General features: G+C 54.8%; 53 protein-coding genes, 5 tRNA genes and 2 rRNA genes (2 of these 60 running past the window's edge). 1 reads left to right on the forward strand and 59 read right to left on the reverse strand.

The genetic code is table 11. The features are described 5' to 3' along the window. From PCPL58_RS24770 to PCPL58_RS24800, 7 genes are all read right to left on the reverse strand, one after another. Positions 1–568, reverse strand: the 5' portion of a protein-coding gene (locus PCPL58_RS24770) for an IS5 family transposase (protein WP_065348561.1). The gene continues 410 nt to the left of window position 1, outside the view; 568 of the gene's 978 nt are visible here — the first part of the coding sequence; its start codon is at positions 566–568; its stop codon lies off the left edge, out of view. Positions 569–692: 124 nt separating this feature from the next. Further along, a complete protein-coding gene (locus PCPL58_RS24775) occupies positions 693–1,106 on the reverse strand; it encodes a hypothetical protein (protein WP_065350690.1) in 414 nt (137 codons plus the stop codon). Between the two features lie 3 nt (positions 1,107–1,109). Next, on the reverse strand, positions 1,110–3,122 hold the full coding sequence (locus tag PCPL58_RS24780) for an integrase (RefSeq protein WP_065350691.1): 2,013 nt from the start codon (positions 3,120–3,122) through the stop codon (positions 1,110–1,112). Continuing rightward, the gene (locus PCPL58_RS24785; RefSeq protein WP_065350692.1) at positions 3,115–4,635 is read right to left on the reverse strand and encodes a site-specific integrase; all 1,521 of its coding nucleotides are present in this window, start codon (positions 4,633–4,635) and stop codon (positions 3,115–3,117) included. Before PCPL58_RS24785 ends, PCPL58_RS24780 begins: the two co-directional genes overlap by 8 nt. Next, a complete protein-coding gene (locus PCPL58_RS24790) occupies positions 4,622–5,842 on the reverse strand; it encodes a tyrosine-type recombinase/integrase (RefSeq protein WP_065350693.1) in 1,221 nt (406 codons plus the stop codon). The genes PCPL58_RS24785 and PCPL58_RS24790 overlap by 14 nt, the downstream gene beginning before the upstream one ends. A gap of 143 nt (positions 5,843–5,985) precedes the next feature. Further along, a complete protein-coding gene (locus tag PCPL58_RS24795) occupies positions 5,986–6,549 on the reverse strand; it encodes a single-stranded DNA-binding protein (RefSeq protein ID WP_002555458.1) in 564 nt (187 codons plus the stop codon). Positions 6,550–6,558: 9 nt separating this feature from the next. Further along, positions 6,559–7,953 (reverse strand): MFS transporter, encoded by a 1,395-nt coding sequence (locus PCPL58_RS24800; RefSeq protein WP_065350694.1) that lies wholly within the window; start codon positions 7,951–7,953, stop codon positions 6,559–6,561. Between the two features lie 129 nt (positions 7,954–8,082). Between PCPL58_RS24800 and uvrA the strand changes: the two genes are divergently transcribed. Next, entirely contained in the window at positions 8,083–10,917 is a 2,835-nt protein-coding gene (uvrA, locus tag PCPL58_RS24805; protein ID WP_024663199.1) for an excinuclease ABC subunit UvrA, read from the forward strand. A 95-nt stretch (positions 10,918–11,012) separates the two neighbouring features. On the opposite strand, the gene bfr is transcribed toward uvrA, so the two are convergent. The 52 genes from bfr to PCPL58_RS25060 all read right to left on the reverse strand — a co-directional run. Further along, positions 11,013–11,477, reverse strand: a complete 465-nt coding sequence (bfr, locus tag PCPL58_RS24810) for a bacterioferritin (RefSeq protein WP_003317095.1) — start codon at positions 11,475–11,477, stop codon at positions 11,013–11,015. Between the two features lie 154 nt (positions 11,478–11,631). After that, positions 11,632–13,077, reverse strand: coding sequence for a catalase (locus PCPL58_RS24815; RefSeq protein ID WP_065350695.1), 1,446 nt, complete (start codon positions 13,075–13,077; stop codon positions 11,632–11,634). 167 nt (positions 13,078–13,244) lie between these two features. Further along, on the reverse strand, positions 13,245–13,631 hold the full coding sequence (gene rplQ / locus PCPL58_RS24820; protein WP_002555463.1) for a 50S ribosomal protein L17: 387 nt from the start codon (positions 13,629–13,631) through the stop codon (positions 13,245–13,247). Between the two features lie 41 nt (positions 13,632–13,672). Further along, positions 13,673–14,674 carry a DNA-directed RNA polymerase subunit alpha gene (locus PCPL58_RS24825; protein ID WP_002555464.1) on the reverse strand — a complete coding sequence of 334 codons (1,002 nt, stop codon included), beginning with the start codon at positions 14,672–14,674 and terminating at the stop codon, positions 13,673–13,675. 22 nt (positions 14,675–14,696) lie between these two features. Further along, positions 14,697–15,317, reverse strand: a complete 621-nt coding sequence (gene rpsD, locus PCPL58_RS24830) for a 30S ribosomal protein S4 (protein ID WP_002555465.1) — start codon at positions 15,315–15,317, stop codon at positions 14,697–14,699. Positions 15,318–15,335: 18 nt separating this feature from the next. After that, entirely contained in the window at positions 15,336–15,725 is a 390-nt protein-coding gene (rpsK, locus tag PCPL58_RS24835; protein ID WP_002555466.1) for a 30S ribosomal protein S11, read from the reverse strand. Between the two features lie 30 nt (positions 15,726–15,755). Next, on the reverse strand, positions 15,756–16,112 hold the full coding sequence (rpsM, locus tag PCPL58_RS24840; RefSeq protein ID WP_002555467.1) for a 30S ribosomal protein S13: 357 nt from the start codon (positions 16,110–16,112) through the stop codon (positions 15,756–15,758). 130 nt (positions 16,113–16,242) lie between these two features. Beyond that, a complete protein-coding gene (gene rpmJ, locus PCPL58_RS30215) occupies positions 16,243–16,359 on the reverse strand; it encodes a 50S ribosomal protein L36 (protein WP_002555468.1) in 117 nt (38 codons plus the stop codon). A gap of 28 nt (positions 16,360–16,387) precedes the next feature. Then, positions 16,388–17,722 carry a preprotein translocase subunit SecY gene (secY, locus tag PCPL58_RS24845; RefSeq protein WP_002555469.1) on the reverse strand — a complete coding sequence of 445 codons (1,335 nt, stop codon included), beginning with the start codon at positions 17,720–17,722 and terminating at the stop codon, positions 16,388–16,390. After that, positions 17,723–18,157 (reverse strand): 50S ribosomal protein L15, encoded by a 435-nt coding sequence (rplO, locus tag PCPL58_RS24850; protein ID WP_002555470.1) that lies wholly within the window; start codon positions 18,155–18,157, stop codon positions 17,723–17,725. 3 nt (positions 18,158–18,160) lie between these two features. After that, the gene (gene rpmD / locus PCPL58_RS24855) at positions 18,161–18,337 is read right to left on the reverse strand and encodes a 50S ribosomal protein L30 (protein WP_002555471.1); all 177 of its coding nucleotides are present in this window, start codon (positions 18,335–18,337) and stop codon (positions 18,161–18,163) included. A 2-nt stretch (positions 18,338–18,339) separates the two neighbouring features. Next, positions 18,340–18,840, reverse strand: a complete 501-nt coding sequence (rpsE, locus tag PCPL58_RS24860; protein WP_003317099.1) for a 30S ribosomal protein S5 — start codon at positions 18,838–18,840, stop codon at positions 18,340–18,342. A gap of 3 nt (positions 18,841–18,843) precedes the next feature. Then, positions 18,844–19,194: a 50S ribosomal protein L18 gene (gene rplR, locus PCPL58_RS24865; RefSeq protein WP_002555473.1), complete on the reverse strand. Its 351-nt coding sequence runs from the start codon at positions 19,192–19,194 to the stop codon at positions 18,844–18,846. A gap of 10 nt (positions 19,195–19,204) precedes the next feature. Next, the gene (gene rplF / locus PCPL58_RS24870) at positions 19,205–19,738 is read right to left on the reverse strand and encodes a 50S ribosomal protein L6 (RefSeq protein ID WP_003369019.1); all 534 of its coding nucleotides are present in this window, start codon (positions 19,736–19,738) and stop codon (positions 19,205–19,207) included. A gap of 12 nt (positions 19,739–19,750) precedes the next feature. Further along, positions 19,751–20,143, reverse strand: coding sequence for a 30S ribosomal protein S8 (gene rpsH / locus PCPL58_RS24875; protein ID WP_002555475.1), 393 nt, complete (start codon positions 20,141–20,143; stop codon positions 19,751–19,753). A gap of 214 nt (positions 20,144–20,357) precedes the next feature. Beyond that, positions 20,358–20,663 (reverse strand): 30S ribosomal protein S14, encoded by a 306-nt coding sequence (gene rpsN, locus PCPL58_RS24880; protein WP_002555476.1) that lies wholly within the window; start codon positions 20,661–20,663, stop codon positions 20,358–20,360. Between the two features lie 13 nt (positions 20,664–20,676). Continuing rightward, positions 20,677–21,216: a 50S ribosomal protein L5 gene (rplE, locus tag PCPL58_RS24885; protein ID WP_002555477.1), complete on the reverse strand. Its 540-nt coding sequence runs from the start codon at positions 21,214–21,216 to the stop codon at positions 20,677–20,679. A 20-nt stretch (positions 21,217–21,236) separates the two neighbouring features. Continuing rightward, positions 21,237–21,551 carry a 50S ribosomal protein L24 gene (gene rplX, locus PCPL58_RS24890; protein ID WP_003317102.1) on the reverse strand — a complete coding sequence of 105 codons (315 nt, stop codon included), beginning with the start codon at positions 21,549–21,551 and terminating at the stop codon, positions 21,237–21,239. A gap of 11 nt (positions 21,552–21,562) precedes the next feature. Then, the gene (rplN, locus tag PCPL58_RS24895) at positions 21,563–21,931 is read right to left on the reverse strand and encodes a 50S ribosomal protein L14 (RefSeq protein WP_002555479.1); all 369 of its coding nucleotides are present in this window, start codon (positions 21,929–21,931) and stop codon (positions 21,563–21,565) included. Positions 21,932–21,954: 23 nt separating this feature from the next. After that, positions 21,955–22,221 carry a 30S ribosomal protein S17 gene (rpsQ, locus tag PCPL58_RS24900; RefSeq protein WP_002555480.1) on the reverse strand — a complete coding sequence of 89 codons (267 nt, stop codon included), beginning with the start codon at positions 22,219–22,221 and terminating at the stop codon, positions 21,955–21,957. Positions 22,222–22,223: 2 nt separating this feature from the next. Next, positions 22,224–22,415 (reverse strand): 50S ribosomal protein L29, encoded by a 192-nt coding sequence (rpmC, locus tag PCPL58_RS24905; RefSeq protein ID WP_002555481.1) that lies wholly within the window; start codon positions 22,413–22,415, stop codon positions 22,224–22,226. Beyond that, positions 22,415–22,828 (reverse strand): 50S ribosomal protein L16, encoded by a 414-nt coding sequence (rplP, locus tag PCPL58_RS24910; RefSeq protein WP_002555482.1) that lies wholly within the window; start codon positions 22,826–22,828, stop codon positions 22,415–22,417. Before rplP ends, rpmC begins: the two co-directional genes overlap by 1 nt. A gap of 12 nt (positions 22,829–22,840) precedes the next feature. Continuing rightward, positions 22,841–23,527: a 30S ribosomal protein S3 gene (gene rpsC / locus PCPL58_RS24915; RefSeq protein WP_003176422.1), complete on the reverse strand. Its 687-nt coding sequence runs from the start codon at positions 23,525–23,527 to the stop codon at positions 22,841–22,843. A 13-nt stretch (positions 23,528–23,540) separates the two neighbouring features. After that, positions 23,541–23,873 carry a 50S ribosomal protein L22 gene (rplV, locus tag PCPL58_RS24920; RefSeq protein ID WP_002555485.1) on the reverse strand — a complete coding sequence of 111 codons (333 nt, stop codon included), beginning with the start codon at positions 23,871–23,873 and terminating at the stop codon, positions 23,541–23,543. 13 nt (positions 23,874–23,886) lie between these two features. Beyond that, positions 23,887–24,162 (reverse strand): 30S ribosomal protein S19, encoded by a 276-nt coding sequence (gene rpsS / locus PCPL58_RS24925; protein ID WP_002555486.1) that lies wholly within the window; start codon positions 24,160–24,162, stop codon positions 23,887–23,889. Between the two features lie 16 nt (positions 24,163–24,178). Then, entirely contained in the window at positions 24,179–25,003 is an 825-nt protein-coding gene (gene rplB / locus PCPL58_RS24930; RefSeq protein ID WP_003317104.1) for a 50S ribosomal protein L2, read from the reverse strand. A 14-nt stretch (positions 25,004–25,017) separates the two neighbouring features. Then, on the reverse strand, positions 25,018–25,317 hold the full coding sequence (gene rplW / locus PCPL58_RS24935; RefSeq protein WP_065350696.1) for a 50S ribosomal protein L23: 300 nt from the start codon (positions 25,315–25,317) through the stop codon (positions 25,018–25,020). After that, complete coding sequence (gene rplD, locus PCPL58_RS24940; protein WP_002555489.1) at positions 25,314–25,916, reverse strand: 50S ribosomal protein L4; 603 nt, start codon at positions 25,914–25,916, stop codon at positions 25,314–25,316. The genes rplW and rplD overlap by 4 nt, the downstream gene beginning before the upstream one ends. A 12-nt stretch (positions 25,917–25,928) precedes the next feature. After that, positions 25,929–26,564 (reverse strand): 50S ribosomal protein L3, encoded by a 636-nt coding sequence (rplC, locus tag PCPL58_RS24945; protein ID WP_002555490.1) that lies wholly within the window; start codon positions 26,562–26,564, stop codon positions 25,929–25,931. An 81-nt stretch (positions 26,565–26,645) separates the two neighbouring features. After that, positions 26,646–26,957 (reverse strand): 30S ribosomal protein S10, encoded by a 312-nt coding sequence (rpsJ, locus tag PCPL58_RS24950; protein WP_002555491.1) that lies wholly within the window; start codon positions 26,955–26,957, stop codon positions 26,646–26,648. 141 nt (positions 26,958–27,098) lie between these two features. Beyond that, a complete protein-coding gene (gene tuf, locus PCPL58_RS24955; RefSeq protein ID WP_003369027.1) occupies positions 27,099–28,292 on the reverse strand; it encodes an elongation factor Tu in 1,194 nt (397 codons plus the stop codon). A gap of 31 nt (positions 28,293–28,323) precedes the next feature. Next, a complete protein-coding gene (fusA, locus tag PCPL58_RS24960) occupies positions 28,324–30,429 on the reverse strand; it encodes an elongation factor G (RefSeq protein WP_003369029.1) in 2,106 nt (701 codons plus the stop codon). Positions 30,430–30,459: 30 nt separating this feature from the next. Then, positions 30,460–30,930, reverse strand: coding sequence for a 30S ribosomal protein S7 (gene rpsG / locus PCPL58_RS24965; RefSeq protein ID WP_002555493.1), 471 nt, complete (start codon positions 30,928–30,930; stop codon positions 30,460–30,462). Positions 30,931–31,052: 122 nt separating this feature from the next. Continuing rightward, on the reverse strand, positions 31,053–31,424 hold the full coding sequence (gene rpsL, locus PCPL58_RS24970; protein ID WP_002555494.1) for a 30S ribosomal protein S12: 372 nt from the start codon (positions 31,422–31,424) through the stop codon (positions 31,053–31,055). A 199-nt stretch (positions 31,425–31,623) separates the two neighbouring features. After that, on the reverse strand, positions 31,624–35,823 hold the full coding sequence (rpoC, locus tag PCPL58_RS24975) for a DNA-directed RNA polymerase subunit beta' (RefSeq protein WP_003431814.1): 4,200 nt from the start codon (positions 35,821–35,823) through the stop codon (positions 31,624–31,626). Positions 35,824–35,887: 64 nt separating this feature from the next. After that, positions 35,888–39,961 carry a DNA-directed RNA polymerase subunit beta gene (rpoB, locus tag PCPL58_RS24980; RefSeq protein WP_065350697.1) on the reverse strand — a complete coding sequence of 1,358 codons (4,074 nt, stop codon included), beginning with the start codon at positions 39,959–39,961 and terminating at the stop codon, positions 35,888–35,890. A gap of 221 nt (positions 39,962–40,182) precedes the next feature. After that, a complete protein-coding gene (gene rplL, locus PCPL58_RS24985; RefSeq protein WP_003317111.1) occupies positions 40,183–40,548 on the reverse strand; it encodes a 50S ribosomal protein L7/L12 in 366 nt (121 codons plus the stop codon). Positions 40,549–40,627: 79 nt separating this feature from the next. Continuing rightward, positions 40,628–41,128 carry a 50S ribosomal protein L10 gene (rplJ, locus tag PCPL58_RS24990; protein WP_003431816.1) on the reverse strand — a complete coding sequence of 167 codons (501 nt, stop codon included), beginning with the start codon at positions 41,126–41,128 and terminating at the stop codon, positions 40,628–40,630. 201 nt (positions 41,129–41,329) lie between these two features. Beyond that, complete coding sequence (gene rplA / locus PCPL58_RS24995; protein WP_002555499.1) at positions 41,330–42,025, reverse strand: 50S ribosomal protein L1; 696 nt, start codon at positions 42,023–42,025, stop codon at positions 41,330–41,332. Next, positions 42,025–42,456: a 50S ribosomal protein L11 gene (rplK, locus tag PCPL58_RS25000; protein WP_002555500.1), complete on the reverse strand. Its 432-nt coding sequence runs from the start codon at positions 42,454–42,456 to the stop codon at positions 42,025–42,027. The genes rplA and rplK overlap by 1 nt, the downstream gene beginning before the upstream one ends. Positions 42,457–42,574: 118 nt before the next feature. Further along, positions 42,575–43,108 (reverse strand): transcription termination/antitermination protein NusG, encoded by a 534-nt coding sequence (gene nusG / locus PCPL58_RS25005; RefSeq protein WP_002555501.1) that lies wholly within the window; start codon positions 43,106–43,108, stop codon positions 42,575–42,577. Positions 43,109–43,117: 9 nt separating this feature from the next. After that, a complete protein-coding gene (gene secE / locus PCPL58_RS25010; protein ID WP_002555502.1) occupies positions 43,118–43,486 on the reverse strand; it encodes a preprotein translocase subunit SecE in 369 nt (122 codons plus the stop codon). 46 nt (positions 43,487–43,532) lie between these two features. Then, a tRNA-Trp gene (locus PCPL58_RS25015) sits at positions 43,533–43,608 on the reverse strand. A gap of 165 nt (positions 43,609–43,773) precedes the next feature. Then, positions 43,774–43,849 (reverse strand) — tRNA-Thr (locus tag PCPL58_RS25020). A 26-nt stretch (positions 43,850–43,875) separates the two neighbouring features. Beyond that, positions 43,876–43,949, reverse strand: a tRNA-Gly gene (locus tag PCPL58_RS25025). Positions 43,950–43,973: 24 nt separating this feature from the next. Beyond that, positions 43,974–44,058 (reverse strand) — tRNA-Tyr (locus PCPL58_RS25030). 142 nt (positions 44,059–44,200) lie between these two features. Then, entirely contained in the window at positions 44,201–44,629 is a 429-nt protein-coding gene (locus PCPL58_RS25035) for a hypothetical protein (RefSeq protein ID WP_065350698.1), read from the reverse strand. A 7-nt stretch (positions 44,630–44,636) separates the two neighbouring features. After that, complete coding sequence (locus PCPL58_RS25040; RefSeq protein ID WP_065350699.1) at positions 44,637–45,386, reverse strand: pantothenate kinase; 750 nt, start codon at positions 45,384–45,386, stop codon at positions 44,637–44,639. Continuing rightward, positions 45,376–46,335 (reverse strand): bifunctional biotin--[acetyl-CoA-carboxylase] ligase/biotin operon repressor BirA, encoded by a 960-nt coding sequence (gene birA / locus PCPL58_RS25045; protein WP_065350700.1) that lies wholly within the window; start codon positions 46,333–46,335, stop codon positions 45,376–45,378. Before birA ends, PCPL58_RS25040 begins: the two co-directional genes overlap by 11 nt. Before the next feature lie 147 nt (positions 46,336–46,482). Beyond that, positions 46,483–46,598 (reverse strand): 5S ribosomal RNA (rrf, locus tag PCPL58_RS25050). Positions 46,599–46,752: 154 nt separating this feature from the next. Next, positions 46,753–49,644: ribosomal RNA gene (locus PCPL58_RS25055) — 23S ribosomal RNA — on the reverse strand. A 241-nt stretch (positions 49,645–49,885) separates the two neighbouring features. Further along, positions 49,886–49,953, reverse strand: a tRNA-Ala gene (locus PCPL58_RS25060) (it continues 8 nt past the right edge of the window).

Genomic DNA, 49,953 nt, shown 5'->3' on the forward strand with positions numbered 1-49,953 from the left:
TATGCACCAAACCGGATTCGGCATCGACACCGATGTGCGCTTTCATCCCGAAGAAATATTGATTTCCTTTCTTCGTCTGGTGCATTTCAGGGTCACGTTTTCCGTCCTCGTTCTTGGTCGAACTCGCCGCATGGATGATCGTTGCATCGACCACGGTGCCCTGGCGCAGCAACAAACCACGGTCGCCCAAATAGCCATTGATGACCTGCAAAATCCCACCGGCCAGCTCATGTTTCTCCAGCAGTCGGCGGAAATTGAGGATCGTGGTTTCGTCCGGAATCCGATCCAGGTGCAGTCCTGCAAACTGTCGCAGAATTGTGGTTTCGTAGAGCGATTCTTCCATGGCCGGATCGCTGTAGCCGAACCAGTTTTGCATCAGATGAACCCGCAACATCGCCATCAACGGATAGGCAGGGCGACCACCTTCGCCCTTTGGATAGTGTGGCTCGATCAGTTTGACCAAGCCATTCCAGGGCACGACCTGATCCATCTCGATCAGGAAGCGTTCACGGCGGGTTTGTTTGCGTTTGCCAGCGTATTCGGCGTCAGCGAAGGACATCTGCTTCATCGGGACTCAACCGTTCAGTGCTTGGGACTGGCGTATTTCACCAGATTTGGAAGTCTTTTTCAGAGTTTCCCTAGCTACGCCGCAATGAGTCATTCGTTTAAAGGGCCTCAAAGCAATATTACACTCAGGGCCCAACCTCCGACGAGCCACGATCCACAATCGGAAGCGGCGCATCCAGCTTCTCCGCAGAAACGTTAAATTTATAAGCGTTGTACTGCCAGCGAACAAACCGTTCCATCAGGCAAGCATTTTCACGTTCAAGTCGATGGTTTTCTGCCTCCAGCCGCCGAATCCGCTGCTCGGCAATACTCAAACTCGCCGGGCGTTTCGTGGAAACGAAACCTGACTTCATCCTAGCCTTATGGTGAGTGAACGCACTCTTGATCTTCTCGTGCGAGTTCAGGGTTTGCCGAGTCGGCCGCGTCCCTATCAACGGTTCAATAGCATCGCAGAGCGCCTCCCAGGCAAGCTTTCCCTCCCAGCCGTCAATCAGGCTGACAATTAGATCTAGGTCTTTTTGACTCAAATGCTTTGCCATGGCTTACATCCCCATCAACGCACGGAGTTCGTCCATATCCGGCTCTTCTTTGAGAGCAGGCAGGCTTGGCGCAGTTGATCGGGCGGCAATAGCACGCTTCAGCGGGCTAAACTCCTGGTTATTGCTCAACCGGATGATGGTGCCATCGGGAGTGTCCTTCGACTCTAAAATCTCGATCAGTTGATCAGCCCGTTCCAAGGTTTTGATCTGATGCTGACTCCAGCGGTCGGCACCGTAGATACCGTCTTCATTCGCCGCCCGAGCCTTGCCAAGCTGAAGGCAGATACTGTCACGATGACTTTTGAGTCTTTCGAGTTTGTTGGCATCACCCTTGACGCAGACTTGCTCAGTGCAATTCAGGCAGTCACGGTGCTTCTGGCACGGAAGCATTGAATAGTCATGTACGCAGAAGCCGAAAATTGTGACGTGGGCAATTCCCTCCCCTGTGGCGTCAAGGTCAGCCAACGTTACTGGCGTGTTCTCTCTGATCTTGGTCAAAGCGACACCAATCCCCGCTTCCCTGGCCATCTCGACGTGCTCATCGGCTGTCATGTGGTTGTAGGTAGCGTTCTGGTGGATGTTGGCTCGCCCTGACCATTTGGCGATGTCCAACTGGCCTAGGCTGCCGCGCTGAGCCAGCGTATTCAGGTAGTGGCGAACTTGGTGAGATCCTATAGAAATAGGAGTTCCATCAGGGTTTTTGTAGCCATTCCTCTCCCAAATGCTGCGTTCCTGACCATCGATATAGTTGATGTCCGTTGTGAACGTACTCTTCCCCGGAGACCAGACAATGATCGGTCGTGCTGGATAGTCCATCCTCAGTTCGTTTTGTCTGAAACAGCAGAGCGCCTCGGAATACTTGATGTGCCGCTCTTTGTTGAGCCACGGCCACCCCTTCGGCAGCTTGCTGTGCACGAAACCGTTCAGAAACCGCAATGTGACGTAGCCGTTCTCTGCATAAAAGGCCGGAAATGGTTTGTAGGATTTCATTCCCGCTTTCAGCCTAACGGTAGCTACCGCCGCTACGTCACTCGGATCTAACCCCAGAGCAAGGCATGCTTGGGTGTCACTTAGAGGGTGATCTTCACCGAAGTTAGGACAGTTTTCATGGCGATAGAACTTGTCCGGATGGCTTTCAAGCCACTTCGCGAGCATGCGCCCAGGCTCGGACATTTCTGTGAGACGGCGAACCGCTTCCTCAGCCGTTTGCACCAGAACAGTAGGAAGCCATTTAATATCAGATTCATATCCCTTCCCAGCGTAAAACCTGAGCCCGAGACGCTCTACGCCTTTGCTGTCGGTCTCCCGGTGCAGGCAGTTAAGGGGAAGGTCTTGTACTTCGCTGATGCGAGATGGAGCGCACATGCATAGTGCAAAGATTGATGTAGTGAAGCGATCTCGCGCGCCCTGAAGGTCATTGCTGAACATCTCCGCCATTGCCTCAAGCGTTCGCTCTGGAGGCATTTTGTCCTCGCGCCGTTGCTTGCCGACGGAATCAGTACGATGAATCTCCTTAGGTTTTTTTACCGGGCTCTTCCAAGAAATTGGTGCTGGGATGATTCGGCTTTCATTGAGGAATTCAACGAGTTTCGCCAAGCTGATGCCCGCTTGATATGAACTCGCGCCGTAAGTAAACGCTACCTTGGCGGCTTCATCCAAGACACTGATATCGGTCTGCGTGATGTCAGCACAGCCTTTGATTTCAAGCAAAGCAGCTTCAACGCAGCGAATGGCCTTGAATTCATTCTTCAGCTTGCTAGGGTTATGGCCTTGCTGATAACGCACGTATGCCTTCGCGAATGGAATGATGCCTGCGTCCAGAAGCTGCGCTTCGCTATAGCCACGAGACGGAGCACCCTTTTTTGTGAAGTTGCCTACACCTGGCCACGTATCGCTGTACCAATCCAGATCGGCACCAAACACTGTAAGCCTGTCTCGGCACATGACGATGAACTCATCAAGGTTCTGCCGGCTGGCAGCTTGGGCCTTCGGAACAAACTGAAAGATGTTAGACATTGGCGAGATCGCTCTTCATGGCATTGCAACGAGTTACTACATCACTAACTGCAAGAATGAGTCGGTCATTGACGGATGCGATCTTCAGGTCGCCTGTGCCTTCATAAACGCTGTCACGCTCAAGAATTAGCTGATCTAAGACAGCCTCATGAGGTCCATCCAGCCAAGGCTGAAAATGCGAACAGGTATAACAGGCGACCGGGGCCAGAGCGCCACAAAATCCATAGCTCCCGCAGCTACCTACGTTGCCACCTGCACTGCAAATCCTGCTTGAACGATCCCCACCACGGCGAGCCTTGGTTTCATCAACAACAAGTACGCCTTGGAACGCTTGCGCAAGTGGAGCCAATTGCAGCGCCACAGCTTTATCAATGCGTTCAACGATCTCGGGAATGTTCCTCACATAGACGCCAGCATTTTGGATGTCGGAGTGATCAAGCGCTTGCGCGATGATGTATTCCCCCCTGCCTTCCCTCGCAAGGTTGGTCCCGAGGGTGTAGCGGAAGCGGTATGGGTTGATGTTGGTGTAAGCGCCAGTTCTGTGACTGGTAACGGCGATCACTTCTTTAACGCTCGACATCGAGTAACCGATCTCACTCACCCGGGCATGCAAAAAATCTCCTGCCAGTTGCGCCTCAAGGTCTTTATTCACGTCGTAGTGTTTGATTGCCGGAAACAGTGGCAACTCGGGCACAAGATTCTGCTGGTTAGACCAACTGCACAGATCAGAAAAAGTTGATTTGACATAGCCTGCCTGCTCATGAAGAAGCGTCCACAAGTCTTCAACAACCTCAAACTTAGAAAACGACTGGCGCCACCCCTCGTGCTTTTGCTTGCCACGCGGAAAATTGATGAAATAACGCTGCCCGACAGACATAAGGTCTTTAATCTTCAAAGCTGCGATTTGAGCTGGGCGTCTGCCAGTCATGGCTAAAATCATCGCGAAGCAAGTTGCTCGCAAATCGAGTTTTCCAATTGCATAACAATCAAGCACGCCTGAGACGATAGCCTCCATCTCAATGTCTGTAAGCGGCCCATTTTCTGGACACATCGACTGTACCGCGTAGCCTTTTTCGCCCCCTTTGATCCTCCAGCCCTCCATCATTTTCAAGGTGTCGGCGGAGGCTCCAGGATATCCAAGACTTACCCATGTGCGAATGAATGCACGCATAGGGCTCAGCTCCCACTCAGTATCAGCTATTTGTGAGCGATAGGAGATCATCGATTCTGGACTGAATAGTGGGAGACTATGAGTCGCCTCAAAATAAGATTTGAATCGGTGGTAAAGTAACATCGTGTACTGCGCTGAGCAGGTCTCTCCATAGATGGCCAAAACCTGCTTAAATGTGCGTTTTAAATCATCATTCAGCCATGCAGGAAGAGTACCCAAGTGGATTCTAATATCTTTACTCAGCCTCCACTTACTCGAGTAAACCTCCACCTCATAGCCATCTTTTGATAAAAACGAAGTGCGCTCATACCGGGCTAGGACTGCACTATTATTCACTATCACCAGATGACCTCCTCAAGTGCTTTATTTGCAATCCCATCACAGCCTTTCCAGCTGCTTCCTTGATATGGCGCTTGTTGTAAATTGACGCAGTGCCAGACGTTTCACTCCACCCCATCAAGTAAGAGCGGAGCTTTTGTTCTCGCTCAGTGGTTATGCTGTCTTTATCGCAGCTCGTCGAAAAAATATAGTTCCAATGGTGCCGAAGGGCATGGGTATGCAGACCAGAAAACTCATCGGCTAAAGTCGACAGAGATGCAATAAATTTTCCGAAGCCAGAATTAGAAAGTGGCCAGCCCACAGTTCTTCCTGAGCGATGAATCACAAAAAGATATCCATGCTTACGAGCACCCGGAATCTTGTTGCGGAATTTGGCGATGTATTCATGGACTCGCTGCATCAGCTCAGGGATTAGAGGAAATGTACGCTCCCGCGTTTTAGCGACCGGCTGATATGTTCTCGGATCTCCAACAGAGTCTGCACGTCGCACAATTTTGACCGTATTTTTAGCAAAATCGAAGTCTTCCGTTTTGAGGTTCAGCAATTCTCCACGCCGCATTCCGGTGAGACGAAGAATTGTGAACATCAATGCGTTCCGAAATTGAAGGCCCACCTCGGTAACCGGGTTGGATGCGCTACCTGGCTTGAGAACTTCTTCAACCGTATCCAAAACGGAGTCATCCAGATGGAAATCAGATCTGTCCTCGTCAGTTTTATCGCTAATCTTTGGTCGATTAGCTTTGATCTGAGCCACCATGACATCAATTTCCTGCGCGCTGGTCTCTGTTACTGGGTGCAATCTGCTCGCAAGAAATCCCACGTACCCAGCGATAACGGTTATTCGGTTGTACTGATTGTCCTTGGCGACCCTTCTATGACGGCCTTTGAGGGCCACGACCTGCTTGTCCTCTGAACACATATCTTCCAGAGGCTTTTGCATGAAGTCCCGCAAAGAATGGATCTCATGGCGACAAAGCAGCTCGCAACGCTTAAAACGCGACTCTAGATCAAGGTCGTAGTAATTCTGCCAAGCGCACATGGCCTTGAGCGCCGATAGCGCGTTATTGATCGTGTTAATGGAAAGCGAGCGCCCACGCATCTCAGCGGTCACGTACAGCGCGGGGTAGTAAAGCGGCATGCCGGCGTTATCGACGAGGATTGAAAACCTTTCTCCTGACTTCCCCTGAAACCGTCTGATTGCTAACTGCATACGCACCTCGAATTACTTACGTAAATTCAAGGTATGAACCTAGTGAAAACAGGTCAACTTATTTTTTACAACGCGAAAACGAGAAAGCCCCCGCAATGCGGGGGCTTCCTGAAGAAACTTTACAAAGAAGTCTCTACGGTTCCTCAGAACGGAATATCATCATCGAAGCTGTCGAAGTCAGCAGCTGGCTGCGGCGCTTGTTGTTGCGGCGCTGGGCGCGAGTCGCGTTGTGGCGGCTGCTGGTTGTAGTTCTGCTGAGGTGCGGACTGCTGCGGCGCCGATTGTTGTGGGCGCGACTGCTGTGGACGCGGTGCGGACTGGTTGTAGTTGCCGCCGCCCTGACCTTGTTGGGAGTCGCCCTGAGGACGGCCGCCCAGCAGTTGCATGGTGCCCTGCATGTCGACGACGATTTCAGTGGTGTAGCGCTTGATGCCGTCTTTTTCCCACTCGCGGGTCTGCAGCTTGCCTTCGATGTACACCTGCGAACCCTTGCGCAGGTATTCGCCAGCGATTTCGGCGACTTTGCCGAACATCGATACACGGTGCCATTCGGTCTTTTCGACTTTCTGACCGGACTGCTTGTCAGTCCACTGTTCGCTGGTTGCCAGACTCAGGTTGGTCACGGCGTTACCGTTAGGCAAGTAGCGAACTTCGGGATCCTGGCCGCATGTACCGACCAATATGACTTTGTTAACCCCACGGGCCATAACGTTCTCCTAGGCTTCGCACGCTTCTGACGCTGGATTGACCAGCTTTTCGAGAGAGGCACGATCCAATAATTTTGTGTCGAGTTTTATGTAGATGGCTGCCTCTTCCGCAACCACCACTGCATCTGTCACGCCTGCTACGGACATCAAACGCTCTGCCAGGCCTGCTTCACGCTGCGCCTGCGGCGACAACGGCAGACGTAGGCTGGTCACGTAAGGCGGTTCTCGCATGGTCACTGCGAAGGCGAGCCAGACGGCGGCCATGGCTGCACCACCCAGGAACACCACATCGAGACCACCGTGCTGGAACAACCAGCCGCCCAGTATCCCACCTGCGGCCGATCCAAGAAACTGGCTGGTGGAATAAACTCCCATTGCCGTGCCTTTTCCGCCGGCCGGTGAAACCTTGCTGATCAACGACGGCAATGACGCTTCCAGCAGGTTGAACGCAGTGAAGAATACCACTGTCCCGATGACCAGTGCCCGCAACGTGTCCCCGTAGGCCCAGAAGAATAGCTCAGCCAGCATCAAAACTGTGACGGCGCCCAGCAGAACGCGCTTCATTTGACGTTTCTTCTCGCCATAGATGATGAACGGGATCATCGCGAAGAAGGAAACCAGCAAGGCGGTCAGGTACACCCACCAGTGTTGTTCCTTGGGCAAACCGGCTTTTTCGACCAGCGCCAGCGGCAAGGCCACGAAGCTGGACATGAGCATCGCATGCAACACGAAGATACCCAAATCCAGGCGCAGCAGGTCCGGATGACGCAACGTCGCCCCCAGTGCCTGTTTGGCGACGCCGGATTCGCGGTGCATTAACGCCCCGCTGGCCTTGGGCACCACGTAGGCGACGATGAGAACACCTATCAAGGCCATGCCGCCAGTGGCCAGGAACAACCCGGAAAGACCGAACATGCCGGTGATGACCGGGCCGACGACCATGGCGATGGCGAACGACAGGCCGATGGTCATGCCGATCATGGCCATGGCCTTGGTGCGGTGCTGTTCGCGGGTCAGGTCGGAGAGCAGCGCCATGACCGCCGCGGAAATAGCGCCCGCCCCCTGCAGGATACGTCCGGCAATGATTCCCCAGATCGAATCCGCGTTCGCCGCCACCACGCTGCCGATCGCAAAGATGATCAGGCCGAAATAAATCACCGGTCGCCGTCCGATACGGTCGGAAATGACCCCGAACGGTATCTGCAACACAGCCTGGGTCAGACCGTAGGCGCCAATTGCCAGACCGATCAGTGCAGGGCTCGCGCCTGCCAGGTCCATGCCGTAGGTTGCCAGAACCGGCAAAACCATGAACATGCCAAGCATGCGGAACGCGAACACCAGGGCCAGACCGCCTGCTGCGCGGGTCTCGCCGCTACTCATACGCTCGCTGTGGGTATCGTGCATGGAATAACCTCGTGTGAACCGGCGGCGATTCTACCAGTCCCATCGTTGTACAGCACATACGCGACGCTTTGCCGCGTAATGGCTCGGAGCCTTATACTCCGTCGTTTATGCCCGCCAAGCGAGGCCGCAGTGGACAAGATCCTGATACGTGGGGCACGAACCCACAACCTGAAAAATATTGACCTGACACTTCCCCGCGACAAACTGATCGTTATCACCGGGCTCTCCGGCTCAGGCAAGTCTTCGCTGGCTTTCGATACGCTGTACGCCGAAGGGCAACGCCGCTATGTCGAATCGCTGTCGGCCTATGCCCGCCAGTTTCTGTCGATGATGGAAAAACCGGACGTCGACACGATCGAAGGTCTGTCGCCGGCGATTTCCATCGAGCAGAAGTCTACATCGCACAACCCGCGCTCGACCGTGGGTACGATCACCGAAATCTACGACTACCTGCGTCTTTTGTATGCGCGCGTCGGCCAGCCTCGCTGCCCCGACCACGATATCCCGCTCGAAGCCCAGACGGTCAGCCAGATGGTCGACCTGGTGCTGACCCAGCCGGAAGGCAGCAAATTGATGCTGCTTGCGCCGGTTATCCGCGAGCGCAAGGGTGAGCATCTTTCGGTTTTTGAAGAGCTGCGCGCGCAGGGCTTTGTCCGGGCGCGAGTCAACGGCAAGCTGTGCGAGCTGGATGAGCTGCCGAAGCTGGACAAGCAGAAGAAGCACTCGATCGACGTGGTCGTTGACCGTTTCAAGGTCCGCGCCGACCTGCAGCAGCGTCTGGCCGAGTCCTTTGAAACAGCCCTGAAGCTGGCCGACGGTATCGCCCTGGTTGCGCCAATGGACGACGAGCCGGGCGAGGAAGTGATCTTCTCCGCCCGCTTCGCCTGCCCTATCTGTGGCCATGCGATCAGCGAACTGGAACCGAAGCTGTTCTCTTTCAACAACCCGGCTGGCGCCTGCCCGACCTGTGACGGCCTGGGCGTGAAGCAGTTCTTCGATATCAAGCGGCTGGTGAATGCCGAACTGACACTTGCCGAAGGCGCGATACGAGGCTGGGACAGGCGTAACGTCTATTACTTCCAGATGCTCGGCTCGCTCTCCAAACACTATGGCTTCAGCCTGGAAATGCCCTTCAAGCAGATCCCGGCCGACATGCAGAAGATTCTGCTCAACGGCAGCGGCTCGCAGAGTGTCGATTTCCGCTACCTGAATGACCGTGGCGATATCGTCAAGCGTGCGCACCCGTTCGAAGGCATCGTGCCGAATCTGGAACGTCGCTATCGGGAAACCGAATCGGCCACAGTCCGCGAAGAGCTCGCCAAGTTCTTGGGCACGCAGCCCTGCCCTGACTGCCGAGGCACTCGTCTGCGTCGTGAAGCGCGCCACGTGTGGGTGGGTGAAAAGACTCTGCCTGCAGTCACCAATCTGCCGATTGGCGACGCGACGCATTACTTCGAAACCCTCAAGCTGACCGGACGGCGTGGCGAGATCGCCGACAAGATTCTCAAGGAAATTCGTGAGCGTCTACAGTTTCTGGTCAACGTGGGCCTGGACTATCTGACCCTGGATCGTAGCGCGGACACCCTGTCCGGCGGCGAAGCACAGCGTATTCGTCTGGCCAGCCAGATCGGCGCGGGCCTGGTCGGGGTGATGTACATCCTCGATGAGCCGTCCATCGGTCTGCACCAGCGCGACAACGATCGTTTGCTGGGCACGCTCAAGCATCTGCGCGACATCGGTAATACGGTGATTGTGGTCGAGCACGATGAAGATGCGATTCGCCTGGCCGACTACGTGGTCGACATCGGCCCGGGGGCCGGCGTGCATGGTGGTCATATCGTTGCCGAAGGTACGCCGGACGAAGTGATGTCGCATCCCGACTCGCTGACCGGCAAATACCTGTCGGGCCGCGTGAAGATTGCCGTTCCTGCCAAGCGCACCCCGCGTAACAAAAAGCTCTCGCTAACCCTCAAGGGCGCGCGTGGCAACAACCTGCAAAACGTCAATCTCGAAATCCCTATCGGTTTGTTGACCTGCGTGACGGGGGTTTCCGGATCGGGCAAGTCGACGCTGATCAACAACACGCTATTCCCGCTTAGTGCTACAGCACTGAACGGCGCCACCACGCTGGAAGCGGCTACGCACGACAGCATCAATGGTCTGCAGCATCTGGACAAGGTGGTGGACATCGACCAGAGCCCTATCGGTCGTACGCCGCGTTCCAACCCGGCGACCTACACCGGGTTGTTCACGCCGATTCGCGAACTGTTCGCCGGGGTTCCGGAATCACGCTCGCGGGGCTACGGTCCGGGGCGGTTCTCGTTCAACGTCAAGGGCGGCCGCTGCGAGGCGTGCCAGGGCGACGGACTGATCAAGGTCGAGATGCACTTTTTGCCGGACATCTACGTGCCCTGCGATGTGTGCAAGAGCAAGCGTTACAACCGTGAAACGCTTGAGATCAAGTACAAGGGCAAGAACGTCCACGAAGTGCTGGAGATGACCATTGAGGAAGCGCGTGAGTTCTTCGATGCCGTTCCGGCACTGGCGCGCAAGCTGCAAACCCTGATGGATGTCGGACTTTCCTATATCAAGCTGGGGCAATCGGCGACGACCTTGTCAGGCGGTGAGGCGCAACGGGTCAAGCTGTCACGTGAGCTGTCCAAGCGCGACACCGGCAAGACGCTGTACATCCTCGACGAGCCGACCACAGGCCTGCACTTCGCGGATATTCAGCAGTTGCTGGATGTATTGCATCGCCTACGCGACCACGGCAATACCGTGGTGGTGATCGAACATAACCTGGACGTGATCAAGACGGCCGACTGGCTGGTGGATCTGGGTCCGGAAGGCGGTTCGAGAGGTGGGCAGATCATTGCAACGGGCACACCTGAACAGGTCGCCGAGATGGAACAGTCCTACACTGGTCACTACCTGAAACCTCTGTTGACCAGAGACAAGGCCTGACGCTAGTGATGAAAAACGGGGTCGGCGTCAGTCGAACCCGGATACAAAAAAGCTCCTGTCACGCAAGTGCAGGAGCTTTTTCATGAGCGGCTGAATCAGAACTGCGATTGCAGGTAGTTCTGCAGGCCGATGGACTTGATCAGCCCCATCTGCTGTTCGAGCCAGTAGGTATGGTCTTCTTCCGTATCAGCCAACTGTACGCGCAGGATTTCGCGGGTCACGTAGTCGCTGTGCAGCTCACAGAGCTCGATACCCTTGCACAGGGCAGCACGTACCTTGTATTCGAGACGCAGATCGCTGGCGAGCATCTCAGGCACTGTGGTGCCGACGTCGAGGTCGTCAGGGCGCATGCGCGGCGTGCCTTCGAGCATGAGGATACGACGCATCAGCGCATCAGCGTGTTGCGCCTCTTCTTCCATCTCATGATTGATACGCTCGTAGAGCTTCGAAAAGCCCCAGTCTTCGTACATGCGTGAGTGAACGAAATATTGGTCACGAGCTGCCAGTTCGCCCGTGAGCAACGTGTTGAGATAATCGATTACTTCCGGGTGGCCTTGCATCGCACCAGACTCCTGCTTCAAAGGCGCTAGTTTGAACCAAGCGTCGCGCGAGGTCACTTAGAAAAACGCAATAAACCGACGAAAAGTGGCGAAATTACGCCGTTAAGAAGCGAAAAACCGCCCAAATGAGGGCGGTTCTGTTTCTCACTTCGACTCAGCCCAGTTTTATGCCCAATGCGTTTGCGATGCCTTCTCCGTAAGCAGGGTCGGCTTTGTGGAAATGCTGCAACTGACGCTGAACCACGTCACTGGAAACGCCTGCCATTGCCCCGGCAATGTTGCCGATCAACAGCGCTTTCTGATCAGCGCTCATCAGATTGAACAACTTACCTGCCTGACTGTAGTAATCACCGTCTACCCGATGATCATGACGATCTGCGGCACCGCTCAGAGACAGCGCAGGCTCTGCGTAGCGCGGATCTTCTTTCGGTGCATCCGAATAGCTGTTCGGTTCATAGTTTGGCGCCGCACCACCATTGGTGCCGAAGGCCATCGCCCCGTCACGTTGATAGCTGTGTACAGGACTCTTGGGGGCATTGATCGGCAACTGCTGGTGATTGGTACCCACGCGGTAGCGATGCGCATCGGCGTAGGCAAATACGCGCCCTTGCAGCATACGGTCTGGCGAAAGGCCAACGCCTGGCACCATGTTGCTCGGGCCGAACGCGGCCTGCTCGACTTCGGCAAAATAGTTGAGAGGGTTACGGTTCAACTCCAGTTCGCCGACCTCGATCAGCGGGTACTCTTTCTGCGACCAGGTCTTGGTCACGTCGAACGGGTTCTCATGATGATTCGCAGCCTGAGCCTCGGTCATCAACTGAATGCACACCTGCCACTTGGGGAAGTCGCCCTTCTCGATGGCAGTGAACAGATCGCGCTGAGCGTAATCGGGATCAGTACCGGCAATCCGCGCAGCGTCTGCGGGTGCCAAGTTCTTGATCCCTTGGCGGGTCTTGTAATGCCACTTCACCCAATGGCGCTCGCCTACAGCATTGATGAGGCTATAGGTGTGGCTGCCGAAGCCGTGCATGTGACGGTAGCCGTCCGGAATGCCACGATCAGAGAACAGAATGGTGACCTGGTGCAGCGCCTCAGGCGAGTGCGACCAGAAATCCCACATCATCTGAGGACTTTTCAGATTGGTCTGCGGCAGGCGCTTCTGAGTGTGAATGAAGTCAGGGAATTTCAGAGGGTCACGGATAAAGAACACCGGCGTGTTGTTGCCCACGATGTCCCAGTTACCTTCCTCGGTGTAAAACTTGATCGCAAAGCCGCGCGGGTCACGCTCGGTGTCAGCCGAACCACGCTCTCCGCCTACGGTGGAGAAGCGCAGGAAAATCGGTGTCTGCTTGCCCACCGTGTCGAACAGCCTGGCGCTGGTGTACTGGCTGATGTCGCGGGTCACGGTAAACGTGCCATGAGCACCCGATCCCTTGGCATGCACGCGACGCTCCGGGATGTTCTCACGGTTGAAGTGGGCAAGCTTTTCGATCAGATGGAAATCATCAAGCAGTAGAGGACCACGTGGGCCTGCCGAACGGGAGTTCTGATTGTCTGCGACTGGGGCACCGCTGGCGGTCGTAAGGGTCTTCTGGCTCATCTACATCTTCCTCTGGTGTGTATAGCCGGCTGATCGGCTTGGGAGGAAGTATTGCCGAAAGCTATTGAAGCGTCGAATTCATTAAATCATGACTATCGATAGCAATTCTTAATTCCGGAAAACAAAAAACCGGGCACTAGGCCCGGTTTCATGTTCAAACTGATGTCTTATTCAGCAGCTTCTACAGAGCCACCGACAGGACGATCAACCAGCTCGACGTACGCCATTGGCGCGTTGTCGCCAGCGCGGAAACCGCACTTGAGGATGCGCAGGTAGCCGCCCTGACGGGTTGCATAGCGCTTGCCCAGATCGTTGAACAGTTTGCCGACGATTTCTTTCGAACGAGTACGGTCGAAAGCCAGACGACGGTTGGCAACGCTGTCTTCCTTGGCCAGGGTGATCAGCGGCTCGGCAACGCGGCGCAGTTCCTTGGCTTTCGGCAGGGTAGTTTTGATCAGCTCGTGCTCGAACAGCGACACCGCCATGTTTTGGAACATGGCTTTGCGGTGAGAGCTGGTACGGCTCAGGTGACGTCCACTTTTACGATGACGCATGGTTCATTCCTTACCAAACTCGCGTTCGGTGATTACGACGATCAGGCCGTAGCCTTGTCGTCCTTCTTAAGACTTGCCGGCGGCCAGTTGTCGAGGCGCATGCCGAGGGAGAGACCACGAGAAGCCAGAACGTCCTTGATCTCGGTCAAGGATTTCTTGCCCAGGTTCGGAGTCTTCAACAGCTCTACTTCGGTGCGCTGAATCAGATCACCGATGTAGTAGATGTTCTCCGCCTTAAGGCAGTTGGCCGAACGCACGGTCAGTTCCAAATCGTCAACCGGACGAAGCAGGATCGGATCGATCTCGTCTTCCTGTTCGATTACCACTGGTTCGCTGTCGCCTTTGAGGTCCACGAACGCAGCCAACTGCTGTTGCAGGATGGTTGCAGCGCGACGGATAGCCTCTTCAGGGTCCAGAGTACCGTTGGTTTCCAGATCAATAACCAGCTTGTCCAGGTTAGTACGCTGCTCGACACGGGCGTTTTCCACCACGTATGCGATACGGCGAACCGGGCTGAACGAAGAGTCAAGCTGCAAGCGACCAATGCTGCGGCTTTCGTCTTCATCGCTTTGACGCGAGTCTGCCGGCTCATAACCACGACCACGAGCTACGGTGAGCTTCATGTTCAAGACGCCGTTAGACGCCAGGTTAGCGATTACGTGATCGGGGTTAACGATCTCGACATCATGATCCAGCTGAATATCGGCAGCGGTAACCACCCCCGAACCCTTCTTCGACAAGGTCAGCGTAACTTCGTCTCGACCGTGCAGCTTGATAGCCAGACCTTTAAGGTTCAACAGTATTTCAATGACGTCTTCCTGTACACCTTCGATGGCGCTGTACTCATGGAGTACACCGTCAATCTCGGCCTCGACTACTGCACAGCCGGGCATGGAGGACAACAAAATGCGGCGAAGCGCGTTGCCCAGGGTATGGCCGAAACCACGCTCGAGAGGCTCGAGAGTGATTTTGGCGCGGGTTGGACTGACAACCTGCACATCAATGTGGCGGGGTGTCAGGAACTCATTTACCGAAATCTGCATGGATGCACCTATTTTCTAGCCCTTACTTGGAGTAGAGCTCGACAATCAGGCTTTCGTTGATGTCGGCGGATAGATCACTGCGAGCTGGAACGTTCTTGAAAACGCCCGATTTCTTCTCAGTGTCTACTTCTACCCATTCTACGCGGCCACGTTGGGCACACAGATCGAGAGCCTGGACAATACGCAGCTGATTCTTAGCTTTTTCGCGGATAGCAACAACGTCGCCAGCACGAACCTGATAAGAAGGAACGTTAACGGTTTTGCCGTTTACGCTGACCGACTTGTGCGAAACCAATTGACGGGATTCGGCACGCGTCGAGCCGAAGCCCATGCGGTATACAACGTTGTCCAGACGGCATTCGAGCAGTTGCAGCAGGTTCTCGCCTGTTGCACCTTTCTTGCCGGCGGCTTCTTTGTAGTAGCCGCTGAACTGACGCTCGAGAACGCCGTAGATACGACGGACTTTTTGCTTTTCACGCAGCTGAGTACCGTAATCGGACTGGCGACCACGACGCTGGCCGTGGATACCTGGAGCTGCTTCGATGTTGCACTTGGATTCGATAGCGCGAACGCCGCTCTTCAGAAAGAGATCGGTGCCTTCACGACGAGCAAGTTTGCATTTTGGACCAATGTAACGAGCCATTTCTTACAGTCTCCTGGATTACACGCGGCGCTTCTTCGGCGGACGGCACCCGTTGTGCGGGATTGGCGTCACGTCGGTGATGCTGGCGATCTTATAGCCACAGCCGTTCAATGCACGGACAGCGGATTCACGACCTGGGCCTGGACCCTTGACATTGACGTCGAGGTTCTTCAGACCGTACTCCAGCGCAGCTTGACCAGCACGTTCAGCAGCTACTTGAGCAGCGAACGGGGTGGACTTGCGCGAACCACGGAAACCCGAACCGCCGGAGGTAGCCCACGAAAGAGCGTTACCTTGACGATCGGTAATGGTGACGATTGTGTTGTTAAACGACGCGTGGATGTGGGCGATGCCATCAACCACTGTCTTTTTAACTTTTTTACGAGGACGAGCAGCAGGTTTTGCCATGACTAAATTCCTGTCGTTGCGCTGGTGCGATTACTTGCGGATCGGCTTACGCGGACCTTTGCGAGTACGCGCGTTGGTCTTGGTACGCTGACCGCGCACTGGAAGACCACGACGATGACGCAGACCGCGGTAGCAGCCCAGGTCCATCAAGCGCTTGATTTTCATGTTGATTTCGCGACGCAGGTCACCTTCAGTGGTGAACTTCGCCACTTCGCCACGCAGCTGTTCAATCTGCTCGTCGCTCAGATCTTTGATTTTCACCGCCGGATTTACGCCGGTGGTTGCACAAATTTTCTGTGCGGTGGTGCGACCAACACCATAGATGTAGGTCAACGAGATAACAGTATGCTTGTTATCTGGAATGTTAACGCCTGCAATACGGGCCATTCAGTGGGACTCCAATTGACAGCTACCTACGCCCCGGAAGCCAAGAAATAGGGCGCGAGATAATATCGCTGTAGTAACAAATAATCAACCCAGCAGCGCACTAGCTGCTGGGCTTAAGCACAAATCACAATCAGCCTTGGCGCTGCTTATGACGTGGTTCCGCGCTGCAAATTACTCGAACCACACCTTCGCGGCGGATAATCTTGCAGTTACGGCACAGCTTTTTCACCGATGCACGAACTTTCATCACCAACTCCTCGAACCTTAGGGGTGCTTCAGCGCAGCATACCGCCGCTGCCACCGTAGCCCTTCAGGTTGGCTTTCTTCATCAGGGATTCATACTGGTGCGAAACGAGGTGAGATTGCACTTGCGACATAAAGTCCATCACAACCACGACCACGATCAGCAACGAGGTCCCGCCAAGGTAGAACGGTACGTTTGCCGCGACCACCAGGAACTGGGGAAGCAGACACACGGCCGTCATATATAGAGCACCGAACATGGTCAAGCGAGTCAAAACGCCATCAATATAGCGTGCCGACTGCTCACCTGGACGAATACCCGGAATAAAGGCACCGGACTTCTTCAGGTTTTCCGCTACGTCTTTCGGATTGAACATCAACGCCGTATAGAAGAAGCAGAAGAAAATAATCCCTGCACTAAACAGCAGAATATTCAACGGCTGACCAGGAGCGATCGACTGCGAGATGTCCTGCAACCAGCCCAGACCTTCAGACTGACCGAACCAGGACCCCAACGAAGCCGGGAACAGCAAAATGCTGCTCGCGAAAATGGCCGGTATCACACCAGCCATGTTCACTTTCAGCGGCAAGTGGCTGGTCTGCGCAGCGAAGACCTTGCGGCCCTGCTGACGCTTGGCGTAGTGAACAGCGATACGACGCTGACCACGCTCAATGAACACCACAAAACCGATGATCGCTACCGCCAGCAAACCGATTGCAACCAGAGCGAAGATATTGATATCACCCTGACGTGCAGACTCGAAAGACTGCCCTATTGCTCTCGGAAGACCGGCGACGATACCTGCGAAAATCAACATCGAGATACCGTTGCCGACACCGCGCTCGGTGATCTGCTCGCCCAGCCACATCATGAACATCGCACCTGCCACGAAGGTAGTTACGGCCACAAAGTGGAAACCCAGGTCCCCAGAAAACGCGACGCCCTGACTCGCCAGACCAACGGACATGCCGATAGCTTGGACCAGAGCCAGGACAACGGTGCCATAGCGGGTGTACTGGCTTATCTTGCGACGGCCAGCTTCACCTTCCTTCTTCAACTGCTCCAGCTGCGGGCTGACGGCGGTCATCAGCTGCATGATGATCGATGCCGAAATGTACGGCATGATCCCCAGTGCAAAGATGCTCATCCGTTCCAACGCGCCGCCGGAAAACATGTTGAACAAGCTAAGAATGGTCCCCTCATTCTGTCGAAACAGTTCTGCGAGTCGGTCCGGGTTGATACCTGGAACCGGGATGTGTGCGCCTATTCGGTAGACGATAATCGCCAGGAACAGAAAACGCAGACGAGCCCAGAGTTCAGACATACCGCCTTTGCCGAGCGCTGAGAGAGCACCTTGCTTAGCCATTTATTCCTCGAACTTGCCGCCAGCTGCTTCGATAGCCGCACGCGCACCTTTGGTGGCGGCGATACCCTTGATAGTGACAGCGCGAGTAACTTCGCCCGACAGCATGATTTTCACACGCTGAACGTTCTGGTTAATCACGTTGGCATCTTTCAGGGACTGCACAGTTACGATGTCGCCTTCCACTTTAGCCAGCTCGGACAGACGCACTTCTGCGCGGTCCATGGCCTTCAGGGAAACGAAACCGAATTTTGGCAGGCGACGATGCAGCGGCTGTTGGCCGCCCTCAAAGCCCGGAGCAATAGTGCCACCGGAGCGGGAGCTTTGACCTTTGTGGCCACGGCCACCGGTCTTGCCCAAACCACTACCGATACCACGGCCCGGACGATGCTTTTCGCGACGGGAACCCGGCGCTGGACTCAGATCATTGAGTTTCATCGATTAACCCTCGACTCGCAGCATGTAGTAAGCCTTGTTGATCATCCCGCGATTTTCGGGAGTATCCAGGACTTCTACAGTGTGACCGATGCGACGCAGACCCAAACCCTTAATGCACAATCTGTGATTAGGGATGCGGCCGGTCATGCTTTTGATCAGCGTTACTTTAACGGTAGCCATGATCAGATGATCTCCTCAACACGCTTGCCACGCTTGGCAGCGATCGACTCAGGAGACTGCATGCCCTTCAAACCCTTGAACGTAGCGTGAACCACGTTTACCGGGTTAGTCGAACCGTAGCACTTGGCCAATACGTTCTGGACACCAGCAACTTCCAACACTGCGCGCATTGCGCCGCCAGCGATGATACCGGTACCTTCAGAAGCAGGCTGCATGTACACCTTGGAGGCGCCATGAGCAGACTTCATCGCGTACTGCAGGGTAGTGCCGTTCAGATCAACCTGAATCATGTTGCGACGAGCAGCTTCCATCGCTTTCTGGATTGCAGCAGGCACTTCACGTGACTTGCCACGGCCGAAGCCAACGCGCCCTTTACCATCACCCACTACGGTCAACGCAGTGAAAGTGAAGATACGGCCGCCTTTTACGGTTTTGGCCACGCGGTTAACTTGAACCAGCTTCTCGATGTAGCCTTCGTCGCGTTTTTGGTCGTGATTTGACATAACTTAGAACTCCAGCCCGCCTTCACGAGCAGCATCAGCCAGCGCTTTGACACGGCCGTGGTACTTGAAGCCAGAACGGTCGAAAGCGACTTGCGATACACCCGCGGCTTTCGCGCGCTCGGCGACCAGCTTGCCAACCTTAGTGGCCGCGTCGATGTTGCCAGTGGCGCCATCACGCAGTTCTTTGTCCAAAGTCGAGGCGCTTGCCAGGACTTTGCTGCCGTCGGCCGAGATGACCTGGGCATAAATGTGCTGCGAAGAGCGGTGCACGCAGAGACGCACGACTTCCAGCTCGTGCATTTTCAGGCGTGCTTTGCGAGCGCGACGCAGTCGGGTAACTTTTTTGACGGTCATTTGCTATGCCCTACTTCTTCTTGGCTTCTTTACGGCGGACGACTTCGTCCGCGTAACGCACACCTTTGCCTTTGTAAGGCTCAGGACGGCGGAAGTCGCGGATCTCAGCGGCCACTTGACCAACCAACTGCTTATCGATACCACGAATCAGGATATCGGTCTGGCTGGGGGTCTCAGCGGTGATGCCATTCGGCAATTCATAGTCCACCGGGTGCGAAAAGCCAAGTGCAAGGTTCAGGACCGTGCCTTTTGCTTGCGCCTTGTAACCAACACCGACCAGCTGGAGCTTACGCTCGAAGCCTTGGCTTACGCCCTGGACCATGTTGTTAACCAGTGCACGAGTGGTGCCTGCCATTGCGCGGGTTTGTTGATCGCCATTGCGAGCAGCGAAACGCAGCTCACCAGCTTCTTCAACAATCTCAACGGACGAATGGATGTTCAGTTCCAGAGTGCCCTTGGCACCCTTCACCGAAAGCTGCTGGCCGACGAGTTTGACTTCGACGCCGGATGGCAACTTAACGGGGTTCTTAGCTACGCGTGACATGCTTATCCCCCCTTAGAACACAGTGCAAAGCACTTCGCCACCGACACCGGCAGCGCGCGCAGCACGATCCGTCATCACACCTTTACTGGTGGAGACGATAGACACACCAAGACCGCCACGAACTTTCGGCAGATCATCGGAGGACTTGTACTGACGCAAGCCTGGGCGGCTGACGCGCTTAACCTCTTCAATGACCGGACGGCCTTCGAAGTACTTAAGCTCGATGGACAGCGAGGATTTAACTTCGCTGCTGATCTGATAACCCGCAATGTAGCCTTCGTCCTTCAGAACTTTTGCTACAGCAACCTTCAACGTGGAAGATGGCATGCTTACGACGGGCTTTTCAGCCATCTGGGCATTACGGATACGAGTTAGCATGTCCGCTAACGGGTCCTGCATACTCATGGGCTAGACGCTCCTAAAACAAAATAATTAGCCTTGCGGCTACAGCTTGATCGCCGAGAACTTCCGGGCAAGTAAAAACACGGGCTCAGGCGAGCCGGCAATTCTAGTCCTACGCCGGAAATGAATCAAGCCCCAATAGGGGCTTGATTCAAATTCAGGCTTCATGCCGACCGGTGACTTGCGCAACCGGCTGGCACGAAGCGAGAGGTGCGCCTTACCAGCTGGCTTTGACCAGACCTGGTACGTCGCCACGCATGGCTGCTTCACGCAGTTTGTTACGGCCGAGGCCGAACTTGCGGTAAACGCCGTGTGGACGACCAGTGATGCGGCAACGGTTACGCATGCGCGCAGCGCTTGCGTCACGGGGTTGCTTCTGCAGGGCTACGGTAGCTTCCCAACGCGCTTCTGGACTTGCGTTCAGATCAACGATGATTGCTTTCAGCTCTGCACGCTTCTTGGCGTACTTGGCAACGGTGAGCTGACGCTTCAGCTCACGGTTTTTCATGCTCTTCTTGGCCATTTTCCTACTCCAATCAGTTGCGGAACGGGAATTTGAAAGCACGCAGCAATGCGCGACCTTCATCATCGTTCTTGGCAGTGGTGGTCAGGGTAATGTCCAGACCGCGGAGAGCATCGATCTTGTCGTAGTCGATTTCCGGGAAGATGATCTGCTCTTTTACGCCCATGCTGTAGTTACCACGACCATCGAAGGACTTGGCATTCAGGCCGCGGAAGTCGCGAACCCGAGGCAGGGAGATCGACAGCAGACGATCCAGGAATTCGTACATACGATCGCGGCGCAGAGTCACTTTGACACCGATCGGCCAACCTTCACGGACTTTAAAGCCAGCGATGGATTTCCGAGCGTAAGTCACAACGACTTTTTGACCGGTGATCTTTTCCAGGTCAGCAACAGCGTGCTCGATGACTTTTTTGTCGCCGATCGCTTCGCCCAGACCCATGTTCAGGGTGATTTTGGTAACGCGCGGAACTTCCATCACGTTCGAAAGCTTAAGTTCTTCCTTAAGTTTCGGAGCGATTTCCTTCCGGTAAATCTCTTTTAGTCGTGCCATGGTCTTCTACCTAGCAGTGTTCAAGCATCAACCGCTTTTTGGGTCGACTTGAAGACACGAATTTTCTTGCCGTCTTCAACTTTGAAACCAACGCGGTCAGCCTTGTTGGTTGCGCCGTTGAAAATGGCGACGTTGGAAGCGTGCATTGGCGCTTCTTTCTCGACGATACCGCCCTGTACGCCCGACATCGGGTTTGGCTTGGTATGACGCTTCACCAGGTTGATCCCACCAACGACCAAACGGTCGTCAGCGAGAACCTTGAGCACCTTACCGCGCTTACCTTTGTCTTTGCCGGCGATCACGATGATCTCGTCGTCACGACGAATCTTTTGCATGTCGGATCTCCTTAGAGCACTTCTGGGGCGAGCGAGACGATCTTCATGAACTTCTCAGTACGAAGTTCACGGGTCACTGGCCCAAAGATACGGGTACCGATCGGCTCTTGCTTGTTGTTCAACAGAACAGCAGCGTTGCCATCGAAGCGGATGATGGAGCCGTCTGCACGACGAACACCGTGGCGAGTGCGGACTACAACTGCAGTCATCACTTGGCCTTTTTTCACCTTGCCGCGAGGAATTGCTTCCTTGACGGTTACTTTGATGATGTCACCGATACCAGCGTAACGACGATGGGAGCCACCCAGCACCTTGATGCACATAACGCGGCGTGCGCCGCTGTTATCGGCCACATCGAGCATGGATTGAGTCTGAATCATATAATTTCTCCGACCCCTAGCCCTTAGACTTCCACAGCGCGTTCGAGGATATCAACCAATGCCCAAGACTTGGTCTTGGCTACCGGACGAGTTTCACGAATAGTGACCTTGTCGCCGATATGGCATTGATTGGTTTCGTCGTGCGCGTGCAGCTTAGTCGAACGCTTAACGTATTTACCGTAGATCGGGTGCTTTACGCGACGCTCGATCAGAACGGTGATGGTCTTGTCCATCTTGTCGCTGACAACACGGCCAGTCAGCGTACGGACAGTTTTTTCGGCTTCAGCCATGATTACTTACCTGCCTGCTGGTTGAGCACAGTTTTCACGCGAGCGATGTCACGCTTAACTTGCGAGAGCAGATGAGACTGCCCCAACTGGCCAGTTGCTTTCTGCATACGCAGATTGAACTGGTCGCGCAGCAGGCCGAGCAGTTGCTCGTTCAGCTGCTGTGCTGATTTTTCACGAAGTTCATTCGCTTTCATCACATCACCGTCCGCTTAACAAAGGAGGTGGCGAGCGGCAGCTTTGCAGCAGCCAGGGCGAAAGCCTCACGCGCCAGCTCTTCAGTAACACCCTCGATTTCATACAGGACTTTGCCTGGCTGAATCTGGGCAACCCAGTACTCCACGTTACCCTTACCTTTACCCATCCGAACTTCGAGTGGCTTTTTGGTTACAGGCTTGTCCGGGAACACACGGATCCAGATCTTGCCGCCACGTTTAACGTGACGGGTCAGAGCACGACGCGCTGACTCGATCTGACGAGCGGTGAGACGACCACGAGCAACAGACTTCAGCGCGAACTCGCCGAAGCTGACTTTGCTACCGCGCAGTGCCAGACCACGGTTGTGGCCGGTCATCTGCTTGCGGAACTTCGTACGCTTTGGTTGCAACATTTGGCGTACCCCTTACTTAGCAGCTTTTTTACGAGGCGCTGGTGCTTGTGGTTTCAGTTCTTCTTGGCGACCACCAATTACTTCGCCTTTGAAGATCCAAACCTTTACACCGATCACACCGTAAGTGGTGTGAGCTTCGTAGTTGGCATAGTCGATGTCGGCACGCAGGGTGTGCAGTGGCACACGACCTTCGCGATACCATTCAGTACGTGCGATTTCAGCACCGCCGAGACGACCGCTCACTTGGATTTTGATGCCTTTGGCACCAATGCGCATGGCGTTCTGAACAGCGCGCTTCATAGCGCGACGGAACATTACGCGACGCTCCAGCTGCTGAGCTACGCTCTGCGCAACCAGCATACCGTCGAGCTCCGGCTTACGGATCTCTTCGATATTGATGTGCACAGGCACACCCATTTGCTTGGTCAGGTCCTGACGCAGTTTCTCAACATCTTCACCTTTCTTCCCGATAACGATACCTGGACGAGCGGTGTGGATGGTGATACGTGCTGTCTGAGCCGGACGATGGATATCGATACGGCTGACGGACGCGCTTTTTAATTTGTCTTGGAGGTACTCACGCACTTTCAGATCAGCGAACAAATAGTCCGCATAAGTCCGACCGTCTGCGTACCAGACGGAGGTGTGCTCCTTGACGATTCCCAGGCGAATGCCAATGGGATGTACTTTCTGACCCATCTCTTCGACTCCGTTACTTGTCAGCAACCTTGACAGTGATATGGCAAGACCGCTTGACGATGCGATCAGCACGGCCTTTAGCACGTGGCATGATGCGCTTCAGCGAACGCCCTTCGTTGACGAAAACGGTGGAGACCTTGAGGTCATCAACGTCTGCGCCTTCGTTATGCTCGGCGTTGGCTACAGCCGACTCCAGCACTTTCTTCAGGATCTCGGCGGCTTTCTTACTGCTGAAAGCCAACAGGTTGAGCGCTTCGCCCACCTTCTTCCCGCGGATCTGGTCGGCGACCAAGCGGGCTTTCTGGGCGGAGATTCGAGCGCCCGACAACTTAGCGGCTACTTCCATCGTTCCTTACCCCTTAACGCTTGGCTTTCTTGTCTGCCACGTGCCCACGATATGTGCGGGTACCGGCAAACTCGCCTAGTTTATGGCCGACCATGTCTTCGTTCACGAGAACTGGAACATGCTGGCGACCGTTATGCACTGCAATGGTCAAACCGACCATTTGTGGCAGGATCATCGAACGACGCGACCAGGTCTTAACTGGTTTGCGATCGTTCTTTTCCGCCGCCACTTCGATCTTCTTCAGTAGGTGAAGATCAATAAAAGGACCTTTTTTCAGAGAACGTGGCACTGTCGTATCCCTCTATTTACTTGCGACGACGGACGATCATTTTGTCGGTACGCTTATTACCACGAGTCTTCGCGCCCTTAGTCGGGAAGCCCCACGGCGATACCGGATGACGACCACCAGAGGTACGACCTTCACCACCACCATGTGGGTGGTCAACCGGGTTCATGGCAACACCACGAACGGTTGGGCGAACGCCACGCCAGCGTTTGGCACCCGCTTTACCCAGCGAACGAAGGCTGTGCTCGGAGTTCGAGACTTCGCCCAGCGTTGCACGGCACTCAGACAGTACTTTACGCATTTCACCGGAGCGAAGACGCAGGGTAACGTACACACCTTCACGAGCGATCAGCTGTGCCGAGGCACCAGCGGAACGAGCGATCTGTGCGCCTTTACCTGGCTTCAGTTCGATGCCGTGTACGGTGCTACCAACTGGAATGTTGCGCAGTTGAAGAGCGTTGCCCGGCTTGATTGGTGCCAGAGCACCTGCAATCAGCTGGTCGCCAGCACTCACGCCTTTAGGGGCGATGATGTAGCGGCGCTCGCCGTCTGCGTAAAGCAGCAGAGCAATGTGAGCAGTACGGTTTGGATCGTATTCGATACGCTCGACGGTGGCAGCGATGCCATCCTTGTCGTTGCGACGGAAGTCGACCAGACGATAATGCTGCTTATGGCCACCACCGATATGACGGGTAGTAATACGACCATTGTTGTTACGACCACCAGACTTCGATTTTTTCTCGAGCAGCGGTGCGTGAGGAGCGCCTTTATGCAGCTCCTGGTTGACCACCTTGACCACAAAACGGCGGCCAGGGGAAGTCGGTTTGCATTTAACGATTGCCATGATGCACCCCTTCCTTACTCAGCACTGCTGCTGAAATCGAGATCTTGGCCTGGCTGAAGGGAGATAACTGCCTTCTTCCAGTCATTATGCTTGCCCAGACCGCGAGCAGTGCGCTTGCTCTTACCCAGAACATTCAGGGTAGTAACACGCTCTACTTTCACGCTGAACAGGCTTTCGACGGCCTTCTTGATTTCCAGCTTGGTTGCGTCAGTAGCAACCTTGAAAACGAACTGACCTTTTTTGTCTGCAAGAACCGTAGCCTTCTCGGAAACGTGCGGGCCAAGCAGAACTTTAAATACGCGTTCCTGGTTCATCCCAGCAGCTCCTCGAATTTCTTCACGGCCGACACAGTGATCAACACTTTGTCGTATGCGATCAGACTAACTGGATCGGAACCTTGAACGTCACGTACATCAACGTGCGGCAGGTTACGAGCAGCCAGGTACAGATTCTGGTCAACAGCGTCAGACACGATCAGGACGTCAGTCAGGCCCATGCCAGTCAGCTTGTTCAGCAAATCTTTGGTTTTCGGTGCTTCAACAGCGAAGTCCTGAACCACGACCAAACGATCAGTACGAACCAGTTCAGCAAGGATGGAGCGCAGAGCAGCGCGATACATCTTCTTGTTGAGCTTCTGAGTGTGATCCTGAGGACGAGCCGCGAAAGTGGTACCGCCGCCACGCCAGATTGGGCTACGGATAGTACCGGCACGAGCACGGCCAGTGCCTTTCTGACGCCAAGGGCGCTTACCGCCACCACGAACGTCGGAACGGGTCTTTTGCTGCTTGCTACCCTGACGACCGCCAGCCATGTAGGCCACGACTGCCTGGTGAACCAGCGTCTCGTTGAATTCGCCGCCAAATGTCAGTTCGGAAACTTCGATTGCCTGAGCGTCATTTACATTTAATTGCATGTCAGCTTCCCCTTAACCGCGAGCCTTGGCTGCCGGACGTACAACCAGGTTGCCGCCAGTAGCGCCAGGAACAGCACCCTTGACCAACAACAGATTGCGTTCAGCGTCCACGCGCACTACTTCCAGGGACTGCACGGTCACGCGCTCAGCGCCCATATGACCGGACATTTTTTTGCCCTTGAATACACGACCAGGAGTCTGGCACTGGCCGATAGAGCCTGGGACGCGGTGGGAGACGGAGTTACCGTGGGTATTGTCTTGACCACGGAAATTCCAACGCTTGATCGTACCCTGGAAGCCTTTACCCTTGGACTGACCGGTTACATCAACCAGTTGACCAGCGGCGAAGATTTCAGCGTTGATCTGATCGCCAGCCTGGTAGTCGCCTTCTTCAAGACGGAATTCCATGACGGTACGACCGGCGGCAACGTTCGCCTTAGCGAAGTGGCCAGCCTGAGCGGCTGTAACACGCGAAGCGCGACGCTCGCCGACAGTGACTTGCACTGCACGATAGCCATCGGTTTCTTCGGTTTTGAACTGAGTGACGCGATTCGGCTCGATCTCAATGACCGTGACCGGAATGGAGACACCTTCTTCGGTGAAAATACGGGTCATACCGCATTTACGACCGACTACACCAATAGTCATGTTGTAAACCTCATGAGTGTACGGGGCTTTCACCCGCTATGGCCGCCCATTTCAGAGCGTTACACGACTAAGACCCAAGTCTTAGCCGAGGCTGATCTGAACTTCCACACCGGCCGCAAGATCAAGCTTCATAAGCGCATCAACGGTTTTTTCCGTTGGCTGAACAATGTCCAGAACACGCTTGTGAGTACGGATCTCATACTGGTCGCGCGCGTCTTTGTTGACGTGCGGAGAAACCAGAACGGTGAACCGCTCTTTACGAGTCGGCAGTGGAATCGGACCACGCACCTGTGCACCAGTACGTTTCGCGGTTTCCACGATTTCCTGGGTTGATTGGTCGATCAGGCGATGGTCAAAAGCCTTCAACCTGATACGGATTTGCTGGTTTTGCATTGGATTCAGACTCCAGATTGCTGTTCCCACCGAGCGCAATACGCCCGTTAAAAGGAGGCGCAATTCTATAGACGACCTCACTAGGTGTCAACCCAATAAAAAAGCCCCCGCGTTGCGGGGGCTCTTTTTGGGAATCAACGCTTACGCGATGATTTTGGCCACGACGCCAGCGCCGACGGTACGACCGCCTTCACGGATTGCGAAACGCAGACCATCTTCCATTGCGATTGGCTTGATCAGGGTAACGGAAACTTTAACGTTATCACCTGGCATAACCATTTCTACGCCTTCCGGCAGTTCGCAGCTACCAGTTACGTCGGTAGTACGGAAGTAGAACTGTGGACGGTAGCCTTTGAAGAACGGAGTGTGACGACCGCCTTCTTCTTTGCTCAGAACGTAGATTTCAGCTTCAAACTGAGTGTGCGGCTTGACGGTGCCTGGCTTGACCAGAACCTGGCCACGCTCAACGTCGTCACGCTTGGTACCACGCAGCAGAACGCCGCAGTTCTCGCCAGCACGACCTTCGTCGAGCAGCTTACGGAACATTTCAACACCGGTGCAGGTGGTGACGGTAGTGTCACGCAGACCAACGATTTCCAGTGGATCCTGAACCTTGACGATACCGCGCTCAATACGACCAGTCACAACAGTACCGCGACCGGAGATCGAGAACACGTCTTCGATTGGCATCAGGAACGGCTTGTCGGTCAGACGAACTGGTTCTGGAATGTAGGAGTCCAGTGTTTCAACCAGTTTACGAACGGCAGTGGTGCCCATTTCGTTGTCGTCTTTACCTTCCAGAGCCATACGAGCAGAACCGATGATGATCGGAGTGTCGTCGCCTGGGAAGTCGTAAGTGCTCAGCAGATCGCGCACTTCCATCTCAACCAGTTCCAGCAGCTCAGCGTCGTCTACCAGGTCAGCCTTGTTCAGGAAAACCACGATGTACGGAACGCCAACCTGACGGGACAGCAGGATGTGCTCACGGGTTTGTGGCATCGGACCATCAGCGGCCGAACAAACCAGAATCGCGCCGTCCATCTGGGCAGCACCGGTGATCATGTTCTTCACGTAGTCAGCGTGACCTGGGCAGTCAACGTGAGCGTAGTGACGGATCAACGATTTGTATTCAACGTGCGCGGTATTAATGGTAATACCACGAGCTTTCTCTTCCGGTGCGCTGTCGATCTTGTCGAATTCAACAGCAGCCGAACCGAAAACTTCGGAGCAGACGCGAGTCAGAGCAGCGGTCAGCGTGGTTTTACCGTGGTCAACGTGACCAATGGTGCCAACGTTGACGTGCGGGAGGGAACGATCAAATTTTTCTTTAGCCACGACAAATAACTCCTAGCCTAAAGGCGCTGAATCAGCCTTGTTTTTTGGTTACAGTTTCGACGATGTGCGACGGAGCTGTATTGTATTTTTTGAATTCCATAGAGTAGCTTGCGCGACCCTGAGACATGGAGCGAACGTCGGTCGCATAACCGAACATCTCACCCAACGGAACCTCGGCACGAATTACCTTGCCGGAAACCGTATCTTCCATACCCAGAATCATGCCGCGACGGCGGTTAAGGTCGCCCATCACGTCACCCATATAGTCTTCAGGCGTAACAACCTCTACCGCCATGATCGGCTCAAGCAACTCACCACCGCCCTTCTGGGCCAGTTGCTTGGTCGCCATGGAGGCAGCCACCTTAAACGCCATCTCGTTCGAGTCGACGTCATGGTAGGAACCATCAAACACGGTAGCCTTCAGGCCGATCAGCGGATAGCCGGCAACAACGCCGTTCTTCATCTGCTCTTCGATACCCTTCTGGATAGCCGGGATGTATTCCTTGGGAACAACACCACCTACCACTTCGTTTACGAATTGCAGACCTTCCTGACCTTCGTCAGCAGGTGCAAAACGGATCCAGCAGTGACCGAACTGGCCACGACCGCCGGATTGACGAACGAACTTGCCTTCGATTTCACAATTCTTCGTGATGCGCTCACGATAGGAAACCTGAGGCTTGCCGATGTTGGCTTCGACGTTGAACTCACGGCGCATCCGGTCAACCAGGATGTCCAGGTGCAGCTCGCCCATGCCAGAGATGATCGTTTGACCAGTCTCTTCATCAGTCTTGACGCGGAAAGACGGGTCTTCCTGAGCAAGTTTACCCAGTGCGATACCCATTTTTTCCTGGTCATCCTTGGTTTTAGGCTCAACGGCAACCGAAATAACCGGCTCCGGGAAGTCCATGCGAACCAGGATGATTGGCTTGTCAGCGTTGCACAAGGTCTCACCAGTGGTGACGTCCTTCATGCCGATCAAGGCCGCGATGTCACCAGCGCGTACTTCCTTGATCTCTTCGCGGGCGTTTGCGTGCATCTGCACCATACGACCCACACGCTCTTTCTTGCCCTTGACCGAGTTGATCACGCCGTCGCCGGATGCCAACACGCCCGAGTAAACGCGGACGAAAGTCAAGGTACCCACGAATGGGTCGGTAGCGATCTTGAACGCCAGAGCCGAGAACGGCTCGTTGTCGTCTGCATGACGCTCCATCAGGACTTCTTCGTTATCAGGATCGGAACCCTTGATAGCTGGAATGTCGGTCGGAGCCGGCAGGTAGTCGATCACGGCGTCGAGAACCAGGGGAACGCCCTTGTTCTTGAACGAAGAACCGCAAACAGCAAGAACGATCTCGCCAGCGATAGTACGCTGACGCAGAGCGGCCTTGATTTCCTCGTTGGAGAGTTCTTCACCTTCGAGGTACTTGTTCATCAGCTCTTCGCTGGCTTCGGCCGCAGCCTCGACCATGTTGCTGCGCCATTCATCAGCCAGTTCCTGCAGTTCAGCAGGGATAGGCTCACGACGCGGAACCATACCCTTGTCGGCATCGTTCCAGTAAACAGCTTCCATGGACATCAGATCGATCTGACCCTGGAAGTTGTCTTCGGCGCCAATGGCCAGCTGGATCGGCACCGGGGTGTGACCCAGGCGCTGCTTGATCTGAGCGATTACGCGCAGAAAGTTCGCACCTGCACGGTCCATCTTGTTCACGTAAACGATACGTGGAACACCGTACTTGTTGGCTTGACGCCATACGGTTTCGGACTGCGGCTCTACGCCGGAAGTACCACAGAACACAACGACCGCGCCGTCGAGCACACGCAGGGAACGCTCAACTTCAATGGTGAAGTCAACGTGGCCCGGGGTGTCAATGACGTTGAAACGGTATTGGTCTTTGTGTTGCTTCTCGGAACCCTGCCAGAAGGCAGTAATAGCAGCAGAAGTAATGGTAATACCACGCTCCTGCTCCTGAACCATCCAGTCCGTGGTCGCGGCGCCGTCATGCACCTCGCCCATTTTGTGGCTTTTGCCGGTGTAAAAAAGGACGCGCTCGGTGGTGGTGGTTTTACCAGCATCCACGTGAGCAACGATACCAATGTTACGGTAGCGGCCAATCGGAGTAGTACGAGCCATAAAGCCCTCGCAAAATTAGTGACGCTGAAATTAGAAGCGGTAGTGCGAGAAAGCCTTGTTGGCCTCAGCCATACGGTGCACGTCTTCACGCTTCTTGACCGCAGCACCTTTACCTTCGGCGGCGTCCAGCAGTTCGCCAGCCAAACGCAGCGCCATTGACTTCTCACCGCGCTTGCGCGCGAAGTCTACCAGCCAACGCATTGCCAGAGCATTACGACGGGACGGACGAACTTCGACAGGAACCTGGTAAGTAGCACCGCCTACACGGCGCGACTTTACTTCGACCAGCGGAGCGATGGCGTCGAGAGCTTTCTCGAAGATTTCCAGGGGGTCGCTGTTCTTACGTTCTTTAACCTTTTCCAGCGCGCCATAAACGATACGCTCGGCAACGGCTTTCTTGCCGCTTTCCATTACGTGGTTCATGAACTTGGCCAGAATCTGGCTGCCGTATTTTGGATCGTCAAGCACTTCGCGCTTGGCTGCTACGCGTCTTCTTGGCATGGATAAGCCCTCAAACGGTCTTCAGGTTAGCTCGGGACCACCATCCTGCGAGGGATGCGCCCGACCTTACTCTTATCGACTCAGAAAAATAGAAATCTGCAATTTCAAACAGAAGCCAAAAACTACTTAGGCTTCTTGGTACCGTATTTCGAGCGACCCTGGTTACGACCTTTAACGCCGGAAGTATCCAAAGAACCACGAACGGTGTGATAACGAACACCTGGCAAGTCTTTTACACGACCGCCACGGATCAGTACCACGCTGTGCTCTTGCAGGTTGTGACCTTCACCACCGATGTACGAGGAAACCTCGAAACCGTTGGTCAGGCGCACACGGCAGACTTTACGCAATGCCGAGTTAGGTTTTTTCGGCGTGGTGGTATACACACGAGTGCACACACCGCGACGTTGCGGGCAGTTCTGCAGCGCAGGTACGTCGGATTTCTCGACGATACGCTTACGCGGCTGACGTACCAGCTGGTTGATAGTTGCCATCTACTAGCTCCACTGTTGTCTTGCGACGCTATTGTCTTACAAGAAAAGCAAATGACAGGGCACAGGCCCCGCCAAATTTAGGGGTACAAGAGTCTAAAGAGGATCCCGCCCCCAGTCAAGACAAAGCCCCGACGTCCTCACCGGGCGAGGCAGCACGAAAGGTGCTGTCTGCCAGGTGAAAAATGCCGAGGCTCTGGTCTCAATTACCGCTGGAGTTCAACGCTTCCGTCAGAGCTGCTTCTACTTCGCTCGCGCTGACACGGGTCGGTTTGTCCATTTCACGACGACGCTTGCGCTCGCTGTGATAAGCCAGACCAGTACCGGCCGGGATCAGACGACCCACGACCACGTTTTCCTTCAGGCCGCGCAGGTAATCGCGCTTGCCGGTCACAGCCGCTTCGGTCAGTACGCGGGTTGTCTCCTGGAAGGAGGCCGCGGAGATGAACGACTCGGTGGACAGCGATGCCTTGGTGATACCCAGCAACACGCGAGTGAACTTGGAGACAAACTTGTCTTCCGTGCTCAAACGCTCGTTTTCTACTAGTACGTGAGTCAATTCCATCTGGTCGCCCTTGATGAAACTGGAATCGCCAGACTCGGCAATTTCAACCTTGCGCAGCATCTGACGCAGAATCGTCTCGATGTGCTTGTCGTTGATCTTCACGCCTTGCAGACGGTATACGTCCTGAATCTCGTTGACGATGTACTTGGCCAGCGCACTCACACCCAGCAGACGCAGGATGTCGTGTGGATCGCTCGGGCCGTCGGAGATAACTTCGCCGCGGTTCACTTGCTCGCCTTCGAAGACGTTCAGGTGACGCCACTTCGGAATCAGTTCCTCGTACGGATCGCTACCGTCGTTCGGGGTAATGACCAGACGGCGCTTGCCTTTGGTCTCTTTACCGAATGCGATGGTACCGCTGACTTCTGCAAGGATCGACGCCTCTTTCGGACGACGCGCTTCGAACAGGTCGGCAACACGCGGCAGACCACCGGTGATGTCACGAGTCTTCGAAGTTTCCTGCGGAATACGAGCGATAACATCACCGATCGCGATCTGCGCACCGTCAGCAACACCAACAAGGGCGTTGGCCGGCAGGAAGTACTGGGCCGGTACGTCAGTACCAGGCAGCAGCAGATCCTTGCCATCCAGACCGACCATCTTCACAGCAGGACGGATGTCCTTGCCGGCAGCCGGGCGGTCTTTGGCGTCGAGCACTTCAATGTTGGTCATACCGGTCAATTCGTCTGTCTGACGCTTGATCGTGATGCCTTCTTCCATGCCTACGTAGGTAACAGTACCTTTCATCTCGGTGACGATTGGGTGAGTGTGCGGATCCCACTTGGCCACGATAGAGCCAGCGTCGACCTTGTCGCCTTCCTTCACCGAAATCACTGCACCGTATGGCAGCTTGTAACGCTCACGCTCGCGACCGAAGTCATCTGCGATTGCCAGCTCACCGGAGCGGGATACCGCAACCAGGTGACCGTCAACACGCTCGACGTGCTTCAGGTTGTGCAGACGGACAGTACCGCCATTCTTCACCTGAACGCTGTCGGCTGCCGAGGTCCGGCTTGCCGCACCACCGATGTGGAACGTACGCATTGTCAGCTGGGTACCCGGCTCACCGATCGACTGTGCCGCGATTACGCCGACAGCTTCACCGATGTTGACCTGATGACCGCGTGCCAGGTCGCGACCGTAGCACTTGGCGCAGATGCCGTAGCGGGTTTCGCAGCTGATTGGCGAACGAACGATGACTTCGTCAATGCTGTTCAGCTCGATGAACTCGACCCACTTCTCGTCTACCAGTGTGCCAGCAGGCACGATGACATCTTCTGTGCCCGGCTTGAATACGTCACGGGCGATGACTCGACCCAGTACGCGCTCACCCAGCGGCTCCACAACGTCACCGCCTTCAATGTGCGGTGTCATCAGCAGACCGTGCTCGGTACCGCAGTCAACCTCGGTAACCACCAGATCCTGAGCGACGTCTACCAGACGACGTGTCAGATAACCGGAGTTAGCGGTTTTCAGTGCGGTATCCGCAAGACCCTTACGAGCACCGTGAGTAGAGATGAAGTACTGAAGTACGCTCAAACCTTCACGGAAGTTCGCAGTGATCGGCGTTTCAATGATGGAGCCGTCAGGCTTGGCCATCAGACCACGCATACCGGCCAGCTGACGGATCTGGGCAGCAGAACCACGCGCCCCGGAGTCAGCCATCATGTACATCGAGTTGAAGGATTCCTGATCAACTTCGACGCCGTGACGGTCGATAACACGCTCTTTGGACAGGTTCGACATCATCGCTTTCGAGACTTCGTCGTTCGCCTTGGACCAAAGGTCGATTACCTTGTTGTACTTCTCGCCCTGGGTTACCAGGCCGGAGGCGTACTGACTTTCGATCTCTTTAACTTCTTCGGTAGCCGCGTCGATGATGCGAGCTTTTTCATCAGGGATAACGAAGTCGTTAACGCCGATGGAAACACCCGAAATGGTCGAGTAGGCAAAACCGGTGTACATCAACTGGTCAGCGAAGATAACGGTCTCTTTCAGGCCAACCACGCGATAGCACTGGTTGATCAGCTTGGAGATCGCCTTCTTCTTCATCGGCTGGTTGACGACGTCGTAGGACAGGCCGGCCGGAACCACCTGGAACAGCAGCGCACGGCCGACAGTGGTGTCGACGATACGGGTGTTCTTGACGCTGCCACCATCACGGTCGTTGACCGTTTCGTGGATACGAACCTTGACCTTGGCGTGCAGAGCCGCTTCGCCGGCGCGGAATACGCGGTCGACTTCCTGCAGATCCGCAAATACACGACCTTCGCCCTTGGCGTTGATCGCTTCGCGAGTCATGTAGTACAGACCCAGTACAACGTCCTGCGAAGGAACGATGATTGGCTCACCGTTGGCTGGCGACAGAATGTTGTTGGTCGACATCATCAGTGCACGGGCTTCGAGCTGAGCTTCCAGCGTCAGAGGCACGTGAACGGCCATCTGGTCACCGTCGAAGTCGGCGTTGTACGCAGCACAGACCAGCGGGTGCAGCTGAATAGCCTTACCTTCGATCAGTACCGGTTCAAACGCCTGGATGCCCAGACGGTGAAGCGTTGGCGCACGGTTCAGAAGCACCGGGTGTTCGCGAATCACTTCAGCGAGAACGTCCCAGACCTCTGGCAGCTCGCGCTCGACCATCTTCTTGGCAGCTTTGATAGTCGTGGCCAGGCCACGCATTTCCAGCTTGCCGAAAATGAACGGCTTGAACAGCTCGAGAGCCATCTTCTTCGGCAGACCGCACTGGTGCAGACGCAGGGTCGGACCTACGGTAATTACCGAACGACCCGAGTAGTCAACACGCTTACCGAGCAAGTTCTGACGGAAACGACCCTGTTTACCCTTGATCATGTCAGCCAGGGATTTCAGAGGACGCTTGTTGGAACCTGTGATCGCACGACCGCGACGGCCGTTGTCGAGCAGTGCATCGACCGCTTCCTGCAGCATGCGCTTTTCGTTGCGCACGATGATATCGGGAGCGGACAGATCCAGCAGGCGCTTCAGACGGTTGTTACGGTTGATCACTCGACGATACAGGTCGTTGAGGTCGGACGTCGCGAAACGGCCACCGTCAAGCGGAACCAGAGGACGCAGATCTGGCGGCAGAACCGGCAGAACGGTCAGCACCATCCACTCAGGGAGGTTGCCGGAACCCTGGAAGGCTTCCATCAATTTCAGACGCTTGGACAGCTTCTTGATCTTGGTTTCGGAATTGGTTTGCGGAATTTCTTCGCGCAGGCGGCCAATTTCGTGCTCCAGGTCAATAGCGTGCAGCAGCTCGCGGACAGCCTCGGCACCCATGCGGGCATCAAAGTCGTCACCGAACTCTTCAAGCGCTTCGAAGTACTGCTCGTCGTTCAGCAGCTGACCTTTTTCAAGGGTAGTCATGCCTGGATCGATAACGACATAGCTCTCGAAGTAGAGAACACGTTCGATATCACGCAGGGTCATGTCCATCAGCAAACCGATACGGGACGGCAGCGATTTCAGGAACCAGATGTGAGCAACCGGCGAAGCCAGCTCGATGTGAGCCATGCGCTCGCGACGAACCTTGGCCAGTGCTACTTCAACACCGCATTTTTCGCAGATGACACCACGGTGCTTCAGGCGCTTGTACTTACCGCACAGGCACTCGTAATCTTTTACCGGGCCAAAGATCTTGGCGCAGAACAGACCGTCACGCTCAGGCTTGAACGTACGGTAGTTGATGGTTTCCGGCTTTTTAACTTCACCGAACGACCAAGAGCGGATCATCTCAGGCGATGCAAGTCCGATACGGATTGCGTCGAACTCTTCGACTTGACCCTGGTTTTTCAGCAAATTCAGTAGGTCTTTCAAGGCTTTTCCTCCTGGCGGAGCAGGGAGCAGGCAATACCGCCCTGCCCCCGATTCGCGTCACGTGTTATTCGGTTTCCAGATCGATATCGATACCGAGCGAACGGATTTCTTTGATCAACACGTTGAAAGACTCGGGCATGCCCGGCTCCATACGGTGATCGCCGTCCACGATGTTTTTGTACATCTTGGTACGACCGTTCACATCGTCCGACTTCACTGTGAGCATTTCCTGCAGAGTGTACGCCGCGCCGTATGCTTCCAGCGCCCACACTTCCATCTCCCCGAAACGCTGACCACCGAACTGTGCCTTACCACCCAGCGGCTGCTGGGTAACCAGGCTGTACGAACCAGTGGAACGCGCGTGCATCTTGTCGTCCACCAAGTGGTTCAGCTTCAGCATGTACATGTAGCCAACCGTTACAGCACGTTCAAACTTGTTGCCGGTACGACCGTCGAACAGCTGCATCTGGCCGCTTTCCGGCATATCTGCCAGCTTGAGCATTGCCTTGATTTCGCTTTCCTTGGCACCGTCGAAAACCGGGGTAGCCATCGGTACGCCGTTACGCAGGTTCTTCGCGAGGTCCAGAATCTCGTTGTCGGAGAGGTCTTCCAGAGACTCCTGACGACCGCCGATTTCGTTATAGATCTCGTTGAGGAACTTGCGCAGCTCAGCAACCTTACGCTGCTCTTCGAGCATGCGGTTGATCTTCTCGCCCAGACCTTTGGCCGCGAGGCCCAGGTGGGTTTCGAGAATCTGACCAACGTTCATACGCGAAGGTACGCCCAGCGGGTTGAGGACGATATCGACCGGCGTGCCATTGGCATCGTGCGGCATGTCTTCAACCGGCATGATCACAGAGACCACACCCTTGTTACCGTGACGACCGGCCATCTTGTCGCCCGGCTGGATGCGGCGACGGATTGCCAGGTAGACCTTGACGATTTTCAGAACGCCTGGAGCCAGGTCATCGCCCTGCTGCAGTTTGCGTTTCTTGTCTTCGAACTTGTCATCCAGAAGACGACGACGATCAACGATGTAAGCCTGAGCCTTTTCGAGCTGCTCGTTGAGAGCATCTTCAGCCATGCGCAGCTTGAACCACTGACCATGCTCAAGACCGTCGAGCACTTCGTTGGTGATCTCCTGGCCCTTTTTGAGGCCAGCGCCGCCTTCTGCTACACGACCCACCAGCGCAGAGCGCAGACGTTCGAAAGTAGCGCCTTCGACAATACGGAACTCTTCGTTCAGATCCTTGCGGATCTCGTCGAGTTGCGACTTCTCGATGGACAGGGCACGCGCATCACGCTCGACACCATCACGGGTGAAGACCTGAACGTCAATGACAGTACCTTTGGTACCGGTTGGTACACGCAGGGAGGTGTCTTTAACGTCGCTGGCTTTCTCACCGAAGATCGCGCGCAACAGTTTTTCTTCCGGAGTCAGCTGAGTCTCGCCTTTCGGAGTGACCTTACCGACCAGGATGTCGCCGGCGCCGACTTCGGCACCTACATAAACGATACCCGCTTCGTCCAGCTTGTTCAGAGCAGCTTCACCCACGTTAGGGATGTCAGCTGTGATTTCCTCTGGCCCAAGCTTGGTGTCACGTGCCACACAGGTCAGTTCCTGAATGTGGATCGTGGTGAAGCGGTCTTCCTGAACAACACGCTCAGAAAGACAGATGGAGTCTTCGAAGTTGAAACCGTTCCAGGCCATGAACGCGATGCGCATGTTCTGACCCAGCGCCAGTTCACCCATATCGGTGGACGGGCCGTCGGCCATGATGTCGCTACGCTGAACACGGTCACCCTTGCTGACCAGCGGACGCTGGTTGATGCAGGTGTTCTGGTTGGAGCGGGTGTATTTGGTCAGGTTGTAGATGTCTACACCCGCCTCACCTGTTTCAACTTCATCATCGGCAACGCGAACAACGATACGGCTGGCGTCAACCGAGTCGATCACACCACCACGACGAGCCACGACGCAAACGCCGGAGTCGCGAGCAACGTTGCGCTCCATGCCAGTACCTACCAGCGGCTTGTCGGCACGCAGAGTAGGAACAGCCTGACGCTGCATGTTCGAACCCATCAACGCACGGTTGGCGTCATCGTGCTCGAGGAACGGAATCAGCGATGCAGCTACCGAGACAACCTGCTTGGGCGAAACGTCCATGAGGGTGACATCGGCTGGTGCCTTGACGGTGAATTCGTTCAAGTGACGCACAGCAACCAGCTCGTCGATCAGCTCTTGCTTGTCGTTCATTGCGGCCGAAGCCTGAGCAATGACGTGGTCCGCTTCTTCGATCGCCGAAAGGAAGACGATCTCTTCGGTGACCAGACCTTCCTTGACCACACGGTACGGACTCTCGAGGAAGCCGTACTGGTTGGTGCGGGCATAGGCCGCCAGGGAGTTGATCAGACCGATGTTCGGACCTTCAGGCGTCTCGATCGGGCACACACGGCCGTAGTGAGTCGGGTGAACGTCTCGAACTTCAAAGCCGGCACGCTCACGCGTCAGACCGCCAGGGCCGAGCGCGGAAACACGACGCTTGTGCGTGATCTCGGACAGCGGGTTGTTCTGGTCCATGAACTGGGACAGCTGGCTGGAACCGAAGAACTCTTTGACCGCCGCCGCAACAGGTTTGGCGTTGATCAGGTCCTGAGGCATCAAGCCTTCGCTTTCTGCCATGGACAGACGTTCTTTGACAGCGCGCTCGACACGGACCAGACCTACACGGAACTGGTTCTCGGCCATCTCGCCAACGCAACGAACGCGACGGTTACCGAGGTGGTCGATGTCATCGACGATGCCTTTGCCGTTACGGATATCAACGAGGGTCTTGAGGACCGCTACGATGTCTTCCTTGCACAGCACGCCCGAGCCTTCGATTTCGGTACGACCGATACGACGGTTGAACTTCATCCGGCCTACAGCAGACAGGTCGTAACGCTCAGGACTGAAGAACAGGTTGTTGAACAGTGTTTCAGCGGCATCCTTGGTTGGCGGCTCGCCAGGACGCATCATTCGATAGATCTCGACCAGCGCTTCCAGTTGGTTGATGGTGGAGTCGATCTTCAGTGTGTCGGAAACGAACGGACCGCAGTCGATGTCGTTGGTGTACAACGTTTCGATGCGAACAACCTGAGCCTTGGCGATCTTGGCCAGGATTTCAGTGTTCAGCTCGGTGTTGCACTCGGCAATGATCTCACCGGTTGCCGGATGCACGATGACCTTGGCTGTAGTGCGACCCAGGACGTAGTCCAGAGGCACTTCCAGCTCTTTGATCCCGGCCTTTTCCAGCTGGTTGATGTGACGGGCAGTGATACGACGACCCTGCTCGACAATGACCTTGCCCTTGTCGTCCAGGATATCCAGAACGGCAATTTCACCACGCAGGCGCTGAGGCACCAGTTCCAGGCTCAGGTTTTCGCCGCGCACATGGAATACGTTGGTGGTGTAGAAAGCATCAAGCACTTGCTCGGTGGTGTAACCCAGAGCGCGCAGAAGTACGGACGCAGGCAGCTTGCGACGACGGTCGATACGGACGAATACGCAGTCTTTCGGATCGAACTCGAAGTCCAGCCACGAACCGCGGTAAGGAATGATACGAGCGGAGTACAGCAGCTTGCCGGAGCTGTGCGTCTTGCCACGGTCGTGGTCGAAGAATACGCCAGGCGAACGGTGAAGCTGAGACACGATAACGCGCTCGGTGCCATTGATTACAAAGGTACCGTTCTCAGTCATCAGGGGGATTTCACCCATGTAGACTTCTTGCTCTTTGATGTCCTTGATCGCTTTGTTCGACGATTCTTTGTCGAAAATGATCAGACGGACCTTGACTCGCAGAGGTACTGCGTAAGTCACACCGCGCAGCACGCATTCCTTGACATCAAATGCCGGTTCGCCCAAGCGATAACCTACATACTCCAGCGCAGCATTGCCGGAGTAGCTGATGATCGGGAAAACGGATTTGAAGGCTGCATGCAGACCGACGTCGCGGAACTGATCTTTGGTCGCTCCCGCCTGCAGGAATTCGCGATACGAATCCAGCTGGATGGCCAAGAGATACGGCACATCCATTACGTCCGGCAACTTGCTAAAGTCCTTGCGGATACGTTTTTTCTCAGTATATGAGTAAGCCATCAGCGTTCCCCAGCTTGGTCACCTGCTTGTTTGGCTCCCTCCCGACGGAAGCAGCCAGAAAATCTTGCAAACCCCTTGGTTTGCGCCACCGCCATCGGTGGATGCCACACGTTACAGACGTTGACAGCGCCAATCGTCTATAACGGAAAAAGGCCGGTGGCAAAAGCCACCAGCCATCAGCCTTTCGCTAAACGCGTGGGCTGGACACTCAAAATCGATGCTTATTTCAGCTCGACTTTAGCGCCTGCTTCTTCCAGGGTAGCTTTTGCTTTGTCAGCTGCGTCTTTCGACACTGCTTCCAGAACCTGGGCAGGAGCGCCGTCAACTACAGCCTTGGCTTCTTTCAGGCCCAGACCGGTCAGTTCACGAACTGCCTTGATCACGTTTACTTTCTTCTCGCCAGCTTCCAGCAGCATGACGTTGAATTCAGTTTGTTCTTCAACAACAGCAGCTGCAGCAGCAGGACCAGCAGAGCCAGCAGCAGCAGTAACGCCGAACTTCTCTTCGAAAGCCTTGATCAGCTCTACAACCTGCAGAACGGACATTTCAGCTACGGCGTTAAGGATATCGTCTTGAGAGATGGACATGACTCAATTTCCTGAATTGGGGGACGGCCTACGCGACCATCAAAATAAACAAAAATACGCGAAAAGATCTGACTCAGCCTTAGGCTGCAGCTGCTTCTTTTTGGTCGCGAACAGCCGCCAGAGTACGAGCCAACTTGCTGGTAGCGCCTTGAATCACGCTCATCAGCTGAGAAATTGCTTCGTCACGGGTCGGCAGGCTTGCCAGTACATCGATCTGATTAGCTGCGAGGAACTTGCCCTCGAACGCAGCTGCCTTGATCTCGAACTTGTCCTGACCTTTAGCGAATTCCTTGAACAAACGGGCAGCAGCGCCAGGATGTTCATTGGAGAACGCGATCAAGGTCGGGCCAGTGAACACGTCGTTGAGGACACTGAATTCAGTGTCAGCAACAGCGCGCTTGAGCAGGGTGTTACGTACAACACGTACGTAAACGCCAGCTTCACGAGCCTCTTTACGGAGTCCGGTCATTGCGCCAACCGTCACGCCACGGGCATCAGCCACGACAGCGGACAGACCAGCTTTGGCAGCCTCGTTGACTTCAGCGACGATGGCCTTCTTGTCTTCGAGTTTAATTGCCACGGGTTTAACTCCTGCTTGTTACCGTTTCATCCGACCGAAGCCAGATGTCGTTTTGGTGTCTGATTCGGTAAGGAACCGGGAGCACCATCTGCGTAGGCTTGTGGTTTAAGACTTGCGTCGCCTACGGTCTTGGATAGCCCCCGCCAGGCAGGGACCCCAATCTTTCAAACGGTACGGCATCAATCACCGTACCATTTTGTCTTACGCTTCCAACGAACCCTGGTCGATGACCAGGCCTGGGCCCATAGTGGTGCTCAGGGTGATGCGCTTGACGTAAATACCTTTCGAAGAAGCAGGCTTGATACGCTTCAGATCAGCGATCAGGGCTTCAACGTTTTCCTTCAGCTTGACAGCGTCGAAACCGACCTTGCCAACGGAAGTGTGGATGATGCCGTTTTTGTCGGTACGATAACGAACCTGACCAGCCTTGGCGTTCTTGACGGCGTTAGCAACGTCAGGAGTAACAGTGCCGACTTTCGGGTTTGGCATCAGACCGCGAGGACCGAGAACCTGACCCAGCTGACCCACAACGCGCATTGCGTCAGGGGAAGCGATAACGACGTCATAGTTCAGGTCGCCAGCTTTCATTTCAGCGGCCAGATCGTCCATACCAACGCGGTCAGCACCGGCAGCCAGAGCAGCTTCAGCAGCAGGACCCTGGGTGAAAACTGCAACGCGTACAGTCTTACCGGTACCGTGTGGCAGTACAGTAGCGCTACGTACAACCTGGTCGGATTTACGAGGATCGACACCCAGGTTAACAGCAACGTCTACAGACTCGCTGAACTTGACGGTCGACAGCTCGGTCAGCAGAGCAGCAGCGTCTACGAAATTGTAGGATTTACCAGCTTCGATCTTGCTGGCGATTGCCTTTTGACGCTTGGTCAGCTTAGCCATTACACACCCTCCACGTTAAGGCCCATGCTACGAGCGGAACCGGCGATGGTACGCACGGCCGCTTCCATGTCAGCTGCAGTCAGATCCGCATTTTTTGCTTTAGCGATATCTTCCAGCTGAGCACGAGTCACGGTGCCAACTTTAACGGTGTTCGGGCGAGCCGAGCCGCTGGTCAAGCCTGCAGCTTTCTTCAGCAGAACCGATGCAGGGGTACTTTTTGTTTCGAAAGTGAAGCTACGGTCGCTGTATACAGTGATGATCACTGGAGTCGGCAAGCCTGGCTCAATACCCTGAGTACGGGCGTTGAACGCTTTGCAGAATTCCATGATGTTCACACCGTGCTGACCCAGAGCAGGACCAACTGGCGGGCTTGGGTTAGCCTGAGCGGCTTTCACTTGCAGCTTGATGTATGCGGTTATCTTCTTGGCCATGAGGCACTCCAATTACGGGTTCAAGCGCCAACAAAGGCTCCCCGGTTACTTACGCGTATATCCCAGTGACGAAAAAACCCCACAGCCTTGGGCTGCGGGGTATGGGATTCCAGCTCAGTTATGCCTTTTCGACCTGACTGAACTCCAGCTCTACCGGAGTAGAGCGTCCGAAAATGAGCACCGCCACTTGAATCCGGCTCTTTTCGTAGTTAACTTCTTCGACCGTGCCATTGAAATCAGCGAACGGACCGTCGGTGACACGAACGACTTCACCTGGCTCGAACAGCGTTTTCGGCTTCGGCTTGTCGCTACCGTCAGCGACACGACGCAGAATCGCTTCTGCCTCTTTATCAGTGATGGGAGCAGGCTTGTCAGCGGTACCGCCGATGAAGCCCATGACACGCGGGGTGTCCTTGACCAAGTGCCAAGTACCCTCATTCATGTCCATCTGAACAAGCACATAACCTGGGAAGAACTTGCGTTCGCTTTTGCGCTTCTGGCCATTACGCATTTCAACCACTTCTTCAGTGGGAACCAGAATTTCGCCGAAGCCATCTTCCATGCCTGCCAGCTTCACACGCTCGATCAACGAGCGCATGACATGCTTCTCGTAACCCGAGTAAGCATGCACTACGTACCAACGCTTAGCCACGGGACACCCTTAGCCAACTATCAAGGAAACAAGCCAGCCGAGCAGGGAATCGAGCCCCCACAGCAGCAACGCCATAACCAGCACAACAGCCACAACGATCAACGTGGTTTGAGTGGTTTCTTGGCGAGTAGGCCATACGACTTTACGGATCTCGGCACGGGCTTCTTTCGCCAAAACGAAGAAAGCCTTACCTTTGCCTGTCTGCAGCGCTACAAATGCAGCGGCTGCGGCAATCACAAGGAGAGCGAGAACGCGATACAGGATCGGCTCAGCAGAATAATACTGATTACCGACAACACCCACGACAACCAAAACGACTACCAGGAGCCACTTCAGCATATCAAAGCGAGAGTCTGATGCTTCAGCCTTGGGATTCATCTACGGAGATCCTGTGAAAAGAAAGCCAGATTACATCTAGGGAATCTGGCAGGTCAGGAGGGAATCGAACCCCCAACCTACGGTTTTGGAGACCGTCGCTCTGCCAATTGAGCTACTGACCTAAAAGCAAAATCAGGCCGACCATTATGCGGACCTGACAAGAGTTTTTCAACACCTTATTCGGAGAGCACCCAACAGGCGACGCCCTCCGAACAAGCTTTAGACGGCGCACGCAGCGCGGAACCGCCTAAAACAAAGGCAGATATTTTCATATCTGCCTTTATCAATGGAGCTCTTGAGCGGATTTGAACCGCTGACCTCACCCTTACCAAGGGTGTGCTCTACCAACTGAGCTACAAGAGCAAAACACTATGCATGAACCAAAAGCCTGGAGCGGGTAGCGGGAATCGAACCCGCATCATCAGCTTGGAAGGCTGAGGTTCTACCACTAAACTATACCCGCACAACTTGCAGCTCGCGCTAAATCTGGTGGAGGGGGAAGGATTCGAACCTTCGAAGTCGTAGACGTCAGATTTACAGTCTGATCCCTTTGGCCGCTCGGGAACCCCTCCTAAGCGAGGCAGCATTCTCAACTCATGCTACCCTTCTGTCAACCTTTTTCTCAGTAAAAACCTGAGGTTACATGCGTTGACTACTACCACTTCGTTCGTGAGACTTTCACCTCACTGCGAAGCGGGCGCCATTCTATGTAAACTAATCAGCAGTTGCAATGCCCTCGCACGACATTATTTGATTTTTTAATTGCGGGAAATCCTGACTCAGCTGGCTGATCAAGCCTGCTTCGACAAGGCGTCGACTTTCCGGCGCAATTTTCAGCCAGTAGGCGGTCGCCCCGCTCGTTTGCACTGACTGATATTGAGACTGGATATCCAGGCTGTTCAATCGCTGCTCTACCAGGCGCGCGTCCTCTTGCCTGGCAAAGCCACCAACGTACAGACATTTAGTGTCAGGATCGTGGGACACCCGGCCAGCATCCGATTCGCTGAGCAGACGGATATCCTGCTGAGAAGCACGGTGCAACGACAAGGGCATGACCTCCTTGGCCCTGAGCGGAGCCTCCTGCTGATGCCAGATGTAATAAAAGGCATTAAGCATCAACAGCAGAAGAAATAACCAACGCATAAAGACCTCAACGCAAAGGGCAGGCGAGAGCCAGCCCCACGAAGACCAGATCAGGAACAATTCGGGCTCCTGGCAGCACATCCGCAACCAGCGCAGCGTCACCGCCCGTCACAAAAATAGCAAAGTCGTCCCCCCAATACCCACGGGCTATCTCGACCTGAGTCACTGCAAACCCCCGAAGCATCAGCGAGCAGCCGCGCTCTACCGCTTCTGCGGTCGCCCGCCCGGGAACTAGACGAACCAACGCCCTTTCCGCCTCCGTGTCGTCATACCTGATGCGACGAGTATGGGTGCGCAACTGATTGCGCATCAAGGGCATCCCAGGACAGATGAAGCCACCAAGATGCGCACCGCCGGCGTCGACGAAATCAGATGTCACGGCAGTGCCCAGATCAATCACCAGGCATGCACGTTTGACAAGATGGTACGCACCTACAAAAGCCAGCCAGCGATCCAGGCCGAGACGTTCGAAATCGTCATAGCCATTGATCACCCCTCCCAGCTCGCGGGCAGGCACTGCGCAGACGGGGGCAACCGAGAACGCGCCAGCCAGGACAGCAACCAGACGCGCCGTTTCTTCGGCGCTGCGGACACTTACCAGACGGCAGTCGCTGAACGTCGTGTCAGGTAGATTACGCAGGTGCTCCAACAAGGCTGCGTCAGAGTCCACAACACCGCCGCTGACCACTGCTGCATCGCTTTTAGCGGTAATGCGCCACTTGATGAAGCTGTTGCCGCAATCGAGCTCAAGAATCATCTCGCAACCTCAGGCTCAGCTCACCACCACTAAAGCTTTTTTCCACACCATTGACCTCCAACCGCAGCGCTCCAAGTGAGTCGACCCCCAACACTACTCCCTCCACGACCTCCACCCCCGAGAGCAGCTTGACCGCAGCCCCCTGCCACAAGTGCCCACGCTCCCACTCCTTATGAAATGCTGCAAAGCCCTCCGTGCGATGAACCGCCATAAGAGCCTCAAGCTGGGTGCTTATACGAGCGGCGACCTGATTGCGATCAACCAGGCCGCCTGTCTCAAGCCTCATCGACGTCCATAGCTGATCCACCTCGCTGGAAGAACGCATGTTTACGTTCACCCCTATCCCGATGATCACATGACAAACGTCCGCCGGATCGCCAATCAGCTCGAGCAAAATGCCGGCGATCTTCTGCCTGCCAACAAGCACGTCGTTTGGCCACTTGAGGCCTGCGCCCTGGACGCCCATATCACGCAGGACATTCATCACCGCGAGCCCCACCAACAAGCTGAGGCCTTCCAGTTGACGCATCCCGCCATCGATGCGCAGGACCAGGCTGTAATACAGGTTTTCAGCAAAGGGACTTACCCACTTTCGACCACGTCGCCCTCTTCCGGAAGTCTGCTGTTCGGCCACCACCAGTACAGGCAGAGGAACGCCTTGAGTGATCAGGCGTGCGGCCTCAGCGTTGGTCGAGTCGATGGAATCGTAAGTGCGAACAGACCAGTTGGCAGGAAAGCCTGACTGTTCGATACCGCCAGGACTTAGAAGAGAAATAGGCGTCGCGAGTCTATAACCACGACCACGCACCTTGTGGACATCTATGCCCAGATCCGCTTCAAGCTGCTGAAGCTGCTTCCAGACAGCACTGCGACTTATGCCGAGGGCATCGCCCAATACCTGTCCGGAATGAAACGCACCATCGGCAAGAAGCTTTAACAAGGTCAGCATTTGGAATCGCCTGGCAATAAGGCACGCATCATAGCCACGCTGAGGCATGATGCATAGAAACGAAAACGTGTTTTCACGCTGGTTTTTGCAGGCACTAGACAAACAAAAACCCTCAACGCGTAAGCGATGAGGGTTTCTGGAATTCAATCTTGACGATGACCTACTCTCACATGGGGAAACCCCACACTACCATCGGCGATACATCGTTTCACTACTGAGTTCGGGATGGGATCAGGTGGTTCCAATGCTCTATGGTCGTCAAGAAATTCGGGTACCGAATCGTGCCGTACGGCGCGCTTCAGCAAATCGGGTATGTGATAGTCAATTCAGGTGTCGTTCGTGACGCAAACTTTCGGTTCGTGTCGTCTTCACAGTCACCGCAATCTGGTCATTCGACGCAAATTGCTTGGGTGTCATATGGTCAAGCCTCACGGGCAATTAGTATTGGTTAGCTCAACGCCTCACAGCGCTTACACACCCAACCTATCAACGTCGTAGTCTTCGACGGCCCTTCAGGGAACTCAAGGTTCCAGTGAGATCTCATCTTGAGGCAAGTTTCCCGCTTAGATGCTTTCAGCGGTTATCTTTTCCGAACATAGCTACCCGGCAATGCCACTGGCGTGACAACCGGAACACCAGAGGTTCGTCCACTCCGGTCCTCTCGTACTAGGAGCAGCCCCTCTCAAATCTCAAACGTCCACGGCAGATAGGGACCGAACTGTCTCACGACGTTCTAAACCCAGCTCGCGTACCACTTTAAATGGCGAACAGCCATACCCTTGGGACCGGCTTCAGCCCCAGGATGTGATGAGCCGACATCGAGGTGCCAAACACCGCCGTCGATATGAACTCTTGGGCGGTATCAGCCTGTTATCCCCGGAGTACCTTTTATCCGTTGAGCGATGGCCCTTCCATACAGAACCACCGGATCACTAAGACCTACTTTCGTACCTGCTCGACGTGTCTGTCTCGCAGTCAAGCGCGCTTTTGCCTTTATACTCTACGACCGATTTCCGACCGGTCTGAGCGCACCTTCGTACTCCTCCGTTACTCTTTAGGAGGAGACCGCCCCAGTCAAACTACCCACCATACACTGTCCTCGATCCGGATAACGGACCTGAGTTAGAACCTCAAAGTTGCCAGGGTGGTATTTCAAGGTTGGCTCCACGCAGACTGGCGTCCACGCTTCAAAGCCTCCCACCTATCCTACACAAGCAAATTCAAAGTCCAGTGCAAAGCTATAGTAAAGGTTCACGGGGTCTTTCCGTCTAGCCGCGGATACACTGCATCTTCACAGCGATTTCAATTTCACTGAGTCTCGGGTGGAGACAGCGCCGCCGTCGTTACGCCATTCGTGCAGGTCGGAACTTACCCGACAAGGAATTTCGCTACCTTAGGACCGTTATAGTTACGGCCGCCGTTTACCGGGGCTTCGATCAAGAGCTTCGCTTGCGCTAACCCCATCAATTAACCTTCCGGCACCGGGCAGGCGTCACACCCTATACGTCCACTTTCGTGTTTGCAGAGTGCTGTGTTTTTAATAAACAGTCGCAGCGGCCTGGTATCTTCGACCGGCATGAGCTTACGCAGTAAATGCTTCACCCTCACCGGCGCACCTTCTCCCGAAGTTACGGTGCCATTTTGCCTAGTTCCTTCACCCGAGTTCTCTCAAGCGCCTTGGTATTCTCTACCCAACCACCTGTGTCGGTTTGGGGTACGGTTCCTGGTTACCTGAAGCTTAGAAGCTTTTCTTGGAAGCATGGCATCAACCACTTCGTGTTCAAAGAACACTCGTCATCAGCTCTCGGCCTTAAGATCCCGGATTTACCTAAGATCTCAGCCTACCACCTTAAACCTGGACAACCAACGCCAGGCTGGCCTAGCCTTCTCCGTCCCTCCATCGCAATAACCAGAAGTACAGGAATATTAACCTGTTTTCCATCGACTACGCTTTTCAGCCTCGCCTTAGGCACCGACTAACCCTGCGTCGATTAACGTTGCGCAGGAAACCTTGGTCTTTCGGCGTGGGTGTTTTTCACACCCATTGTCGTTACTCATGTCAGCATTCGCACTTCTGATACCTCCAGCAAGCTTCTCAACTCACCTTCACAGGCTTACAGAACGCTCCTCTACCGCATCATCAAAAGATGATACCCGTAGCTTCGGTGCATGGTTTGAGCCCCGTTACATCTTCCGCGCAGGCCGACTCGACTAGTGAGCTATTACGCTTTCTTTAAAGGGTGGCTGCTTCTAAGCCAACCTCCTAGCTGTCTAAGCCTTCCCACATCGTTTCCCACTTAACCATGACTTTGGGACCTTAGCTGACGGTCTGGGTTGTTTCCCTTTTCACGACGGACGTTAGCACCCGCCGTGTGTCTCCCATGCTCGGCACTTGTAGGTATTCGGAGTTTGCATCGGTTTGGTAAGTCGGGATGACCCCCTAGCCGAAACAGTGCTCTACCCCCTACAGTGATACATGAGGCGCTACCTAAATAGCTTTCGAGGAGAACCAGCTATCTCCGAGCTTGATTAGCCTTTCACTCCGATCCACAGGTCATCCGCTAACTTTTCAACGGTAGTCGGTTCGGTCCTCCAGTTAGTGTTACCCAACCTTCAACCTGCCCATGGATAGATCGCCCGGTTTCGGGTCTATTCCCAGCGACTAGACGCCCTATTAAGACTCGCTTTCGCTACGCCTCCCCTATTCGGTTAAGCTCGCCACTGAAAATAAGTCGCTGACCCATTATACAAAAGGTACGCAGTCACCCAACAAAGTGGGCTCCCACTGCTTGTACGCATACGGTTTCAGGATCTATTTCACTCCGCTCTCCGCGGTTCTTTTCGCCTTTCCCTCACGGTACTGGTTCACTATCGGTCAGTCAGTAGTATTTAGCCTTGGAGGATGGTCCCCCCATATTCAGACAAGGTTTCTCGTGCCCCGTCCTACTCGATTTCATTGCAAAGGGATTTTCGCGTACAGGGCTATCACCCACTATGGCCACCCTTTCCAGAGTGTTCCGCTAATCTCAATACAACTTAAGGGCTGGTCCCCGTTCGCTCGCCACTACTAAGGGAATCTCGGTTGATTTCTTTTCCTCAGGGTACTTAGATGTTTCAGTTCCCCTGGTTCGCCTCTTGCACCTATGTATTCAGTACAAGATAACCATCTTATGATGGCTGGGTTCCCCCATTCAGATACCTCCGGATCACAGTCTGTTTGCCGACTCCCCGAAGCTTTTCGCAGGCTACCACGTCTTTCATCGCCTCTGACTGCCAAGGCATCCACCGTATGCGCTTCTTCACTTGACCATATAACCCCAAGCAATCTGGTTATACTGTGAAGACGACATTCGCCGAAAGTTTGCATTCACAAACTTTACCTTAGCCCGGACACGCACCAGTGAAAGAGGTGCCCGGTCTATATTTCTTTCTATCACATACCCAAATTTTTAAAGAACGATCTAATCAAAGACTAGAAATCAACATTCAGGCACTGATCATCAGGATCAATGGAATGCTCATTTCTAAGCTTTCAAACAGAAGCAGTAAGTGGTGGAGCCAAGCGGGATCGAACCGCTGACCTCCTGCGTGCAAGGCAGGCGCTCTCCCAGCTGAGCT

The sequence above is a fragment of the Pseudomonas cerasi genome, from assembly GCF_900074915.1.
GTDB lineage: Bacteria > Pseudomonadota > Gammaproteobacteria > Pseudomonadales > Pseudomonadaceae > Aquipseudomonas > Aquipseudomonas cerasi.

Bases quoted from the DNA above. Each gene is read 5' to 3' on its own strand.
- rplD (WP_002555489.1), bottom strand. From the start codon at position 25,916: ATGCAATTAAATGTAAATGACGCTCAGGCAATCGAAGTTTCCGAACTG.
- rpsC (WP_003176422.1), bottom strand. From the start codon at position 23,527: ATGGGTCAGAAAGTACATCCCATTGGCATTCGCCTGGGAATCGTCAAG.
- rpsH (WP_002555475.1), bottom strand. From the start codon at position 20,143: ATGAGTATGCAGGACCCGTTAGCGGACATGCTAACTCGTATCCGTAAT.
- bfr (WP_003317095.1), bottom strand. From the start codon at position 11,477: ATGCAAGGCCACCCGGAAGTAATCGATTATCTCAACACGTTGCTCACG.
- rpsE (WP_003317099.1), bottom strand. From the start codon at position 18,840: ATGTCAAATCACGACCAAAAACGCGACGAAGGCTACATCGAGAAGCTG.
- rplR (WP_002555473.1), bottom strand. From the start codon at position 19,194: ATGACCGTCAAAAAAGTTACCCGACTGCGTCGCGCTCGCAAAGCACGC.
- rpsD (WP_002555465.1), bottom strand. From the start codon at position 15,317: ATGGCTCGTTACATTGGTCCAAAATGCAAACTTGCTCGTCGTGAAGGC.
- rplX (WP_003317102.1), bottom strand. From the start codon at position 21,551: ATGCAAAAGATTCGTCGTGACGACGAGATCATCGTGATCGCCGGCAAA.
- rpsM (WP_002555467.1), bottom strand. From the start codon at position 16,112: ATGGCCCGTATTGCAGGCGTTAACATTCCAGATAACAAGCATACTGTT.
- rplP (WP_002555482.1), bottom strand. From the start codon at position 22,828: ATGTTGCAACCAAAGCGTACGAAGTTCCGCAAGCAGATGACCGGCCAC.
- rplA (WP_002555499.1), bottom strand. From the start codon at position 42,025: ATGGCTAAGCTGACCAAGCGTCAAAAGGCAATCGCCAGCAAGATCGAA.
- rplQ (WP_002555463.1), bottom strand. From the start codon at position 13,631: ATGCGTCATCGTAAAAGTGGACGTCACCTGAGCCGTACCAGCTCTCAC.
- rpsJ (WP_002555491.1), bottom strand. From the start codon at position 26,957: ATGCAAAACCAGCAAATCCGTATCAGGTTGAAGGCTTTTGACCATCGC.
- rplK (WP_002555500.1), bottom strand. From the start codon at position 42,456: ATGGCCAAGAAGATAACCGCATACATCAAGCTGCAAGTGAAAGCCGCT.
- rplL (WP_003317111.1), bottom strand. From the start codon at position 40,548: ATGTCCATCTCTCAAGACGATATCCTTAACGCCGTAGCTGAAATGTCC.
- secY (WP_002555469.1), bottom strand. From the start codon at position 17,722: ATGGCTAAGCAAGGTGCTCTCTCAGCGCTCGGCAAAGGCGGTATGTCT.
- rplO (WP_002555470.1), bottom strand. From the start codon at position 18,157: ATGAAACTCAATGATCTGAGTCCAGCGCCGGGTTCCCGTCGCGAAAAG.
- PCPL58_RS25040 (WP_065350699.1), bottom strand. From the start codon at position 45,386: ATGATTCTTGAGCTCGATTGCGGCAACAGCTTCATCAAGTGGCGCATT.
- rpmJ (WP_002555468.1), bottom strand. From the start codon at position 16,359: ATGAAAGTTCGTGCATCGGTGAAAAAGCTGTGCCGTAACTGCAAGATT.
- rplB (WP_003317104.1), bottom strand. From the start codon at position 25,003: ATGGCAATCGTTAAATGCAAACCGACTTCCCCTGGCCGCCGTTTTGTG.
- rpsL (WP_002555494.1), bottom strand. From the start codon at position 31,424: ATGGCAACTATCAACCAGCTGGTACGTCAGCCGCGTAAGCGTATCGTC.
- rpsG (WP_002555493.1), bottom strand. From the start codon at position 30,930: ATGCCAAGAAGACGCGTAGCAGCCAAGCGCGAAGTGCTTGACGATCCA.
- rpmD (WP_002555471.1), bottom strand. From the start codon at position 18,337: ATGGCTACCGTTAAAGTAACGCTGATCAAAAGCATGACCGGCCGCATC.
- secE (WP_002555502.1), bottom strand. From the start codon at position 43,486: ATGAATCCCAAGGCTGAAGCATCAGACTCTCGCTTTGATATGCTGAAG.
- rplW (WP_065350696.1), bottom strand. From the start codon at position 25,317: ATGAACCAGGAACGCGTATTTAAAGTTCTGCTTGGCCCGCACGTTTCC.
- rplN (WP_002555479.1), bottom strand. From the start codon at position 21,931: ATGATTCAGACTCAATCCATGCTCGATGTGGCCGATAACAGCGGCGCA.
- PCPL58_RS24815 (WP_065350695.1), bottom strand. From the start codon at position 13,077: ATGAGCCAGAAGACCCTTACGACCGCCAGCGGTGCCCCAGTCGCAGAC.
- rpsQ (WP_002555480.1), bottom strand. From the start codon at position 22,221: ATGGCTGAAGCCGAAAAAACTGTCCGTACGCTGACTGGCCGTGTTGTC.
- rplC (WP_002555490.1), bottom strand. From the start codon at position 26,564: ATGACTATTGGTGTAGTCGGTCGTAAATGCGGTATGACCCGTATTTTC.
- rpoB (WP_065350697.1), bottom strand. From the start codon at position 39,961: ATGGCTTACTCATATACTGAGAAAAAACGTATCCGCAAGGACTTTAGC.
- PCPL58_RS24780 (WP_065350691.1), bottom strand. From the start codon at position 3,122: ATGTCTAACATCTTTCAGTTTGTTCCGAAGGCCCAAGCTGCCAGCCGG.
- rplE (WP_002555477.1), bottom strand. From the start codon at position 21,216: ATGGCACGACTAAAAGAGATTTACCGGAAGGAAATCGCTCCGAAACTT.
- birA (WP_065350700.1), bottom strand. From the start codon at position 46,335: ATGCTGACCTTGTTAAAGCTTCTTGCCGATGGTGCGTTTCATTCCGGA.
- rpsN (WP_002555476.1), bottom strand. From the start codon at position 20,663: ATGGCCAAGAAGAGCATGAAAAACCGTGAGCTGAAGCGTCAGCTCACC.
- PCPL58_RS24825 (WP_002555464.1), bottom strand. From the start codon at position 14,674: ATGCAGATTTCGGTAAATGAGTTCCTGACACCCCGCCACATTGATGTG.
- PCPL58_RS24800 (WP_065350694.1), bottom strand. From the start codon at position 7,953: ATGCACGATACCCACAGCGAGCGTATGAGTAGCGGCGAGACCCGCGCA.
- rplV (WP_002555485.1), bottom strand. From the start codon at position 23,873: ATGGAAGTAGCCGCTAAGTTGTCGGGCGCTCGAATCTCCGCCCAGAAA.
- rpmC (WP_002555481.1), bottom strand. From the start codon at position 22,415: ATGAAAGCGAATGAACTTCGTGAAAAATCAGCACAGCAGCTGAACGAG.
- PCPL58_RS24795 (WP_002555458.1), bottom strand. From the start codon at position 6,549: ATGGCCCGTGGGGTTAACAAAGTCATATTGGTCGGTACATGCGGCCAG.
- rpsK (WP_002555466.1), bottom strand. From the start codon at position 15,725: ATGGCAAAACCTGCTGCTCGTCCTCGTAAAAAAGTTAAAAAGACAGTG.
- rplF (WP_003369019.1), bottom strand. From the start codon at position 19,738: ATGTCACGCGTAGCTAAGAACCCCGTTAAGTTGCCATCCGGCGTCGAA.
- PCPL58_RS24790 (WP_065350693.1), bottom strand. From the start codon at position 5,842: ATGCAGTTAGCAATCAGACGGTTTCAGGGGAAGTCAGGAGAAAGGTTT.
- PCPL58_RS24775 (WP_065350690.1), bottom strand. From the start codon at position 1,106: ATGGCAAAGCATTTGAGTCAAAAAGACCTAGATCTAATTGTCAGCCTG.
- fusA (WP_003369029.1), bottom strand. From the start codon at position 30,429: ATGGCTCGTACTACTCCGATTGGCCGCTACCGTAACATTGGTATCGTT.
- PCPL58_RS25035 (WP_065350698.1), bottom strand. From the start codon at position 44,629: ATGCGTTGGTTATTTCTTCTGCTGTTGATGCTTAATGCCTTTTATTAC.